The organism is Streptomyces spinoverrucosus, from assembly GCF_015712165.1.
Classification (GTDB): domain Bacteria; phylum Actinomycetota; class Actinomycetes; order Streptomycetales; family Streptomycetaceae; genus Streptomyces; species Streptomyces spinoverrucosus_A.
This window is the reverse complement of the sequence record NZ_JADPZX010000001.1, coordinates 6,076,621-6,133,404: the sequence shown is the minus strand read 5'-3', so window position 1 is coordinate 6,133,404 and position 56,784 is coordinate 6,076,621. Positions and strand designations below refer to the sequence as shown.

General features: G+C 70.8%; 49 protein-coding genes and 1 pseudogene (2 of these 50 cut by a window edge). 28 read left to right on the top strand and 22 right to left on the bottom strand.

Annotated elements, in window-relative coordinates:
- The 4 genes in view from I2W78_RS27850 to wecB are tightly spaced (each overlapping or abutting the next) and all read right to left on the bottom strand, a layout consistent with a single transcriptional unit that may run on beyond the window.
- Nucleotides 1–1,917, bottom strand: partial view of a glycosyltransferase gene (locus tag I2W78_RS27850; protein WP_196462996.1) — the 5' portion only. The gene continues 267 nt to the left of window position 1, outside the view; 1,917 of the gene's 2,184 nt are visible here — the first part of the coding sequence; it begins with the start codon at nt 1,915–1,917; its stop codon lies beyond the left edge, outside the window.
- On the bottom strand, nt 1,914–3,887 hold the full coding sequence (locus I2W78_RS27845; protein ID WP_196462995.1) for a hypothetical protein: 1,974 nt from the start codon (nt 3,885–3,887) through the stop codon (nt 1,914–1,916). The genes I2W78_RS27850 and I2W78_RS27845 overlap by 4 nt, the downstream gene beginning before the upstream one ends.
- The gene (locus tag I2W78_RS27840) at nt 3,887–4,516 is read right to left on the bottom strand and encodes a class I SAM-dependent methyltransferase (RefSeq protein ID WP_196462994.1); all 630 of its coding nucleotides are present in this window, start codon (nt 4,514–4,516) and stop codon (nt 3,887–3,889) included. Before I2W78_RS27840 ends, I2W78_RS27845 begins: the two co-directional genes overlap by 1 nt.
- Nucleotides 4,509–5,597, bottom strand: coding sequence for a non-hydrolyzing UDP-N-acetylglucosamine 2-epimerase (gene wecB / locus I2W78_RS27835; protein WP_196462993.1), 1,089 nt, complete (start codon nt 5,595–5,597; stop codon nt 4,509–4,511). The genes I2W78_RS27840 and wecB overlap by 8 nt, the downstream gene beginning before the upstream one ends.
- A gap of 38 nt (nt 5,598–5,635) precedes the next feature.
- Between wecB and I2W78_RS27830 the strand changes: the two genes are divergently transcribed.
- From I2W78_RS27830 to I2W78_RS27820, 3 genes are read left to right on the top strand one after another with little or no spacing between them, the layout of a single operon-like run.
- A complete protein-coding gene (locus I2W78_RS27830) occupies nt 5,636–7,087 on the top strand; it encodes a glycosyltransferase family 4 protein (RefSeq protein WP_196462992.1) in 1,452 nt (483 codons plus the stop codon).
- A gap of 46 nt (nt 7,088–7,133) precedes the next feature.
- Nucleotides 7,134–8,441: a nucleotide sugar dehydrogenase gene (locus tag I2W78_RS27825; protein WP_196462991.1), complete on the top strand. Its 1,308-nt coding sequence runs from the start codon at nt 7,134–7,136 to the stop codon at nt 8,439–8,441.
- Nucleotides 8,442–8,481: 40 nt separating this feature from the next.
- Nucleotides 8,482–9,624, top strand: a complete 1,143-nt coding sequence (locus I2W78_RS27820) for a glycosyltransferase family protein (protein WP_196462990.1) — start codon at nt 8,482–8,484, stop codon at nt 9,622–9,624.
- 68 nt (nt 9,625–9,692) lie between these two features.
- Here I2W78_RS27820 and I2W78_RS27815 read toward each other — a convergent pair whose 3' ends face one another.
- Nucleotides 9,693–10,466 carry an SCO2400 family protein gene (locus tag I2W78_RS27815; protein WP_196462989.1) on the bottom strand — a complete coding sequence of 258 codons (774 nt, stop codon included), beginning with the start codon at nt 10,464–10,466 and terminating at the stop codon, nt 9,693–9,695.
- A gap of 257 nt (nt 10,467–10,723) precedes the next feature.
- Here I2W78_RS27815 and I2W78_RS27810 point away from each other — a divergent pair, with 257 nt between their 5' ends.
- From I2W78_RS27810 to I2W78_RS27780, 7 genes are all read left to right on the top strand, one after another.
- Nucleotides 10,724–11,884: a mandelate racemase/muconate lactonizing enzyme family protein gene (locus tag I2W78_RS27810; protein WP_196462988.1), complete on the top strand. Its 1,161-nt coding sequence runs from the start codon at nt 10,724–10,726 to the stop codon at nt 11,882–11,884.
- Nucleotides 11,881–12,885 (top strand): zinc-dependent alcohol dehydrogenase, encoded by a 1,005-nt coding sequence (locus tag I2W78_RS27805; protein WP_196462987.1) that lies wholly within the window; start codon nt 11,881–11,883, stop codon nt 12,883–12,885. Before I2W78_RS27810 ends, I2W78_RS27805 begins: the two co-directional genes overlap by 4 nt.
- A 126-nt stretch (nt 12,886–13,011) precedes the next feature.
- A complete protein-coding gene (locus tag I2W78_RS27800) occupies nt 13,012–13,980 on the top strand; it encodes a hypothetical protein (RefSeq protein ID WP_196462986.1) in 969 nt (322 codons plus the stop codon).
- A gap of 97 nt (nt 13,981–14,077) precedes the next feature.
- Nucleotides 14,078–15,190 carry a multiple monosaccharide ABC transporter substrate-binding protein gene (gene chvE / locus I2W78_RS27795; protein ID WP_374222705.1) on the top strand — a complete coding sequence of 371 codons (1,113 nt, stop codon included), beginning with the start codon at nt 14,078–14,080 and terminating at the stop codon, nt 15,188–15,190.
- Nucleotides 15,191–15,222: 32 nt separating this feature from the next.
- Nucleotides 15,223–16,773 (top strand): multiple monosaccharide ABC transporter ATP-binding protein, encoded by a 1,551-nt coding sequence (gene mmsA, locus I2W78_RS27790; protein WP_196462984.1) that lies wholly within the window; start codon nt 15,223–15,225, stop codon nt 16,771–16,773.
- The gene (gene mmsB / locus I2W78_RS27785) at nt 16,770–18,014 is read left to right on the top strand and encodes a multiple monosaccharide ABC transporter permease (protein WP_196462983.1); all 1,245 of its coding nucleotides are present in this window, start codon (nt 16,770–16,772) and stop codon (nt 18,012–18,014) included. The genes mmsA and mmsB overlap by 4 nt, the downstream gene beginning before the upstream one ends.
- Before the next feature lie 147 nt (nt 18,015–18,161).
- Entirely contained in the window at nt 18,162–19,310 is a 1,149-nt protein-coding gene (locus I2W78_RS27780; RefSeq protein WP_196462982.1) for an aldose epimerase family protein, read from the top strand.
- Nucleotides 19,311–19,368: 58 nt separating this feature from the next.
- On the opposite strand, the gene I2W78_RS27775 is transcribed toward I2W78_RS27780, so the two are convergent.
- On the bottom strand, nt 19,369–20,994 hold the full coding sequence (locus tag I2W78_RS27775) for a fascin domain-containing protein (protein WP_374222732.1): 1,626 nt from the start codon (nt 20,992–20,994) through the stop codon (nt 19,369–19,371).
- A gap of 138 nt (nt 20,995–21,132) precedes the next feature.
- Nucleotides 21,133–22,356, bottom strand: a complete 1,224-nt coding sequence (locus I2W78_RS27770; RefSeq protein WP_196462980.1) for an RNA-guided endonuclease InsQ/TnpB family protein — start codon at nt 22,354–22,356, stop codon at nt 21,133–21,135.
- A gap of 25 nt (nt 22,357–22,381) precedes the next feature.
- Between I2W78_RS27770 and tnpA the strand changes: the two genes are divergently transcribed.
- Nucleotides 22,382–22,798: an IS200/IS605 family transposase gene (gene tnpA, locus I2W78_RS27765; protein WP_196458430.1), complete on the top strand. Its 417-nt coding sequence runs from the start codon at nt 22,382–22,384 to the stop codon at nt 22,796–22,798.
- Between the two features lie 123 nt (nt 22,799–22,921).
- On the opposite strand, the gene I2W78_RS27760 is transcribed toward tnpA, so the two are convergent.
- Entirely contained in the window at nt 22,922–24,019 is a 1,098-nt protein-coding gene (locus I2W78_RS27760; RefSeq protein WP_196462979.1) for a DUF5703 domain-containing protein, read from the bottom strand.
- A gap of 314 nt (nt 24,020–24,333) precedes the next feature.
- On the opposite strand from I2W78_RS27760, the gene I2W78_RS27755 reads away from it, so the two are divergent.
- Nucleotides 24,334–25,959: a pyridoxal phosphate-dependent aminotransferase gene (locus I2W78_RS27755; protein ID WP_196462978.1), complete on the top strand. Its 1,626-nt coding sequence runs from the start codon at nt 24,334–24,336 to the stop codon at nt 25,957–25,959.
- A gap of 117 nt (nt 25,960–26,076) precedes the next feature.
- Here the strand turns inward: I2W78_RS27755 and I2W78_RS27750 are convergent, their stop codons facing one another.
- From I2W78_RS27750 to I2W78_RS27715, 8 genes are all read right to left on the bottom strand, one after another.
- Nucleotides 26,077–27,510: a family 43 glycosylhydrolase gene (locus I2W78_RS27750; protein ID WP_196462977.1), complete on the bottom strand. Its 1,434-nt coding sequence runs from the start codon at nt 27,508–27,510 to the stop codon at nt 26,077–26,079.
- Nucleotides 27,492–28,460, bottom strand: a complete 969-nt coding sequence (locus tag I2W78_RS27745; RefSeq protein WP_196462976.1) for an arabinan endo-1,5-alpha-L-arabinosidase — start codon at nt 28,458–28,460, stop codon at nt 27,492–27,494. The genes I2W78_RS27750 and I2W78_RS27745 overlap by 19 nt, the downstream gene beginning before the upstream one ends.
- A gap of 172 nt (nt 28,461–28,632) precedes the next feature.
- Nucleotides 28,633–29,064 (bottom strand): SRPBCC family protein, encoded by a 432-nt coding sequence (locus tag I2W78_RS27740; RefSeq protein ID WP_196462975.1) that lies wholly within the window; start codon nt 29,062–29,064, stop codon nt 28,633–28,635.
- 93 nt (nt 29,065–29,157) lie between these two features.
- Entirely contained in the window at nt 29,158–30,033 is an 876-nt protein-coding gene (locus tag I2W78_RS27735) for a geranyl diphosphate 2-C-methyltransferase (RefSeq protein WP_230885610.1), read from the bottom strand.
- Nucleotides 30,034–30,078: 45 nt separating this feature from the next.
- The gene (locus I2W78_RS27730) at nt 30,079–31,446 is read right to left on the bottom strand and encodes a family 2 encapsulin nanocompartment cargo protein terpene cyclase (protein WP_196462974.1); all 1,368 of its coding nucleotides are present in this window, start codon (nt 31,444–31,446) and stop codon (nt 30,079–30,081) included.
- A 5-nt stretch (nt 31,447–31,451) separates the two neighbouring features.
- Complete coding sequence (locus tag I2W78_RS27725; RefSeq protein WP_196462973.1) at nt 31,452–32,891, bottom strand: family 2B encapsulin nanocompartment shell protein; 1,440 nt, start codon at nt 32,889–32,891, stop codon at nt 31,452–31,454.
- A 326-nt stretch (nt 32,892–33,217) separates the two neighbouring features.
- Nucleotides 33,218–33,466, bottom strand: coding sequence for a hypothetical protein (locus tag I2W78_RS27720; RefSeq protein ID WP_196462972.1), 249 nt, complete (start codon nt 33,464–33,466; stop codon nt 33,218–33,220).
- Between the two features lie 98 nt (nt 33,467–33,564).
- Nucleotides 33,565–34,017: an ATP-binding protein gene (locus I2W78_RS27715; RefSeq protein ID WP_196462971.1), complete on the bottom strand. Its 453-nt coding sequence runs from the start codon at nt 34,015–34,017 to the stop codon at nt 33,565–33,567.
- A 129-nt stretch (nt 34,018–34,146) separates the two neighbouring features.
- Between I2W78_RS27715 and I2W78_RS27710 the strand changes: the two genes are divergently transcribed.
- Together I2W78_RS27710 and I2W78_RS27705 are read left to right on the top strand one after the other, a co-directional pair.
- Complete coding sequence (locus I2W78_RS27710) at nt 34,147–34,989, top strand: helix-turn-helix domain-containing protein (RefSeq protein ID WP_196462970.1); 843 nt, start codon at nt 34,147–34,149, stop codon at nt 34,987–34,989.
- On the top strand, nt 34,986–35,174 hold the full coding sequence (locus tag I2W78_RS27705) for a DUF397 domain-containing protein (RefSeq protein ID WP_196462969.1): 189 nt from the start codon (nt 34,986–34,988) through the stop codon (nt 35,172–35,174). Before I2W78_RS27710 ends, I2W78_RS27705 begins: the two co-directional genes overlap by 4 nt.
- Before the next feature lie 20 nt (nt 35,175–35,194).
- On the opposite strand, the gene I2W78_RS27700 is transcribed toward I2W78_RS27705, so the two are convergent.
- Entirely contained in the window at nt 35,195–36,088 is an 894-nt protein-coding gene (locus I2W78_RS27700) for a sulfite exporter TauE/SafE family protein (protein WP_196462968.1), read from the bottom strand.
- Between the two features lie 131 nt (nt 36,089–36,219).
- Here I2W78_RS27700 and I2W78_RS40765 point away from each other — a divergent pair.
- From I2W78_RS40765 to I2W78_RS27655, 10 genes and pseudogenes are all read left to right on the top strand, one after another.
- Nucleotides 36,220–36,339: pseudogene (locus I2W78_RS40765) on the top strand (RNA polymerase subunit sigma-24); the annotation flags it as partial.
- Nucleotides 36,340–36,443: 104 nt separating this feature from the next.
- On the top strand, nt 36,444–37,634 hold the full coding sequence (locus I2W78_RS27695; protein ID WP_196462967.1) for a lycopene cyclase family protein: 1,191 nt from the start codon (nt 36,444–36,446) through the stop codon (nt 37,632–37,634).
- Between the two features lie 38 nt (nt 37,635–37,672).
- Complete coding sequence (locus I2W78_RS27690) at nt 37,673–38,401, top strand: class I SAM-dependent methyltransferase (RefSeq protein ID WP_196462966.1); 729 nt, start codon at nt 37,673–37,675, stop codon at nt 38,399–38,401.
- Nucleotides 38,402–38,448: 47 nt separating this feature from the next.
- Entirely contained in the window at nt 38,449–39,960 is a 1,512-nt protein-coding gene (locus I2W78_RS27685; protein WP_230885609.1) for an NAD(P)/FAD-dependent oxidoreductase, read from the top strand.
- A gap of 115 nt (nt 39,961–40,075) precedes the next feature.
- The gene (locus I2W78_RS27680) at nt 40,076–41,653 is read left to right on the top strand and encodes an SDR family oxidoreductase (RefSeq protein WP_196462964.1); all 1,578 of its coding nucleotides are present in this window, start codon (nt 40,076–40,078) and stop codon (nt 41,651–41,653) included.
- 75 nt (nt 41,654–41,728) lie between these two features.
- A complete protein-coding gene (locus I2W78_RS27675) occupies nt 41,729–43,117 on the top strand; it encodes a cryptochrome/photolyase family protein (RefSeq protein WP_196462963.1) in 1,389 nt (462 codons plus the stop codon).
- Nucleotides 43,118–43,215: 98 nt separating this feature from the next.
- Nucleotides 43,216–44,424, top strand: coding sequence for a polyprenyl synthetase family protein (locus tag I2W78_RS27670; RefSeq protein WP_196462962.1), 1,209 nt, complete (start codon nt 43,216–43,218; stop codon nt 44,422–44,424).
- Nucleotides 44,421–45,938: a phytoene desaturase gene (locus I2W78_RS27665; protein ID WP_196462961.1), complete on the top strand. Its 1,518-nt coding sequence runs from the start codon at nt 44,421–44,423 to the stop codon at nt 45,936–45,938. Before I2W78_RS27670 ends, I2W78_RS27665 begins: the two co-directional genes overlap by 4 nt.
- On the top strand, nt 45,935–46,939 hold the full coding sequence (locus I2W78_RS27660) for a phytoene/squalene synthase family protein (protein WP_196462960.1): 1,005 nt from the start codon (nt 45,935–45,937) through the stop codon (nt 46,937–46,939). The genes I2W78_RS27665 and I2W78_RS27660 overlap by 4 nt, the downstream gene beginning before the upstream one ends.
- Nucleotides 46,936–47,943 (top strand): DUF5914 domain-containing protein, encoded by a 1,008-nt coding sequence (locus tag I2W78_RS27655; RefSeq protein ID WP_196462959.1) that lies wholly within the window; start codon nt 46,936–46,938, stop codon nt 47,941–47,943. Before I2W78_RS27660 ends, I2W78_RS27655 begins: the two co-directional genes overlap by 4 nt.
- Before the next feature lie 119 nt (nt 47,944–48,062).
- Here the strand turns inward: I2W78_RS27655 and I2W78_RS27650 are convergent, their stop codons facing one another.
- The gene (locus tag I2W78_RS27650) at nt 48,063–48,527 is read right to left on the bottom strand and encodes an RrF2 family transcriptional regulator (protein ID WP_196462958.1); all 465 of its coding nucleotides are present in this window, start codon (nt 48,525–48,527) and stop codon (nt 48,063–48,065) included.
- A 172-nt stretch (nt 48,528–48,699) separates the two neighbouring features.
- Here I2W78_RS27650 and I2W78_RS27645 point away from each other — a divergent pair, with 172 nt between their 5' ends.
- Nucleotides 48,700–49,743, top strand: coding sequence for a hypothetical protein (locus tag I2W78_RS27645; protein WP_196462957.1), 1,044 nt, complete (start codon nt 48,700–48,702; stop codon nt 49,741–49,743).
- A gap of 6 nt (nt 49,744–49,749) precedes the next feature.
- Here the strand turns inward: I2W78_RS27645 and arfA are convergent, their stop codons facing one another.
- The 4 genes from arfA to I2W78_RS27625 are packed head-to-tail and all read right to left on the bottom strand — an operon-like array spanning nt 49,750 to nt 54,428.
- Nucleotides 49,750–51,261, bottom strand: coding sequence for an arabinosylfuranosidase ArfA (gene arfA, locus I2W78_RS27640; protein ID WP_196462956.1), 1,512 nt, complete (start codon nt 51,259–51,261; stop codon nt 49,750–49,752).
- Between the two features lie 55 nt (nt 51,262–51,316).
- Nucleotides 51,317–52,165: a carbohydrate ABC transporter permease gene (locus tag I2W78_RS27635; protein ID WP_196462955.1), complete on the bottom strand. Its 849-nt coding sequence runs from the start codon at nt 52,163–52,165 to the stop codon at nt 51,317–51,319.
- Nucleotides 52,162–53,103, bottom strand: coding sequence for a carbohydrate ABC transporter permease (locus I2W78_RS27630; protein ID WP_196462954.1), 942 nt, complete (start codon nt 53,101–53,103; stop codon nt 52,162–52,164). The genes I2W78_RS27635 and I2W78_RS27630 overlap by 4 nt, the downstream gene beginning before the upstream one ends.
- A complete protein-coding gene (locus I2W78_RS27625; RefSeq protein ID WP_196462953.1) occupies nt 53,100–54,428 on the bottom strand; it encodes an extracellular solute-binding protein in 1,329 nt (442 codons plus the stop codon). Before I2W78_RS27625 ends, I2W78_RS27630 begins: the two co-directional genes overlap by 4 nt.
- A 222-nt stretch (nt 54,429–54,650) precedes the next feature.
- On the opposite strand from I2W78_RS27625, the gene I2W78_RS27620 reads away from it, so the two are divergent.
- The 3 genes in view from I2W78_RS27620 to I2W78_RS27610 are tightly spaced (at most 17 nt apart) and all read left to right on the top strand, a layout consistent with a single transcriptional unit that may run on beyond the window.
- Entirely contained in the window at nt 54,651–55,226 is a 576-nt protein-coding gene (locus I2W78_RS27620) for a toxin-antitoxin system, toxin component family protein (RefSeq protein ID WP_196462952.1), read from the top strand.
- A gap of 17 nt (nt 55,227–55,243) precedes the next feature.
- Nucleotides 55,244–56,455: an MAB_1171c family putative transporter gene (locus I2W78_RS27615; RefSeq protein ID WP_196464748.1), complete on the top strand. Its 1,212-nt coding sequence runs from the start codon at nt 55,244–55,246 to the stop codon at nt 56,453–56,455.
- Nucleotides 56,448–56,784 carry the 5' end (the start) of an NAD(P)/FAD-dependent oxidoreductase gene (locus I2W78_RS27610; protein WP_196462951.1) on the top strand. It continues 1,058 nt past the right edge of the window, so only the first 337 of its 1,395 coding nucleotides appear in the window; the start codon lies at nt 56,448–56,450; its stop codon lies beyond the right edge, outside the window. Before I2W78_RS27615 ends, I2W78_RS27610 begins: the two co-directional genes overlap by 8 nt.

The window sequence follows — 56,784 nt, the reverse complement described above, 5'->3', positions numbered from 1 at the left end:
GGACAGGACGTGTCCGACGCGCCGGAGCCAGCTCGCCACGTCCGCGCCGAACTCGTCGAAGACGACGGCACCTTCGAGCAGCGGCGAGGTCTGCATCCGCCGCAGTACGGCGTCGTAGTGCGCGCGCTCCTCGGGCTTGTTCCAGATCCACCAGTACTCCCAGGGCGGCTTGGACTTGACCGAGAGGTGCCAGCGGCGGTCCCGGGCGCGCAGGGCCTGAAGGACGTCGAGGCCCAGGTCGAGACGTTTGCGGCTGGGCGCGATGCCGATCATGCCGAGGCGGAAGCGGGCGCCGGGCGCCTTGGGGCGGTCGAGCTGGTCGGTGTCCACCCAGTTCGGGACGACCGTGACCTTGGACTCCGGCCAGCCGGTGCACGCCAGGGTGCGGCGGGCGTAGTACGAGCTGACGCAGATCACCTGGTCGACGGCGTCGATGTCGACCTGCCCCGGCCAGTCGGCGTCCAGCTCGAAGCGGTGCAGCCGGACGATCAGCCGGCTGCCCTGCCGTTTGTGGCGGCTGTACCAGACGGCGGCCGGACCGCACCATTCGACGACCACGACATCGGCCCAGTCGGCGAGTTCCCGGCTCGCGGCCGGATCGTGGCGGGCGAGCGCGGGCCAGGCGTCGACGCGTACGTCGAGACCGGGCAGCGTACGGAAGTGGTCCAGGAGCCGGGAGAGGAACTTCAGGTCGTGGCCCGCGACACCGACCCGCAGCGGCAGCGGCCGGGCGGCCACGGTGGCCGGCGCCTCGGGGAAGGCCTGGTCGAGCTGGGAGCGCCAGCGTTCGGCGGCCGCCCGGAGGGTGTACCGGGCGGCGGCCTCCCGGCAGCGGTCGGCGGCGAGCCGCCGGGCCCGGGGCTCGCGCACGGCACGGGCGACCGCCTCGGCGGCGTCGTCGAGTGCGGCGCGTCCGGGCACGTAGAGCGGATAGTCGGCGCCGAGCAGCACCTCGTGGGCGGGGGTGCGGTTGAGCACGACGGGCAGTCCGAGGGCGCCGAACTCCAGGACCTTGGTGGACAGTTCGAGGCTGGCGTCGAGGGCGGGCTCGCGCCAGCCGAGGCCGAGGTCGCAGTCGGCGGCGATGCGCATGGCCTCCTCTCGGGGCTGCCCGCCGTGATGCTCGACGCCCGGGGTGACGGCCAGCGCGCGGGCCATGGCGGCCTGGAACTCCGGGCGGGCGGGGTCGTCGTGGATCTTGTCGCCGACGGTGTGCAGCTCCGCCCGGACGCCCCGTTCGGCGAGCAGGGCCGGCAGGCGGGTCATGGGCAGGGTGTTCCACAGGGGGGCGAACTTGCCGGTGTAGACGAGCCGGAACGGGTCGTGCGGGCGGTCGTGCTCCGGCACCGGGAAGCCCGGCTCGGGCACGGCGGGCGGGCTGAGCACGCACTTGCCGCAGGCCTCGGGCACCCACGTCTCCAGCAGGCAGCGCAACTCCTCGGTCTGGCACAGCAGGCGCTGGGAGGTGCGGGCGATGCGGGTGAGTTCCGCGCGGGCCCCCTCGGTCATCTCGGCGGCCGACTGCGGGATGTCGGTGAGGTAGGCCCAGATCCGCCCCTCGAAGTGGCCGTCGGCGACCACGCGGCCGACCAGTCGCCGTCCGCGCAGCACCAGCAGGTCGCAGGGCTCGTCCTCGTCGAGCCGGGCGAGCGCGTGGGAGGCCTGCACGGGCGACAGCGGCCGGTCGGACAGTCCGGGCAGCAGCCGCTCCTCGTGGGGGCGGACCACCGTGACCCCGGGCAGCCCGGCCAGCGGGTCGATCAGCCGCCCGGTGAGCACGGGGGCCTTCAGGACGAGCCGGGTCCGGCAGCCGGCCCGTGACAGTGCCTGCACCGTCGACTGGGCCCAGACGGCGGAGCCGTCGATGAGGTTGAGGTCAACGTCGCCGTAGACGAGCGCGTTCAGTGTCCGGCTCATGTCGGCTCCTTCCCGCACCAGGCGAACAGGCGGTGCCCCTGACGGGCCCAGGTCTCGGGCGGTGCGCCGGACGCCAGCAGGGACCGGCGCACCAGGAGGGGGCGCAGTTCGGGGACGAAGGTGTAGTCGTCGGCGGCGGGCGTGCTGCCCACCGCGTCGGCGCCGGAGTACTCCTGAGCGCACATCAGGTCGAGCAGCAGGGTGTCCGGGCGGTCCTCGGTGAGGTCGGTCCAGTCGGCGACCCAGGGCGCGCCGGGTTCGCCGGTGCGTACGGTCACGCCGGCGGCGGTGAGTTCGTCGAGTCCGGTGGGATCGGGTACGACGACCTCGGCGGGCCGGTGTCTCTGGTTCAGTACCTGGGCGGCGAGCCGGGCGATGTCGGCCCGGTCCCGTGGCTCGGCCAGTACGCAGACGCGGCGTTGGTCCAGCGGGTCGGGGGCGCCGATCCGGCGGGCCAGCTGCGACAGGCGTACCCGGGTGCTGTCCGCCCGGAACACCTCGCGCAGCCGCTGCCGGCCGGCCGCCGCCGGGTCCAGGCTCGCCAGCCGCACACCGGCGTCCGCGTCGAGGACGGCGTCCCAGGCGAGCCGGGTGAGGCCGGGGGCCGCCGAGGCCGGGCCGTCCCGCCACAGCACGCAGCGGCGGCCCGCCGCCCGTGTCTCGGTGAGCAGTTCGGCGAGCCTGCGGTCGAGGTCGGGGGCGAGTCCGGTGCCGGTGAGCGCCCAGGGGCCGTCGCCGGTGCAGGCGCTGAGCTGGACGACCAGGGCGTCGGGGTCGGTGCGCTGCACGACCAGTCGGCCGTCGTGCGGCAGCGCCCGGTTGACCACGGCGTCCGTCGCGAGGTCGGCGGCGGTGGTGTCGGCGAGCACTCCGGCGATCACCAGCCGGTCACGGGGCATCGAGGCGAACGCCCGGTGGGCGAGGTGCATCCGCCCGTCCGGCACGGCCTCCCGCACGATGGCCTCCGGTGCCGTACTCGAAGACGCGGGGCGCGGCTTCGTCCGCCCCTCGGGCGTCGTACCCGCGGACGCGACACGCGAGTTCCCCCGCCCCCGCCACAACCCGTACGACACCCCCGCCTCCGGCGACGCGGTACGCGACCTGCCCCGCCCGCGCCACAGCGTGTACAACTCCCGGGCCCCCGCGCTCGACGACGCGGAACCCGCCTTCGCTCGCGCGCGCCACAACCCGTACAGCTCCTGCGGCAGCCGTGGCGCCTCACGCCGGGGTGAGCGCGCCGCCGACACCAGGGCCCGCCCGACCCGCAGTGAGGTGGAGCCCTCCAGCATGGCCACCCGCGCCTGCAGCAGGCCGACCCGGTCCCGGGCGCGGTGCAGGGCGGCCGCCAGCTGATCCTTCTCCCGTACGGCGGCCGCGAGGCGCTCGGCGAGGCCGTCCTCGTGGACGGGACCCTGGCCGCGTTCGGCTTCCTCGGCCTCGCGTTCCAGGTCCAGCACCCGGGCTCGCAGCGACCGCGAGACCAGGTCGGCGAGGACGTACTCGTCGGCGAGCCGCAGCGCGGTGGCGAAGCCCTCCGCCGGCACGGGCCGCCCGAACCAGTCGTGGGGCGGCTGGAGTTCGTCGGTGCGGACGAACACCGCGCCCGCGTGCAGATGCACATAGTCGAGGGGGGCGGCGCGCAGCACCTGGCAGTGGTGGGTGACCAGGGCGTCGAGCAGCCGGTGGTAGGGCAGTTCGGGCCCGTGGTGGCCGAAGAGGATCAGGCCGCGGCCGCCGGGGCGCATGCGGCGCAGTACGGCGAGGCAGTCGGTCTCGGTGCCGTGCAGCGCCGGATCGGGGCCGTACGACACGATCACCAGTTCGCTCTCGCCGATGTCGTGTTCGCCGTGGTGCAGGGCGACATGGCCGGGCAGGTGCAGGTAGGGCTCCAGGTCGAGCCCGCCGTCGGTGGCGTCCACGACGGTGGTGACGCCGTCCAGGTGGGGGTGGAGCAGATCGGTCAGGCGCATCAGCGGGTCCTCGTGAAGACGTGGAAGCCGACCTCGTTCTCGCGGAAGCCGTAGGGGGTGAACAGGGTGTGGCGCAGGCCGAGGGGTTCGAGCAGCGCGGTGTAGTCGGCGGTCGGGCGGTGCACGATGTAGTCGCCGCGCGGCCGGCGGGTGCCGATGTCCTCGTCGGTGAGGATCAGCCGTCCGGTGATCCTCACCAGCGAGGCGATATTGCGCAGGCCAGCCGCCCATTCCTCGTCGTCGAGGACGTGGAAGAGGACGTCGACGCAGAGCACGACGTCGTACGGCCAGGGGCTGCGCCACTCGTCGAGGGCGGCGACGGTGTAGCGGGGGCCGCCGCCCTGGGCGCGGGCGTGCGCGACGGCCTCCTCGCTCGCGTCGAAGGCGTCGACGCGGTGGCCGCAGCGGGCCAGGGCGCGGGCGAAGTGGCCCTTGCCGCAGCCCGCGTCGAGCACGAACAGCGGGGCCGACTCGTCGGCCAGGTCGCCGATCAGGGGGAGCAGGGTGCCCAGCCGCAGCGCGTAGAAGATCTCGTTGCTCGCGCGGCCCAGGCCGATGTGGCCGCCGGAGGCGAGGTCGTCGTGCTCGCGGTGGCGGGTGTCCCAGTAGAGGCGGGTGGACTCAGACATGGTGGTCCAGCCAGCGGGTGACCTCGGCGGCGATCCGGGCCCCGGCCCGCCCGTCCCACAGCGGCGGGCCCTCGTCGGGCGCCGGCTGTTCGCCGTCCAGCACCTTGCTCAGCGCGGGGACGAGTTCGGCGTGGCCGACGAGGCGGTTGGTGCCGTGGGTGACGGTGACCGGGCGCTCGGTCGTGGTGCGCAGGGTCAGGCAGGGCACGCCCAGGACGGTGGTCTCCTCCTGTACGCCGCCCGAGTCGGTGATGACGGCGGCGGCGCCGCGCACCAGGCTCATGAACTCGACGTAGCCCAGCGGGTCGAGGACGTGGACGCCCGGTGCGCCGTCCAGGCCCGCGGCGCCGAGTGCCGCCCTGCCGCGCGGGTGCAGGGGCACGGCGAGGTCGAGGAGCCGCGCCGCCTCGGTCAGGGCGTGGGCGGCCGCCTTCGCCGCCTCGGGGTCGTCGACGTTGGCGGGGCGGTGCAGGGTGACCACGCCGTAGCGCTCGGGCAGTTGGTACGCGGCGCGGGCGGCGGCCGGGTCGAAGTGGTTCAGATGGGTGAGCAGGGTGTCGATCATGGGGTTGCCGACGAGATGGACTCGGGCGGGGTCCACGCCCTCCCGGGCGAGATGGCCCACCGCCTCGGGGCTGGTGGCGAACAGCAGCTCGGCCAGCTGGTCGACCAGCCGCCGGTTGACCTCCTCCGGCATCGCCATGTCGAAGCTGCGCAGTCCCGCCTCCACATGGGCGAGGGGGATGCCCAGCTTGGCGGCGACGAGGGCGGCCGCCAGCGTCGAGTTGACGTCCCCGTACACCATCACGAGGGCGGGGTCGCGCGCGGTCAGCTCACCCTCCAGGGCGATCAGCAGGTCGGCCGTCTGCCAGGCGTGGCTGCCGGAGCCGACGCCGAGATCGGTGTCCGGCTCGGGCAGGCCGAGTTGCCGGAAGAAGATGTCCGACATCCGTTCGTCGTAATGCTGACCGGTATGCACCAGGACCTGGTCGCAGCCCGCCGTGCGCAGTGCGGCGACGACCGGGGCGGCCTTGACGAAGTTCGGTCGGGTGCCGACGACGTGGAGTACACGGCCGTTCATGTCGTACTTTCTCCGCTCTCGCCGCCTAACGTGACGGCATGTCGCGTCATATCCCCCGTGCGCTCAGTCTGGCCGCATCCGTCGCGTGGGGCGAACTGCGCCATGACCCCGTCCGGGCGGCCCTGCTGGGGGTACGACTGCTGCCGTCGTCCGTGCGGCGCCGGGTCAGGCCGCTGGAACGGCGGCTCGCGGACCGGGCCCGGACGGCCGGGCCGAGCGCTGCTCCATCCGGGGTACGGGTGCCCGCGCCGCCCGCCCGCCGGGTCCGGCCGGTGCCGGGCCGGGTGCTGCATCTGGTCACCAACGGGCTGCCGTTCAAGCACGCCGGCTACACCGTGCGCACCCAGCAGATCGCCGAGGCGCAGCGGGCCGCCGGGCTGGATCCGCACGTGGTGACGCGGATCGGGTTCCCGGTGGCGCAGGGGGTGCTGGACGCCCGCCCGCTGCAGACGGTGGGCGGCGTGCCGCAGCACCGGCTGCTGCCGCCGTGGCTGCCGTACGGGCAGGCGGCGGTGCTGGCCCGCAACGCCGAGCTGGCCGGCCGGCTGGTTCAGCGGCTGCGGCCCGCCGTGCTGCACCCGGCCACCGACCACGGCAACGGGCGGGTGGCGCTGGCCCTGCGCGCGGCCTACGGGCTGCCGGTGGTCTACGAGGTGCGCGGCTTCCTGGAGGACACCTGGCTGACCCAGGCCCCGGGGCGGACGCCCGCCGACGCGTCGTACCGGGCCCGGCGTGAGCTGGAGACGCACTGCATGCGCGAGGCGGACCTGGTGCTGACGCTGGGCGCGGCGATGAAGGCGGAGATCGTGGCGCGCGGGGTGCCCGAGGAGCGGGTGCTGATCGTGCCGAACGCGGTGGACGAGGAGTTCCTGGCGCCGCTTGCGGACGGGGGGCGGCTGCGGGCGCGGCTCGGCATCGCGCCGGACGATTTCGTGGTCGGCACGGTCAGCAGCCTTACTCCACACGAGGGAATCGGCACATTGCTCCATGCGGGTGCCGAGCTGAGGCGTCGCGGGGTGCCGTTGCGGCTGCTGATCGTGGGGGACGGACCGGAGCGCGCCGGCCTGCTGCGGCTGGCCGGCCGGCTGGGTCTGGCCGACGGGACGGCGGTGTTCACCGGCCGGGTGCCGTACGCCCAAGTGCGGGCGTACCACGCGGTGTTGGACATGTTCGCGGTGCCGCGTACCGACGAGCGCGTGTGCCGGCTGGTGACACCACTGAAGCCGGTGGAGGCGATGGCGAGCGGGCTGCCGGTGGTGGCCAGTGACGTACCCGCGTTGCGGGAGCTTGTCCAGCCAGGAGTGACCGGACACCTCGCCCCACCCGGATCCCCACAAGCCTGGGCAGATGCGATCGAAGCGCTGCTTTACAGTCGAAACCGTCGGGCCGAATGGGGAGCGGCCGCCCGCGAGTTCGTGGCGCGTGACCGCACCTGGAAGCGCGTCGCCGCGACCACCCGCGAGGCGTACCGCGCCCTCGGCTGCGCTTGAGATGCGGGCCCGGCCGGGTCCCGCCACGAGGCAGGGGTGAAGCCCTATGCAGGTCCACCAGACTGAACCGCTCGGGGAATCGGAACTGGCCGGCACCGCCGAAGTCGCGGTGATCGGGCTCGGCTACGTCGGGCTGCCGCTCGCGCGGGAGGCGGCGACGGTGGGCCTGAAGGTCGTGGGCGTCGACCGGGACCCCCGGGTCGTCGCCGGGCTCAACTCCGGACGCTCCCATGTCGACGACGTGTCCGACGACGACGTCCGCGCGATGCTGGCGGCCGGCTTCAGGGCGTACACCGACGACGGTTGTCTCGCCCGCGCGCAGAACGTGGTGATCTGCGTGCCGACCCCGCTCAACGAGGACGGCGGGCCCGATCTGAGCGCGGTCACCGCCGCCGTCCGCGCGGTGGCGGGCCGGCTGCGGCGCGGGCAGCTCGTCGTGCTGGAGTCCACCACGTATCCGGGCACCACCGAAGAGGTCGTACGACCGCTGCTGGAGGCGGAGTCCGGGCTGCGGGCCGGGGAGGACTTCGCCCTCGCCTTCTCACCGGAGCGCATCGACCCCGGCAACACCGGGCACGGGCTGCGCGACACCCCCAAGGTCGTCGGCGGCTGCACCCCCTCGTGCACCGTCCGGGCGGTCGCCTTCTACGGCAAGCTCGTCGACACGGTCGTCCAGGCGAAGGGCACCCGCGAGGCCGAGATGGCCAAGCTGCTGGAGAACACCTACCGGCACGTCAACATCGCCCTCGTCAACGAACTCGCCGTCATCAGCCACGAGCTGGGCGTCGACCTGTGGGACGCGATCCGCTGCGCGAGCACGAAACCGTTCGGCTTCCAGGCGTTCCGGCCGGGCGCGGGCGTCGGCGGGCACTGCATACCCATCGACCCGAACTACCTGTCGTACAAGGTGCGTTCCTCGCTGGGCTACGAGTTCCGGTTCGTCGAGCTGGCCCAGGAGATCAACCGGCGGATGCCGGAGTACGTCGTGCGCCGCGCCCAGGACCTCCTCAACACCGCCGGCCGGCCGCTGCACGGCTCGCGGGTACTGCTGCTCGGGGTCACCTACAAGCCCGACGTCGCCGACCAGCGGGAGTCCCCGGCCGTGCCGGTGGCCCGGCTGCTGCGGCAGCGGGAGGCCGAGGTCTTCTTCCACGACCCGCACGTCTGCGAGTGGCGCGTCGACGACGTGCCGGTCCCCCGCGTCGACGACCCGATGGCCGCCGTGGCCGAGCACGATCTGGCGATCCTGCTCCAGGACCACTCCTGCTACGACCTGCCCGCCCTCGCCGACGCGGCCCGCCTGCTGTTCGACACCCGGGGGCGGATCTTCCGGCCTGGGGTCGAGGTGCTGTGACCGGGCCCCTTCGAGGCCGGAGCCGAAAGGTGCTGCTCTGATGCGGATACTCGTGGTCACCGTCGTCCACCATCCCGAGGACGCGCGCATACTGCACCGGGAGATCGCCGCCCTGACCGAACGCGGCCACCGGATCGTGTACGCCGCTCCGTTCAGCGCGTGTGGAGTGGTGCCGCGCCCGGGTGTCGAGGGCGTCGACCTCCCCCGGGCCGCCGGCCGGGACCGCCGGGCGGCGCTGCGGGCGGCGCGCGCCCTGCTCGCCGAGCGCGGACCGGAGACGGACGTGGTCCTGCTGCACGACCCGGAGCTGCTGCTCGCCCTGCCCGGCACCCTGCGCCAGTGGCGGCGCGGCGGCCGGGGTCCGGTGACCGTGTGGGACGTGCACGAGGACACGGCGGCGGCGCTGACGATGAAACGCTGGCTGCCGGCGGCGCTGCGGCCGGCGCTGAGGGTGGCGGTACGGGCGGCGGAGCGCCTGGCCGAGCGGCATGTGCGGCTGCTGCTCGCCGAGGACGCCTACCGGGAGCGTTTCGACCGGCCCCATCCCGTCGTGCCGAACCTGCCGACCGTACCGCCCGGGTCCCCGGAGCCGCCCGGCCCGGACCGGGTCGTCTATCTGGGGCACCTGTCCCGGGCGCGCGGCGCGCTCGACCTGATCGAGACGGCGAGGCTGCTCGGGCCCGGCATACGGGTCGAGGCGATCGGCGCGGCCGACCCTGACGTACGCGGCGCGCTCATCGAGGCCGACCGGCACGGCGTCCTGCGCTGGCACGGCTATCTCCCCAACGACCGTGCGCTCGCCCGGCTCTCCGGCGCCCTGGCCGGGCTCTCCCTGCTGCACGACGAGCCCAACTACCGCCACTCACGGCCCACCAAGGTCGCCGAGTACATGGCCCACGGCGTCCCCGTCGTCACCACCCCGAACCCCCTGGCGGCCGACCTGGTGACGAGGCACGACTGCGGCCTCGTCGTCCCGTACGGGAACCCGGCGGCGGCCGCGGAGGCGGTACGGCGGCTGCACACGGACCCGCGCCTGCGCCTGACCGCCGCCGAACACGGCCGGGCGGCGGCACTGGCGGAGCTGGACTGGGCGGACCGGGCGGCCGAGTTCACGGATCTGCTGGAGATGTGGGCGAAGGAGGCGGCAGGCGAGCGGCCCGGGCGCGCCGCGTCTGCGGCATGATCCGCCGGACTGGCCTTAGGTGCACCTCCACCTGACTGGCCTTGAGGTGCAGCACCACCGGACGGGCCTCAGGTGCACCACCACAGGAACCGGTCGCACGTCTGCGAGGGTGACGGCTGTGGAGTCGGCTCCGAGGTCGGCGGGTCCGCCGTCGGGGTCGGCGTCGGCGCCGGTGCGGGCGGGGCAGCCGGGGTGGAGGCCGCCGGGTCGGGGGCCGTGTCCGACGGGGTCGACTCGTCCTCCTCCGTCGGGCTCGCCGACTCCTTGTCGTCCTTCTCGTCCTTGTCCTTCTCCGACTTCGAAGGTGAGGGGGACTTCGAGGCGTCCGGGGAGGCCGTGCCCCCGCCCGGCCCGCCCGCGGAGGCGTCGGTGCGCGGATAGGCCGTCTCGTCCGACCCGACCGCGGCGCCGCCGTCCGGCGAGGCGCCCCCGGCAGCCGCCGGGTTCGGGGCCGACCCCGGGGCGTCCAGGCCGAGTTCGGCGAGGCTCAGGGCACCGGCCGCCAGCACGAAACCCGCCGCGATCAGCAGGGTGCGGCGGCGCCGCCGACGGTGGGCCGCGGCCTTGCGGTCGCGACGGCTCACGCCCGGCTGACGGCGCCGGGAGGAGGCGCGGCCCTCGTCGTACTCGTCCTCGTCGTCGTACGTCTCGTCGGCCTCGCGGCCCCCGGCGTTCGACTCCGATCGCACGACCGTGACCACGTCGGTCCGCACATCCGTCCGCACGACGGTGTGCACGACGGTTTCCTCCGCGTACGCGCGAAGCTGTTCGGCCGGCGTCCCGCACCCCGGGCAAGCCAGGGCGCCATTCAGGTGCCGCCGGCACGGGTGGCAGTAGTCCATGACGCGGGAAGGTTAAGTTTTTGATCGGTAACGTTCATAGTCGCCACTGTGAAGGTTCTGTGCGGAACCACTTCTTCCGGCGCGGCGACTTGAGGGCAAGCCACTCGCATCATCCCGAAACCGGGCGTCGAAAGTGTCGAAACCGTTATCCGTCCACCCCATTGACACCCCCACCGCCGCCTCCTTACTGTCACGCCAGCATTTCGAACGAGTGACGAAATTTCGAACAGAGCCGACGTTCACGAGGGGCAACTGCCGTGCGCATCACCGGAATCAGCACGCACGTGGTCGGGACGCCGTGGCGCAACCTGACCTACGTTCAGGTGCACACCGACGAGGGGATCACTGGAGTCGGGGAGACCCGGATGCTGGGCCACACCGACGCCCTCCTCGGCTACCTGAGGGAGGCCGAGGCCAACCACATTCTCGGCTCAGACCCGTTCGCCGTGGAAGACCTGGTACGCCGCATGAAGTACGGCGACTACGGGCGGGCCGGCGAGATCGTGATGTCCGGGATCGCCGTGATCGAGATGGCCTGCTGGGACATCAAGGGCAAGGCACTCGGCGTGCCGGTGTGGCAGCTGCTGGGCGGCAAGGTCACCGACAAGGTCAAGGCGTACGCCAACGGCTGGTACACCACGGAGCGCACGCCCGAGGCGTACCACAAGGCCGCCCAGGAGGTCATGGCGCGCGGCTACCGGGCGCTGAAGATCGACCCCTTCGGCACCGGGCACTTCGAGCTGGACCACCAGCAGACCCTCTACGCCGTCTCCCTCATCGAGGCGGTCCGCGACGCCATCGGCCCCGAGGCCGAGCTGATGCTGGAGATGCACGGCCGCTTCTCCCCCGCCACCGCCGTCCGGCTCGCCCACGAGCTGGCGCCGTTCAAGCCGGCCTGGCTGGAGGAGCCCGTCCCGCCGGAGAACCTCAAGGCGCTGGAGAAGGTCGCCGCCAAGGTGGACATGCCGGTCGCCACCGGTGAGCGGATCCACGACCGGATCGAGTTCCGCGAGCTGTTCGAGAGCCAGGCCGTCGACATCATCCAGCCGGACGTCGGTCACATCGGCGGCATCTGGGAGACCCGCAAGCTCGCCGCCACCGCCGAGACCCACTACATGCTGGTCGCGCCGCACAACGTCGGCGGGTCGGTGCTGACCGCCGCGTCCCTCCAGGTCGGCTTCACCTCCCCCAACTTCAAGATCCTTGAGCACTTCAACGACTTCGCCGACGCGGAGATCAAGAAGGTCGTCAAGGGCGCGCCGCAGGTGATCGACGGGTACTTCCACCTCTCCGACGCCCCCGGCCTCGGCGTGGAGCTGGACACCGACGCGGCCGCCGAGTTCCCGCAGCAGCAGGCCCGCTTCGACCTGTGGGCCGAGGGCTGGGAGCAGCGCAAGCCGAAGGGCACGCAGAAGTGAGCACCGCCGTCGTCATCGAGGCGCCCGGCGCGCACCGGCTCGTGGAGCACACCCCCCGCCCGCCCGGTCCCGGCGAGGCGCAGGTCCGGGTGCACGCCGTCGGCATCTGCGGCAGCGACCGCGAGGTGTACCAGGGCAACCGGCCCGAGGGATACGTCCGTTACCCGCTCACCCCCGGCCACGAGTGGTCCGGCACGGTCGCCGAGGTCGGCCCCGGGGTCCCCGGGTCCCTGGTCGGCCGCAAGGTGGTCGGCGAGGGCTTCCGCAACTGCCAGGTGTGCGACCGCTGCCACGCGGGCGACACGACGCTGTGCACGGACGGCTACGAGGAGACGGGCTTCACCCAGCCCGGTGCGATGGCCCCGACCCTCACGCTCCCCGCCCGCCTCCTCCACCCGCTCCCCGACGACGCAGACCTCACCGCCGCCGCCCTGCTGGAGCCGGCCGCCTGTATCGCCGCCGCGGCCCTGAAGGCGGCCGCGAAACCGGGCGAGCGGGTCGCCGTCGTCGGCACCGGCACCCTCGGCATGTTCGCCGTGCAGTTCCTGCGGGCCGCCTCCCCGGCCGAGCTGCTGGTCGTCGGCACCCGCCCCGACCGGGCGGCCATGGCGCGGGGCTTCGGCGCCACCGACTTCCGCACCAAGGACCAGGAGCTGCCCGGCGACTTCGACGTGGTGATCGAGACGGCCGGGTCCGCCGACGCCGCCCGCAACGCCGCCGCGCTGCTGCGGCGCGGTGGCCGGCTGGTGCTGACGGGGATCCCGGCGCCGGGCGCCGACGGTCTGGACCCGACGGATCTGGTGGTACGGCAGCTGGAGGTGCACACCGTCTTCGGTGCGCCGCCGGACGCCTGGGCGCACACCGTGCGGGTGTTCGGCGCCGGGCTGCTGGATCCGGTGCCGCTGGTCACCCACGAGCTGCCGCTGACCGAGTTCTCGCAGGCCATCGAGCTGGTCGGAGCCGGCGACCCGAAGGTCGGCAAGGTGCTCCTGCGCCCCTAGCCGCTCCGCCCCCAGTCGTACGCCGGTACGGGGGCAACCTGACGGCCGCCGTACCGGCGTACTCCCAGCCTCCGCACACCCAGTGCCGCGAACCTCGTCCGAAATACCGAACACGAAGGACAGCTTGTGACCGACGCTTCCGCCACGGCAGCCCGCAGGCCCGGTGAGCAGGCACTCACCGCGCTCGGCCTGGGCGCGCCCGCCCTCGATCCCGCCGACGCCTCACCGCACAGCTTCCCGGGCGGTGGCCGCTGGCGCACCGAGATCCCCTCGTGCGAGGGTCCCGAGGCGCTGGCGGTCGTCCTCAAGGAGTCCTCGCGCCTCGATGTGCCGATTCACCGGATCAGCCAGGGCAGCGGGGTGTGGATGCTGACCGACGCCGAGATCACCGAGATGGTCGAGGCGTGCGGCGAACGTGACATCGAGCTCTGCCTGTTCACCGGCCCGCGCGGCACCTGGGACATCGGCGGGTCGACCCGTACCGACTCCCGGGGCGCGGGGCTGCGGGCGCGCGGCCACGACGCCGTCGCCGGATGCGTCGAAGACGCCGTACGGGCCACGGAGTTGGGCGTCAGGTGCCTGCTCGTCGCGGACGAGGGCGTGCTGTGGACGCTGCACAAGGCGCGCACGCAGGGCATCCTCCCCGCCGACACCACGCTGAAGGTCTCCGCGCTCATCGGGCCGGTGAACCCGGCGAGTTACGCGGTCTACGAGCACCTCGGCGCCGACTCCGTCAACGTGCCCAGCGACCTGACGCTGGATCACCTCACCGAGATCCGCCGGACCTCCGGCGCCCCCATGGACATGTACATCGAGGCCCCCGACGATCTCGGCGGCTATGTGCGGATGTACGAGGTGGCCGAGCTCATCCGGCGCGGCGCACCGCTCTACCTGAAGTTCGGCCTGTCCAAGGCTCCCGGAATCTACCCCTACGGGCACCACGTGCGGGAGCTGACGCTGGCCACCGCCAAGGAACGGGTGCGGCGCGGCCGGCTCGCTCTCGATCTGCTGGCCCGCCACGGAGCGGACGGCGACATGGCACCGCTCGGCTCCCGACTGCCGGGCGCACTGCGCCGGTTCGACATCCCGTCATAACTTTCCGGAAAACCGGCTTCACAAAACAAGACACAGCCGCGCACAATCCCACACACCTCGTCTCGGTTCCTCCTCGCACACATCAAGGATGATGATCATGCGTAACCGCAGAGCCGCACTCGCCGCGATAGCCTCGGCCGCTTCCCTCGCCCTCACCCTGACCGCCTGCGGCCAGAGCGGCGAGGGCGGCAGCAAGGAGGACTCGGGCAGCTCCGAGGGCGCCACCATCGGCATCGCGATGCCGACCAAGTCCTCCGAGCGCTGGATCGCCGACGGCAACAACGTCGTCAAGGACCTGGAGTCCAAGGGCTACAAGACCAAGCTCGTCTACGGCGAGGACGACCCCGACCAGCAGGTCTCGCAGGTCGAGAACCTGATCACGCAGGGCGTGAAGGCCCTGATCATCGCGGCCATCGACAACAAGTCGATGAACAACGTCCTGCAGCAGGCCAAGGACGCGAACATCCCGGTGATCTCCTACGACCGCCTGATCCTCGGCACCGAGAACGTCGACTACTACGCCTCCTTCGACAACGAGAAGGTCGGCGAGCTCCAGGGCAACTACATCCTGGAGAAGCTCGGCCTGAAGGACGGCAGCGAGAAGGGCCCGTTCAACATCGAGCTGTTCGCCGGCTCCAACGACGACAACAACACCCGCTACTTCTTCCAGGGCGCGATGAACGTCCTGCAGCCCTACATCGACAAGAAGCAGCTCGTCGTCCGCTCCGGCCAGACCGCGCTGAACCAGGTCACCACCCTGCGCTGGGACGGCGGCAAGGCCCAGAACCGCATGGACGAAATCCTTACCTCGGCCTACAAGAGCGAGCGCGTCGACGCGGTCCTCTCGCCGTACGACGGCATCTCCATCGGCATCCTCTCGGCGCTGCGGTCGGACGACTACGGCTCCAAGAGCAAGCCGTGGCCGATCGTCACCGGTCAGGACGCCGAGGTCGCCTCGGTGAAGTCGATCATCGCCGGCGAGCAGTCGATGACCGTGTACAAGGACACCCGCGAACTCGCCAAGGTGGCCTCGAACATGGTCGACGCGGTGCTGAACGACAAGAAGCCCGAGGTCAACGACGAGAAGACCTACGACAACGGCTCCAAGGTCGTCCCGGCCTACCTGCTGGAGCCGGTCAGCGTCGACGAGGCCAACTACAAGGAGACGGTGGTCGACTCCGGCTACATCAAGGAAAGCGACCTCAAGTAACCGCCGGCTCACTCTGATTGGAAGGCACGACCATGGCGGGACCCGTCCTGGAAATGCGCTCGATCGTCAAGACCTTTCCCGGCGTCAAGGCGCTGTCGGACGTCACACTGACCGTCCAGCAGGGCGAGGTCCACGCCATCTGCGGGGAGAACGGCGCCGGCAAGTCGACCTTGATGAAGGTCCTCTCCGGCGTCCACCCGCACGGCACCTACGAGGGGGACATCCTCTTCGAAGGGGAGGTCTGCGAGTTCAAGGACATCCGGGCGAGCGAGCAGCGTGGCATCGTCATCATCCACCAGGAGCTGGCGCTGTCGCCGTTCCTCTCCCTCGCGGAGAACATCTTCCTCGGCAACGAGCACGCCAAGGGCGGGTTCATCGACTGGCGGGAGACCCTGCGACACGCCACCGAGTTGCTGCGGCGGGTCGGTCTCAGCGACCACCCCGACACCCGCGTCGCCGACATCGGCGTGGGCAAGCAGCAGCTGGTGGAGATCGCGAAGGCGCTGTCGAAGAAGGTGAAGCTGCTCATCCTGGATGAGCCGACCGCGGCCCTGAACGACGAGGACAGCGGCAAACTCCTGGATCTGATCCTGGAGTTGAAGAAGCAGGGCATCACCTCGATCATCATCTCCCACAAGCTCAACGAGATCCGCAAGGTCGCCGACTCGGTGACGATCCTGCGCGACGGGCGCACCATCGAGACGCTCGATGTGAAGGCGCCGGAGACCACCGAGGACCGGATCATCAGCGGCATGGTCGGCCGCGACCTGGAGCACCGCTTTCCGGAGCGCACCCCGCACGAGCCGGAGGAGGGCTCCGCGCCCGCCCTGGAGATCCGCAACTGGACCGTGCACCACCCGATCGACCAGCAGCGCAAGGTGGTCGACGATGTGTCGCTGTCGGTGCGGCGCGGGGAGATCGTCGGGATCGCGGGCCTCATGGGCGCCGGCCGCACCGAGCTGGCGATGAGCGTCTTCGGCCGGACGTACGGCCGGTACGCGGGCGGCACGGTCCTCAAGGACGGCAGGGAGATCCGCACGAAATCCGTCCCCGAGGCGGTCAGGAACGGCATCGCGTACGTCACCGAGGACCGCAAGCACTACGGCCTGAACCTCATCGACACCATCAACCGCAACATCTCGCTCAGCGCGCTGGGCAAGGTCGCCAAGCGGGGCGTGGTCGACGAGCACGGGGAGCGGCAGGTCGCCGAGGGCTTCCGCAAGTCCATGAACATCAAGGCGCCGACCGTCTTCGAGCCGGTGGGCAAGCTGTCCGGCGGCAACCAGCAGAAGGTCGTCCTCAGCAAGTGGATCTTCGCGGGTCCGGATGTGCTGATCCTGGACGAGCCGACGCGCGGCATCGACATCGGCGCCAAGTACGAGATCTACACGGTCATCGACCAACTGGCCGCCCAGGGCAAGGCGGTCGTCTTCATCTCCTCCGAGCTGCCGGAGCTGCTCGGCATGTGCGACCGCATCTACACGATGGCCGCGGGCCGGCTGACCGGTGAGTTCTCGCGGGCCGAGGCCTCACAGGAAACGCTGATGCGTCAGATGACGAAGGACAAAGAGGTAACGCGATGAGCACGGATGTGACCGCCAAGACCCCGGCCCCCGCGCCGCCGGGCAAGGGCGGAGCAGGCGCGGGTGACGGTCTGCTCCAGCTGGTGCTGGACGGGATGCGCCGCAACATGCGGCAGTACGGCATGCTGGTCGCCCTCGGCCTGATCGTGGTGCTGTTCGCCGTGTGGACCGACGGCGACCTGCTGCTGCCGCGCAACGTCTCCAACCTGGTGCTGCAGAACAGCTACATCCTCATCCTTGCGATGGGCATGATGCTGGTGATCATCGCGGGCCACATCGACCTGTCGGTCGGCTCGCTGACGGCGTTCATCGGCTCGATGGCAGCCGTGTTCATGGTCAAGAACGATCTGCCATGGCCGGTCGCCGTGATCCTGTGCCTGGCGGTGGGCGCGATCGCGGGCGCGGTCCAAGGCTTCTTCATCGCCTACGGCGGCATACCATCCTTCATCGTGACCCTCGCGGGCATGCTGATCTTCCGTGGTCTGACCGAGATCTTCCTGGAGGGCCAGACGCTCGGCCCGTTCCCGGAGGGTCTGCAGAAGGTCGCCAACGGCTTCCTGCCGGAGGTCGGCCCGAACACCAACTACCACAACCTCACGCTGCTGCTGGGCTTCGCGATGATCGCGTTCGTGGTCCTCCAGGAGTTCCGCGACCGCCGCCGCCAGCAGGAGTTCTCGCTGGATGTGCCGCCGTTCAACCTGTTCCTGCTGAAGCTGGTCGCGCTCGGCGCCGCCATCCTCACGCTGACGCTGCTGCTGGCCAGCTACAAGGGCGCCCCGATCGTGCTGCTCATCCTGGGTGTGCTGCTCGTCGGCTTCGGCTACGTCATGCGCAACGCGATCATCGGCCGCCACATCTACGCGATCGGCGGCAACCTGCCCGCGGCCAAGCTGTCGGGTGTGAAGGACAAGAAGGTCACCTTCCTGGTCTTCCTGAACATGGGCATGCTCGCTGCCCTGGCGGGTCTGGTCTTCGCCGCCCGCTTCAACGCGGCCTCGCCCAAGGCCGGCCTCAACTTCGAGCTGGAGGCGATCGCGGCCTCGTTCATCGGCGGCGCGTCGATGAGCGGCGGTGTCGGCACGGTCCTCGGCGCGATCATCGGTGGTCTGGTTCTGGGCGTGCTGAACAACGGTATGAACCTCGTCGGCATCGGCACGGACTGGCAGCAGGTCATCAAGGGGCTTGTGCTGTTGGCGGCGGTCGGGTTCGACGTGTGGAACAAGCGCAAGGTCGGTTCGTAGAGCACGGGTCGCTCAGGTCGTGGGTAACTGCGGGCCCGTTGTCGCTGGTCGCGCCCGCGCGGCGGAGCCGCATATGGATACAGCCCCGCGCCCCTTTGGGGCGCTGCCCTGAGCGGCGTCTTCAACTCCTCCCATTGGAGCCGCTAGATGGAACTGAACAGACGCACAGTCATCGCCGGAGCCGCGGCGGCGGGGCTTGCCGCCGCGTCGACCATCGGCACCGCACATGCCACAGGAGACAGGAAGCCGGTGAAGGAACTCTTCGGGAAGCTCGCCGACGGTACGAAGGTGTACAGCTGGGCGCTTCAGAACGGCGGCACCCGGCTGAAGGTCCTCTCCTACGGCGGGATCGTGCAGTCCCTCGAAGTCCCGGACCGGCGCGGGCGCTACGCCAACGTCTCCCTCGGCTTCGACACCATCGAGGACTACGTCGCCTCCAGCCCGTACTTCGGCGCCCTGATCGGCCGGTACGGCAACCGCATCGGCAAGGGCCGCTTCACCCTGGACGGCAAGGCCTACCAGCTCTCCGTCAACGACGGCGAGAACAGCCTGCACGGCGGCGCCAAGGGCTTCGACAAGGTCGTGTGGGACGTCGAGCCGTTCACCAAGGGCTCGGACGTCGGCCTGTACCTGTACTACACCGGCGTCGACGGCGAGATGGGCTACCCCGGCACGCTGAAGACCAAGGTCACCTACACCCTCACCCGGCGCGGCGACTGGCGCATCGACTACGAGGCCACCACCGACAAGGCCACCGTCGTCAACCTCACCAGCCACGTCTACTGGAACCTGGCCGGCGAGTCGAGCGGCACGATCTACGACCACGAGCTGTCCATCGCCGCCTCCCGCTACACGCCAGTCGACTCGGGGCTGATCCCCACGGGCGAACTGGCGCGGGTCTCGGGCACGCCCTTCGACTTCCGGCGCACCAAGACCGTCGGCGAGGACATCCGCGTACCGCACCAGCAGTTGCTGTACGGCAAGGGCATCGACCACAACTGGGTCCTCGACAAGGGCCTCACCACCCGTCCCGAGCACATCGCCACGCTCCGGGACCCGTCCTCCGGGCGCACCCTGAAGATCGCGACCACCGAGCCGGGCCTGCAGTTCTACTCCGGCAACTTCCTCGACGGCACCCTCGTCGGCTCCGGCGGCACCGTCTACCGGCAGGGCGACGGGCTGTGCCTGGAGACGCAGCACTTCCCGGACTCGCCGAACAAGCCGTCGTTCCCGTCGACGGTGCTGCGGCCGGGGCAGACGTACCGCACGACGACGGTGCACTCGTTCTCCGCCTGACCCGGACGACCCGGTGGCGGAACCGGCGGGCGGCGCAATGCGCCCGCCGGTCCGCGTGTCACCCGGTGCTCACCTGAAACTTCTCCCACGGCCCGATCGCGTCCCGGTTGGCGATGAGCGGCTCGGCACCCGCGGCCTCGGCGCAGACGTACTTGCCGTTCGCCTGCGCCCTGAGACTGAGGGTGCCGTCGGGGTTCTGGACCGTCTGGAAGGTCTCCCACGCCCCGATCGCGTCCCGGTTGGCGATCAGCGGCTCGGCACCCGCGGCCTCGGCGGTGACGTACTTGCCGTTCGCCCATGACTTCAGGGCGATGTTGCCGCCGCCGAGGTCGATCCGGTCGAACCGCTCCCAGGTGCCCACGGCCGTGCGGTTGGCGATCAGCGGGTCGGCGCCGGCGTTGGCGGCCGTGACGTACTGGTTGTTGGCCACCGCGCGCAGGCTGATGGCGCCCTCCGGGGTCTGCCCCTTGTTGCTGCCGAGCGTGGAGGCGGTGCCGCTGAGGGACTTCTGGCCCTGGTTGGCGGTGCCGGTCAGCCGGGTGGAGGCGTAGGAGCTCAGCGGCTTGGCGGTGCGCTCGACCACGTAGACGGTGTTCGCGGTCGTGCTGAAGGTGAGTTCCGTGCCGGTGCCGCCGGTGACGATCGCGCCGTCCGAGACCCGGCGGACCTGCACCTGCTGGCCGTTCCACGGATTGACCACGGTGGCCTGCTTGCCGTAGAGGCTCTTGACTCCGACGTACTTGACCTCGCCGGCCTCGCGCTCCGAGCTGATCTGGAAGCCGTCCTTCGCCAGCAGCGTGAACCTGCCGACGAACGAGGAGTCGCCCGGCACGCCGGGGAAGACCCGGATCCTGTCGTTGTAGCTCTGCAGCAGTGACTCGTTGAGCGCGGTGAGGTGCACGCCCAGGTACTCGAAGACCCCGTTGGTGTTGTTCGTCATGCCGTTGGGGTAGTTCTGGTACTTCTGCAGCATGGTCTTCATGCCCTGGTAGGCCTCGTTGCCGAGGCCCAGCCGGGCGGCCTGCACCGCGTCGTTGGCCCAGACGTTGCCGTAGGGGAAGGGCCGCTGGTTCCAGGTGTTGACGGCCGTCTGGTGGTCCGGGGCGCCGATGCCGGTCAGGTCGTAGGGCCAGATCAGTTCGCTGGAGACGTTCTCGTTGTTGCGGGTCTGCGCGATCGGCGGCTGGTGCGGCTGGTAGGCGCCGTTCTCCACCACGAAGGGCGTGAGGTTGTCGAGCACCGTCTGCCAGGTTCCGCGCAACCCCTCGTCGACGCCGAGTTGCCGGCTCACCTGGATGGTGAGCGGGAAGATGCTGCGCACCGCGGCCAGGTCGGTGATCGCGTCCCGCACATTCCAGTACGTCTCGTGCGAGTTGGAGTTGGCCATGTGGTACTTGCCGGTCGCCGGGTCGCGCGTGAGCATCGCCGAGTAGAACTTCGCGGTCTCCCGCATGAACGGATAGGCGACGTTGCGCAGGTACTCCGTGTCATCGGTGTACCGGTAGCGCAGGTACATGCTGTACGCGGCCTCGTAGCCGGTGGACAGCACGTTCTTGGTGTAGTCGCTGTTGATCGTGCCCCGCGCGTTGCCGTCCCAGCCCATGGTCTCCGGGACCCAGAGTCCGTCCACGCCGTATCTGGTCTGGGTGTACGACTTCAGGGCCGCGTAGTTGCGGTGGTACAGGTTGTTGTGACGGTCGATCAGCTCCCGCTGGTTGGCGGCCAGGAACGACAGATAGACGTCTCTCTGGTTCCAGTACCATTGACTTGCACCTCGGGCTGAAGCCCGAGGATTCTGGCCTTCCGTTCCGTTGCTGTGCTGCTACGCGGCACGGGGTTCGGTCGGGAATCCGTGGCTTCCTGTTTCTTCGCGCTGTGCCGGGATTGCTCCCGGTCTTACCGGCGCTCCGCAGGCCGATACCGCCAGTCCGGCGGCCGTCTTCACGTTGATCGCGGCGTTGGTGTCCCGGTCGTGGACGGTGCCGCAGGCGGTACAGGTCCATTCCCGGATGTTCAGGGGTTTGGGTCCGTCCACGGCGCCGCAGGTGGAGCAGGTCTGGGAGGTCGGTTCGAACCGGCCGATCTTGACCAGGGTGCGGCCGTACCGTTCTGCCTTGTACTCCAGCATGCTGATGAACGACGCCCATCCGGCGTCATGCACGGACTTGGCCAGCTTCGTGCGGGCCAGTCCCGCTACCGACAGGTCCTCCACGGCGATCCCTTGGTTCTCGGAGATCAGCTTCGTGGAGAGCTGGTGATGGAACTCTCGGCGGGCGTCGGCGACCTTGGTGTGGGCGCGGGCGACCTTCAGGCGGGCCTTGGCGCGGTTCTTGCTTCCTTTCTGCTTGCGGGACAGCTCCTGCTGGGTCTTCTTCAGCTTCTTCTCCGCGCGGCGCAGGAAGCGCGGAGAGTCGATTTTCGTGCCGTCGGACAGGACCGCGAAGTGGGTCAGGCCGAGATCGATGCCGATGGTGCGGTCGGTTTCGGGCATCCGTGTCGCGTCGGGGGCGGGGTCGGTGTCGATGACGAAGGAGGCGAAGAACCTGCCGGCCGCATCCTTGAAGACGGTGACGGAGGTGGGGGTGGAGGGCAGCGTGCGGGACCACTTCACCTTCACCGCGCCGATCTTCGGCAGGTTCAGACGGCCGCTGTCGGTGATGTTCCAGCGGGCGTTGGCGGTGAACCGGATCGACTGCCTCGCGTCCTTGCGGGACTTGAAACGGGGCGGACCGGTCTTGGGGCCCTTGCGGGTGCCCTTGAGGGAGGCGAAGAAGTTGCGGTACGCAGTCTCGGCGTCGCGCAAAGACTGCTGGAGGACGACCGCGGAGACCTCGCCCAGCCAGGAGCGCTCCACCGTCCCCTTGGCCTGGGTGATCAGGCGGGTGGACAGCTCGCCGATCTTCGGGAACGGCTGCTGGGCCTTGCGGGCGTCTTCACGGGCGCGGACCGCGTCGTTGAAGACGACGCGGGCGCACCCGAACGCCTTCGCCAACGCCCTCTGCTGGCCGGTGTCCGGGTACAACCTGAAGGCGTACCTGAGCTGCATGACGGCCACGATACATACTTGGATTATGGGCGAGATGCAGAAGATCAGAACTGGTAGGCACTGTGTTTTCGTGATGCACGTCCACTTGGTCTTCGTGACCAAGTTCCGGCACAAGGTGTTCACCGATGCCCACTTGAGGCGCATGGAGGAGATCATGCGGTCGGTGTGTACGGACTTCGAGTGCGAGCTGGTGGAGTTCAACGGCGAGAACAACCACGTCCATCTGCTGGTGAACTTCCCGCCCAAGGTCGCCGTGACCAAGCTGGTCAACTCCCTCAAGGGTGTCTCCTCCCGCCGCCTGCGCCAGGAGTTCCCCGACCTGGTACGGCACTACTGGCGGGCCAACAAACTCTGGTCCGGGTCCTACTTCGCCGGCACCGTCGGCGGCGCACCGCTGACCGTGGTCAAGCAGTACATCGAACAGCAGAACCGGCCGGTATGAGCACTGCCCGGCTCCGCCGGGACGCCGCCTCGTGATGCTCCGCACCGCAGGCGAAGAACTGCGGTGTCCCGCTCCGCCGGACCTGATTCCGCGACGCTCCGCGTCGCCACCATCAGATTCGCTTCACCACCGGCCTGAAGGCCGATGCACTGCGAATGAATTCCGGTAGCTCCACTTCGACTGGTCCTCCGTGGCCCGGAAGACGCCGTTGATGAAGTGGGAGGGGTAGTTGCCGAAGCCGCCTGCCGCGATCATGTAGGTCGACAGGTAGTAGACGTTCTCCAGGTAGTCGGCGTCCCCGGACAGGCCGGAGTACTGCACGAACGACTTCGCCCAGAACGCGTGCCACCAGTCCTTGTAGTTGTTCAGCGTGGTGGCGTAGCCCGTCGACTTGACCGCGCTGAGCTGACTGCGGGCCTGCGCCACCGAGTCCTTGTTCGGCGCGTTGATCCGGCTCGCCGCGGTGAACCAGATGGTGTAGCTGGAGGTCGGGGTGATGGTCACCCGCACCGTGCGCGCATCGACGACCTGGGGGGTGTAACTCGCCCCCTCGACGGTGGCGGCGAGGGTGTAGCCGAACCCGTGCGGATCCGCCTGCCCCCGGCTCAGACCGGCCACGCCCGCATCGGCGAAGGTGGAGATGGTCTTCCAGGTGTTCAGATCGGGCACGTCCGCGATGTTGGTCACCGTGGCCGGGTCCCACATGCTGAGCGTGAACGACACATCGGACACGCCGCTGCGGGTGTCGTCCACATGGATGCCCATGACCTCGGAGTCCGGCGAACCCAGCACGGTCACCGTGCGGTTGCTGTCGTACCTGGTCACCAGCGTGCCGTCATACAGCGACAGCCGCTGCTGGTAGTCGGTGTAACCGGTGTCCATCGCCGGCGTGGTCGCCAGGTTCACCCGCCCCGCGGCGTACGCCGACTGCTCGGACAGATCGACACCGGACGTCTGCATGGTCAGGCCGTTCTGCTGCCAGACCATCGCACCGGTACGGCCGTTGCCCACGGTCAGGCCGTGGGCGGGGTTGGTGTTGGGCTGGTTGTAGACGATGTCGTGCTTGGAGAGGTAGGCCGCGCGATCGACGTTCAGCGCACCGGCGGCCTGGTCGAAGGCGGCGTCCGTGGGCGCGGCGGATGCGGGCGAGGCGGTCCCTCCGGCCAGCAGCCCCGCGAGGAGGGCCAGCAGCGGTAAGGACCGCAGGACTCTCTGCACCATGATCACCCTCTTCGGGTCGACTTGTCATGTGCAGTGAACATTGGAGGTTTCAGGGCGTCAAGGTTCCAAGTCCATGTGATCGATGCGCTAGTTCGGCGAGATGTCAAAGGAAAGGTACAGACCGGCCGAGTTCAAAGCTCCGATGTATAGGGAGCCAAACCACAGGGGCTTCACAACTTCCCAACAAATTCACAAGGATTGAACAGCGCCTCACAGGCATCCGTATCTATGGACGGCCCGTGCTCCCCCGCGCGGGCCACCCAAAGACGACGGACCCGATCGTCCCCACCGGGTCCGCCCCACACGGAGGTTCCATGGCTGAGAACGTCACCTCGCTGTTCCGCAGCACGGCGGCGCACAGCCCGTCGATGGCGGCTCTGACCCGCGAGGGCGGCGACGGGGCCGGTCCGATCGACTTCTGCATTCCCTGCAACCCGTACTTCCCGACCCCGGCGATGTTCGACGACATGGCGGGCAAGCTGCGGGACATCGTCACGTACTACCCCAGCAGCGCCGACACGATCACGGCCGAGCTGTGCAACCTCCTCCAACTCCCGCCGCAGGCCGTCGCGATGGGCAACGGCTCGACCGAGCTGATCACCTGGATCGACCACCTGCTCGTCCGGGAGTCCCTCGCCATCCCCGTCCCCACCTTCGGCCGCTGGACCGACCAGCCCATGGAGACCGGCAAGCGGGTCGACATGTTCCCGCTCCAGGAGTCCAGCGGCTTCGCCCTGGACCTCGCCCAGTACGCCGAGTTCATCCGCGCCCGCGGCACCCGGGTCGCCGTGATCTGCAACCCCAACAACCCCGACGGCGGCTTTCTGCACAAGCACGCGATCGTGCAGTTCATGGACGCGATGGCGGACCGGGACCTGGTCGTCATCGACGAGTCGTTCCTGGAGTTCGCGGACGCCGAGGCCGAACCCAGCGTCGTACAGGAGGCGATGATCCGCCCCAACGTCGTCGTCCTGCGCAGCCTGGGCAAGAACTTCGGCCTGCACGGCATCCGCTTCGGCTATCTGGTGGCCAACCCGGCGCTCGCGGGCCGGGTGCGCTCCATGCTGCCCAAGTGGAACCTCAACTCCTTCGCCGAGCACGTGGTGTTCATGCTGAAGGAGCACGGCCAGGAATACGCGCAGAGCCTCCAGCAGGTCCGCCGCGACCGCCTGGAGATGGCCAGCCAGCTCTCGGCCCTGCCGGGTCTGACGGTCTACCCCTCGCAGGGAAACTTCCTCTTCGTGCGTCTCCCCGTGGGCGCCGAGGGCACCGTGGTCCGGGACCGGTTGCTCACCGAGCACCGGATCCTGGTCCGTGAGTGCGGCAACAAGATCGGATCCTCCAGCCGCTTCCTGCGGCTCGTGGTGCGCCCCCAGGTGGACGTGCGTCGCCTGGTGTCCGGCCTGGAACAGGTGCTCTACGGGACCAGGAGGGGAGCCGCCGTGCCCGAGCTGGGCACCGGGACCAGCTACAGCTCGGGTACGGCGGCGGTGGACCGGTTGGTCAGTGCCACCAACGGGGCCGGCGTGCAGGGCCTTGCCGCTCAGGCCGTCGCGGCCGCCGGTCCCGTTGGTGCGGTCGGCGCCGGCGTGCCGATGCCGGCGGCGGCGCCGGTACCGGCACCGGCGCCCCAGACGTTCCCGCAGCCGCAGGTGCCGCAGCAGATACCGCAGCCGGCGATGCCCCAGCAGGTCCCGCAGCCGGCGATGCCCCAGCCCGCGATGCCCCAGCCCGCGGTGGCCCAGGCGTTCCCCCAGCCGGCCCCCGCTCCCACCCCGCCGGGCGTCCCGGCACGCGGCGGGCTCACCGCGGCCCAGGTCCGGGGCGCCACGGGCCCGGGCGCCCCGGTGCCCCCGGGCGGCCTGTCCCCGGCCTCGGCGACCGGCTGGCCGGGGGCGACCAACTGGCCGAACGCGGCGGGGATGGGGCAGGCGGGGTAGCGCGTTCTCGCCGTGGGGAGTGCTGTGTGTGCGACTGCGGGAACTCATGTGGCTGGTCGCGCCCGCGCGGCGGAGCCGCATATTGATACAGCCCCGCGCCCCTTTGGGGCGCTGCAGCTAAGCCGGGTTCAAGCGCCACTGTTGGCAGTCGTTGTTCAGCCACGTCCACTGGCGTACGTCCGCCCCGTCCGCCGTGGAGCAGTTGGCGACGTCGGCGACCTTGCCGGTGGACTGGTTGACGATGCGGACGTAGCCACCGTCGGTCGCGATGAAGCGGAAGCGCTGGCAGGTGTTGTTCAGCCAGGACCACTGGCGCAGGTCGGCGCCGTCGGCGGAGGAGCAGTTCTCGGTGTCGAGTACCTTGCCGGTGGCCACGTTGACCAGGCGGTGGGTGTCGTCCCCGAGGTCCTCCAGACGCCATTTCTGGTTGTTGCCGCCGCTGCACGTCCACTGCTGGACGTTCGCTCCGTCGGCCGTAGAACTCCCCGCCACGTCAAGGCACTTGCCACTGTTGCGGTTCACGGCCGTGTACGTCGTCGAGGTGCTGGACGGTTCCCCGGAGGGCCCGGCGAGGGAGGCTCCGAGCCTTACCGGCGTGCCGAAGTCCGGCGTGCCGTCGGCGTTCCAGGTGAACCTCTGTGCCCGGGTGGTACGGCCGTTGTCGCAGCCCTCGCTCGCGTTGTCGTTGGCGTGGTAGACGATCCAGCTCTCGCTGCCGTCCGGCGAGGTGAAGAAACCGTTGTGGCCGGGTCCGTACACGCCGTTTCCGTCGCTGCGTTGGAAGACGGGTGTGGACTTCTTCGTCCAGGAGGAGGCGGAGAGCGGGTTGGAGCCGGTGAGTTCGAGCTGCCCCAGCTTGTAGTCGGGGGTCCAGCAGCCGCTCGCGGAGTAGATCAGGAACGTCCGCCCGCCCCGTTGGAGGATCTCCGGTCCCTCGTTGACCGTGCCGCCCTGTCGTTCCCAGTCGTGGGTGGGCGTGGAGATGGTCGAGAAGGGCCCGCTGACGGTGTACGGGTTCGACATCCGGGCGGCGACGAGGTTCTGTGTGCCGCCGCTCGCGCTGCCGAAGAGGTAGAGCTGACCGTTGATGGTGCCCACGGTCGGATCCAGCATCCAGGCGGAGTTGAGCCGGCCGCGGTAGGTGTACGGCCCCATCGGGTCGGACCCGGCGCTTTCCAGCACATGGCTGCGCTGGGTCGGGATGTAGTCGGAGACGTTCTGGCCGGCGACGTAGTACAGGTACCAGCGCCCGTTGAGGAAGTGCAGCTCTGGAGCCCAGACGTTGCAGCACCGGGAGGCCGCGTCGCCCTTCCACACCTGCACGCTGGGCGCGGTGGCGAGCCCGGCGAGGGTGGCGGACTTGCGGATGGTGATGGCGTCGGTCCAACTGGTGCTGATGAGGTAGTAGTTGCCGTTGTGGTACGAGATCCAGGGGTCGGCGCCCTTGACGGACTTGACCGGGTTCGAGAACGAGGCCGCGCTCGCCGGGGACTGTCCCAGCCCGAGCAGGAAGACCAGCGCGGCGAGCATCATCAGTACGCGACGGGCCATCCGCTGCTCCAGTTGAGAAGGTTGATGCCGAGCTTGGGCGTGCCGTTGTCGTTGCCGTCGTAGTAGTGGTAGACGATCAGGTCCCCGTCGACGTCGTTCATGATCGACTGCCCGCCCGGTCCGATGACGCTGCCGTGCGATTCGAGGACGGGCGTGCCTCCGTTGTTCGTCATCGGGACGCCGTTCCTGTCGTAGTACGGCCCGGTGACGCTGGTGGCACGGCCGACCTTGACCTTGTACGTGGAGCTGGTGCCGGCGCAGCAGGTGTCGTACGAGGCGAAGAGGTAGTAGGAGCCGTTGCGTTTGACGATGAACGGCGCCTCGACGGCCTTGGTGCCGGTGGGGCGGGAGGCCAGGGAGTACCGGGTGGTGTTGGAGGAGAGCTGCTTCCCGGTGGCGGGACTGAGCTGGATCATCTTGATGCCGGTCCACCAACTGCCGAAGGACAGCCACCACTTGCCGTCGGAGTCGACGAAGAGGTTGGGGTCGATGGCGTTGTAGTCGCTGGACGAGCCGGAGGAGTACACGATCCCCTGGTCGGTCCAGCTGCCCGGGCGGCCGGTCGTGGAGGTGGCGAGGCCGATGGCCGAGGTGTTGGAGCCGAAGGACGAGACCGAGTAGTACAGCAGGTACCGGCCGCCCTGGTAGGAGAGGTCCGGCGCCCAGGCCTCCGGCACGGAGGAGTAGCGGGACCACCAGCCGGGGCGGGCGGAGAAGGCGTCGGCGCCCGCACTGAAGGCGATGCGGTCGGTGGAGGTCTTGTTGGCGATGCCGCCGCCGGTGGCGTACAGCAGGTACTGCCCGGACGAGGTGCGGATCATGGAGGGGTCGTGGGTGATGACGGAGCCCGTGACCCGGCCGGGGTTGGGGTAGGCGTTCGCCGTGCTCGGGACGAGGGCGAGCAGGGCGGCGGCGGGCAGGGCGAGGAGTGCGGTTCTTCTGCGGCTCACGTGAACGCTCCTGTTCTAGATATCGAACAACGATCGTCACTGCGAACGGGACCGTAGAATCGAACCGCTTGCGCGTCAATGGCCCGCGCAGCCGCACCACGCAGCCCTGCTGATCACACACGTGTGCGCGGTCCATCATCGTGATGGACCGCGCACACCTGCGCAGGGGGAATTACCGCCCTTGTTCCACGTACTCCTTGAACTGCTCCAGATCGCTGCGGACGAGCCGCTCGATCGCGTTGACCTGGGCGAATCCCTTCGGTCCGCCGAAGGTCTCACGGACGGCGGCGGCGTCGTACTCGATCCTCGCCTGGACCCGGGTGTGATTCCGGTCGATCGGCTGCAGCGAGAAGGACCCCGTCAGCTCGGGGGCGCTCGTGGTGTGCCACTCCATCACGCGTTCCCCACCGCGGTCGGACAGCTCGGCGTCGAGTTCCCGGGTCCGGCCGCCGGCCTCGACGTCCAGATGGGCTCGGCCGCCCGCCTCCGCGCGGGCGTCACGCAGTCCTGCCACGAAGCGCGGGTAGTCCTCCACCCGGTGCAGGCTGTCCCAGGCCTTGTCGATCGGGACTCCGACGTCGACATGCTCTTCAAGCCTGCTCATGGTCACCTCCACGATCGACTCGTGACACCTGGCCTTCTGCTTCCAGTGTGCGCCCGCGCTCCGTCCGCTGCTTCCCGTGAGGGCGGGTGGGGGTCAGATGCGGTCGGCCGCGATGAGGAGGTAGTGGAAGCTGCCTTCCTTGTACGCCGCGAGGAAAGGGTCCTCGATACCGGTGGCGACGGACGACTTGGCGCGCAGTTCCCAGTACGGGATGGTGTCCGGGGTCAGGTCGACGACCTGGATGGGTACCAGGTTGTTGGCGGCGAGCGCCTTGAAGTACTCGCTGCGTGGGTGGATGTTGCAGGTGTAGTGCTCGTCGATCCTGCTGACGGCCTTGGACCGCATGCCGGTCACGTCGTTGGAGCAGCCGGTGATGCAGACGTACCGGCCGCCGTACTCCAGCAGGCGGGCGAACTCCGCGAAGAGTTCGAACAGGTCGACGTACATCGTCGTCTCGTTGGTCCAGATGGCCCGGCGCGATCCGGAGTCCATGCTGGTGTCCAGCATGTTGCGGAAGTGGAAGCGGACCTTGTCGGTCACTTTGCGCTGCGCCGCCTGGGCGTTGGCGAAGTCGACCTGCTGCTCGGAGATGCTGACGCCGTCCACGTGACAGCCGAAGCGGGCGTGGGCCATGAAGCTGGTGCCGCCGCGGCCGGAGCCGGCGTCCAGCAGCCGGTCGTCCGGGCGGATGTCGCCGAGGTGGTCGAGGAGCACCTCGGCCTGGGCGGTCTCCAGGCGGTGCAGCTCCTCGATGATGCGCTGCTCACGCGTGTCGTTCGGGCCGGTCAGGACGGACGGGTCCCAGTCGCCGAGTCCGTAGTGGTGGTGGTAGAGCCCGTCGACCTCTCCGAGGCGGATGTTGACGGGGTCCTTCTCCTTGTTCCAGTAGTCCGCGACCGACTTCTGGTAGTCGGTGCGCAGTACGTCGTGCATGGCGATGCTTTCCATCTGGGTGGAGATCTTGGACATGGGAGGAGAGGTCCTTACTCGAGAGGTGGGGGTGACGGGACGTGCTCAGACGGCGTCCGCGGCGCTGTGGTAGCGGGCGCTGCCCGCGTGCCACTCGCGGCTGCCGCCGAGCCAGGCCCAGGTTCCGGCCAGGAAGCGGCGCAGTTCCGGGGAGCCGGCGGCGGCCAGGACGGCGGCTTCGGCCTCGAAGGTGTGCATCAGCTCGTTGTGGATCTCGACCGTGCGGTCCACGGCCTCTTCCAGGGAGCACTCGTCCTCGACGGCGATCAGCCGGGGGAGGCTGAAGTCCGTCGGGTCCTCCTTGCCCATGGAGTAGAGGTCGTTGACGATCACGCTCGCCGAGCCGGCCATAGTGAACGCCCGGCGCACCCGCGGGTCGGAGAACTCGGCCATCGGGACCTCGTAGCCGGCGACGGCGTCGACAAGCACCATGCACGGCACGAAGCTGTTCTCGTGCCGGTGCATCAGGAACTCCCAGACCGGCGGTCGCTGCCCCGCCGTGTGCCACACGCCTTCCTGGTTGTAGGCCACGAACATGATCGCCAGCTCGTGGCGGAGCCGGCGCACCTGTGTGGTGGTCGCGTATCCGGCCAGGTTGTCGAGGGAGTCGCGCAGGGCCCGCATGACCGGGTCCGCCCGGACGACCTCCTCCAGCCGGGGTGCGTACGAGAGCGGCAAGTGGGCCTGGTCGATCACGGAGTGGGCGATCGCGAGGCGCTGCCCGAGCAGGTCGTGCCGGGCCCGTTCCACTTCACCGTCCACGTAGTGGTCGTCCACCGCCCACTCCGACAGCGCGCACTTGGCTGCCGCCAGCAGCCGGTCGGGGTCGTCCGACTCGGGATGGGCGAGCATGATCAGCCGTCCGAAGTCCGCCTTGCGGATCTTGTCGAGCTGGCCGGGGTAGATACCGATCTCCTCGGCCCACTCGACCAGCCGCTCGGTGACCGTCTCGCCCAGGGCGGGGTCGTCGCGCACGGCGGGCGGGCAGTGGAGCTCGCGGTGAGGGTCCGCCGGGGCCGACTCCGTGCGGGGGCGCACGGCGGTGCTCAGGCGGGCGGCGGACGTGCCCTGCCCGGTGGGGCCGGGCGGCAGCACGGGCGCCGACGGGTGAGCGGTCGCCCGGGACGGCGACGGCGGGGACGGGGACGGCAGCGGGAGGGAGGGTGCGTTCACAGGAACCGCGGCGGAGCCCGTCCGGGCGGAGAGATCCCGCGATGCGCCGGGACCGAGGCCGATCCGGGCGGCGGACGTGCCGAGCCCCGTGGGGGCGGACGGCAGCCGTGGTCCGCGCGACGCCTTCGCGGCGGACGGCGGGTGTGGCGACGCGGCCGCACCCGCCGACAGCAGGCCGCGCACCAGCTCCGCCACGTCGTGGCCAGCCGCGGGCGCGGTGGCCCGGGAGATCAACGACACTGTCGTCAGCTCCCGTTCGTGCGGGCGACCTCGACGTTCTCCAGGATGCCGAGCGCGTCCGGCACCAACACCGCCGCCGAGTAGTAGGTGCTGACCAGGTACGAAATGATCGCCTTCTCGTCGATGCCCATGAAACGCACGTTCAGTCCGGGCTCCACCTCGTCCGGGATGCCCGTCTGGTAGAGGCCGATCACGCCCTGGTCGTCCTCTCCCGTGCGCATGGCGATGATCGACGACGTGCCCTGCTTGCTGATCGGGATCTTGCTGCACGGCAGCAGCGGCACCCCACGCCAGGCGGGCAGGTGGTTTCCGTGCAGTTCGACGCCGCCGAAGTAGATACCCCGCCGGTTGCACTCCCGGCCGAACGCGGCGATGGCCTTGGGGTGGGCAAGCAGGCAGCGGGTCTTGCGCCGCATGGTCAGCAGCTCGTCCAGGTCGTCGGGGGTGGGCGGGCCGGAGTACGTGGAGATGCGCTGGTCGAAGTCGGCGTTGTGGAGCATGCCGAAGTCCTCGTTGTTGACCAGCTCGTACTCCTGCCGCTCACGCAGCGCCTCGATGGTCAGCCGCAGCTGCTGCTGCGTCTGGTTCATCGGCTCGTTGTAGAGGTCGGCGACCCGGCTGTGCACCCGCAGCACCGTCTGAGCCACACTCAACTCGTATTCGCGCGGGGTGAGTTCGTAGTCGGCGAAGGTCTGCGTCAGCGTCGCCTCGCCCCGGTGCCCCGAGGTCAGCTCGATGTCCACCTCGCCGGACTTGTTCACCTTCTGGTATCCGTTCAAGCTGATCCGCCGCACGTGGTCGCGCAGCGCCTGGTGCCGCTCGGCGACCGCCTTGTACGCCGACATCGGCAGCGCGAGAACCGTCGTCTGCGTCGCGGCACGAGCCGTGAACTCCCATTTCTTGTCCGCCCCGGCGAGCACATGGCCGCCGAAGGCGTCCCCGTCGGCCATCAGCCCGAGGACCGCCTCGTCGCCGTACGGCCCCTCGGTGATCTTCTCCACCTTGCCGTGCGCGATCAGGTACACGTGGTCCGCCTTGCGGCCCGCCTGCACGATGACCTGGCCCGGCTCGAACTCCCTCTGCGTGAACTTCTCGGCCAGCGCGCCGAGCGCGCCGCCGTCCTGGAAACCGCGCAGCAATGGCAGTTCGCCGAGTTCCTCCGGCACGACCTGGACTTTCGCGCCGGTCTTCACGAAGGACACCCGGCCGTCGCCCAGGGTGTAGGAGAGCCGGCGGTTGACGCGGTAGACCGCGCCCGGCACGTTCACCCACGGCAGCATCCGGGTCAGCCAGCGCGAGCTGATCCCCTGCATCTGGGGTTCGGACTTGGTGGTGGTGGCCAGATTGCGCGCTGCGGCGGTGCTGAGGCTCTGCAGCTGTTCCTGCTGCTCACCCTGTTGCGGCGCATCGGTCTCCGACGGGGCTTTCGCCGCCTTGATCGGCATGATCTTCCTCTTTCCTGCTTTTCCTGGGACGCGAAGGACGACTCACGAAATGACGGGCACGACAGAACTGCCGTCATCACGCAGCGTCACGGCTTGTGCACAGGAGTATCAGGACATCGATCACGTTGAGTAATGAACACGGGAGGCGCGCACAGTGGATAACTCGGGATCGCGCGCTCCCGCACGCCCCCCCAATTGACGTAAACGGGCAGATCAACGCGCCTCTGAGTCAAGCCGCAGTGACAACGAGGCGCGGAGGAATCCCCCGGACGGACGCGGCCGGCGACACGATAGGCGACTACTTCAAGTCATGTTCCGGTGCACGTTCACCGGGAGCTTGTGACTGACCGTGACATGCGCGGGCAAGGTGTGTGCCATGCGGCGAACAACGATCGCCGGGTCAGATCCTCCAGCCCACCAGCGGACACGGGGACCGACAGGCCGAACAGCAGAGCCAGGGCCGCGATGTCCTCGTCGCCCGTCACCTGGACCGGCGCGCTCTCGTCGAGGTCGTAGCCCTCCGCGTACATCGCGAAAGCGAGCACTTTCCAGCAGAGGGCGGCGAAGAGCGTCACGCCGGATTCCAGAAGTGCGAAACGCGGCCCCTGCCGCGTCGGGAGGAGTGAGAGAAGCATGATCGCTTTCGGGTGTTCGTGAGCGGACGGGCGATGTTCTACGGCCGCGACAGGTCGATCTCGGCGCGGACGATCTTTCCGGGTGGCGGTTCCCGGTCCAGCACCTCCCAGCGGGCGGCCAGCGCGTCGACGAGGAGCATGCCACGGCCCGTTTCGGCCAGCGGCTGGGGTGGGGGTACGGCGACGGGAGCCTGGGGGCGGGGTTCCGTGCGGATGTCGGTGACCTCGACGCGGACGCTGCCCGGCACCAGGGAGAGACGCAGCTCGAAGTCCCTGCCGGGGACGCGGCCGTGCGTGACAGCGTTGGCGGCGAGTTCGGCGACGATCACTGCGGTGGCCTGGGCGGTGTCGGAGTCGTACGGGACGCCCCAAGCGCGGAGTTGATCCAGGGCGAGGTACCGGGCGAGGCGTGCGCCTCGGGGCGTTGCACTCAGGCGCTGGGTGAACACACGTACGGTAACCGGGTTTTGTGGGGCGGAAGGCGCTGTCATGCGCCCAATCTGGCGGCTGCGCACGCCAATTCTCCAGGTCGGCGGCGCGTACGCTGCGCGAGCGTACGCGGTCACGGGCTGGACGGTACTTGTGACCGCCCGTGACCATATGCGCGGGAGGTGTCTGCCATGGGCTATGGCGTGAGCGGTACGGGGCAGGGTGGCGAGCCGGAATCATCGGACAGTCTGCGGACGTTCGGGGCGGTCGTTCAGGCGTTGCGGGAGCACGCGGGGCTGAGCCGGGAGGAGTTCGGAGACCTGGTGGGGCTCTCCAAGCACATGGTGGCTTCGGTGGAGTTGGGGCGACGGATGCCCGATCCGACGTTCCCGGAACGGTCGGAGCCGGTGCTTGGGAATACCGGGGCGCTCCAAAAGGCGGCGAAACATCTGGCTCGGCAGCCTGGTCTGGCGGCGTGGTTTCGGCGGTGGGCGCGGCTGGAGAAGACGGCGATCACGCTGTGCACGTACGAGTGCCGACTGATTCCGGGGTTGCTGCAGACGGAGGCCTACGCCCGTCAGCTGTTCGTCGACGAATGGCCGCCGCTGACCGACGAGCAGATCGAGGCCCAGTGGCAAGCGCGCGCCGAACGGCAGCGGCTACTGCGGGAACTGCCCAACACCGCGTTCGGCTTCGTCCTTGAGGAGCACCTGTTCCGGCGGTGCACGGGCGGTGTGGACGTCACGCGGGAACTCATCGAGCACGTACTGGAGATGTCCGCACTGCGCAACGTCGAGATCCAGATCATGCCGTTGGTGCGGGAGTCGCATGCCGGGCTCCACGGCCCCATGCAGTTGCTGGAGACCCCCGAGAACAAGTGGTTCGCCTACATCGAGGGCCCCGAATGCGGTCAGCTCATCTCTGACTCGAAGGTGGTGAGCGTGCTCCAGAGGCGATATGCCAGGATGCGTGTGCAGGCTCTCTCCCTCGAAGACTCCGTGAGCCTGTTGCAGCGGATGCGAGGATCCTTATGAGCACCAGCGAGCTGACCTGGTTCAAGTCGAGCTACAGCAGCAGCGGTTCCGGCGACTGCGTCGAGGTAGCCACCTGCCCCACCACCATCCACGTACGCGACTCCAAGCACACCCCCGGCCCCCAGCTGACCCTCTCCCCCGAGGCCTGGGTCGGCTTCATCTCCCGTATCGCGCAGGGCTCCTGAGCCATAGGCGACCGTGTCGGTCACGGCACCGGCACGGTCTCCTCGCGGGGTGAGGGTGCCGTTTCCGTCGCCCTCTCCTTCAGGTGGGCGCGGATCGAGTACGCCACCGCCGCCGCCCACAGCGCGTACAGGACGACGTACGCCGTCGTGCTCACCCCGCCGGGCAGGAGGGTGCGGACGTTGGTCACGACGATGAGGCCGCCGACCGCCGAGCCGAGGACCCGGGGCGGGAGCAGGCGGACCAGCCAGGCCGCGATCGGGGCGGCGACCAGCCCGCCCAGGAGGAACGCGGCCACCCAGGTGAGGTCGATGCCCTGGGACCCCAGCGAGAACAGGAAGCCCAGGCTCGCCGCGACCGCGACCAGGAACTCGCTGGTGTCGATGGAGCCGATCACCTTGCGCGGCTCCATCCGCCCGCCGGCCAGCAGGGCCGGCGTTCCGACCGGACCCCACCCGCCTCCCCCGGTCGCGTCCAGGAAACCGGCGACCAGGCCGAGCGGGGACAGGAAACGGCGCCGCAACGGCTTGCCCAGGTTTCCCTTCGGCAGGCCCCGGAAGGTGAAGCGGGACATCACGTACAGGCCGAGCCCCAGCAGGATCAGCGCCATCACCGGCTCGGCGACCTCCGTGGACAGGCGCGAGAGGACCGTCGCGCCGAGGAACGCGCCGACCGCTCCCGGCACGCCGATCCTCACGACGACCTTCCAGTCCACGTTCCCGAAGCGCCAGTGCGCGGCGCCCGACATCAGCGTCGTACCGATCTCGGCGAGGTGGACCGTGGCCGACGCGGCGGCCGGGTTGGTGCCGAGGGCCAGAAGCAGGGTCGTGGAGGTGACTCCGTATGCCATACCGAGGCTGCCGTCCACGAGTTGGGCTCCGAGGCCCGCGAGGGCGAGCAGTACCAGCGTGCGCATGTGTGTCGTCCGTCCCGTCGGCAATCCCTGGTTTTCCCACCGGGAAGGTAGGAATCGATGAAACGCGACGCTAGACGTTCAACCTGAGAACAAGCTGTCGACGACGTCAAAAAGATGTGAACGGCCCCCGGAAGGCACAGATCGCCGACCTCACCGGCCGGCCCCTGGGCACGGTGAAGAGTCACACGCGCCGCGGGCTGCACCGTCTCGTCCGCTGCCGGCCGAGGAGGCGGGGCAGTGCGAACGCATGAACTCCGTGCCCCGGCAGGGCGGAGTCCGGGCGGAAGGCGCCAGCGCGTCTGTCCGGCGCGGAAATCTCCATTGTCATGACCGGCACGGCGGCAAGGGAGCCAGGGTGCGGGACGCAGACGTAGTCGTCATCGGTGGCGGCGCCGCGGGACTGTCGCTGGCGCGGCGGCTCACCGGGCCCCGGGTGCAGACCCGTCGGCGCCTGACGGTCGCCCTCGTCGACGCCCCTCAGGGCGCGTTGCGTCCGGGGCCCCGGACGTGGTGCTACTGGGAGGCGGCGGGCGGTGAGTACGACGGTGTCGTCCGCGCCGACTGGGACCGCCTGCGGGTCACGGGACGGGACGGCCGGGCCGTGGTGGCGCGTCCCGGCTCGCTGCGTTACAAGATGATCAGGTCGCGGGACTTCGAGACGTGGGCCGGCGCGGAGCTGGCCCGGTCCGGATGTCGTCGGCTCGAAGCCGTGGTCGAGAGCGTGCGGGACGTTCCCGGTGGCGCCGAGGTGTGCGGGCACGACGCCCATGGTGCGCCCGTGCGGCTCCCCGCCCGCTGGGTGTTCGACTCCCGGCCACCAGGGCAGTCGGGACCGGCCCGGACCACACTTCTGCAGCACTTCCGCGGCTGGTTCGTCCGCACCTCCCGCCCGGCCTTCGACCCGGACATCGCCGATCTGATGGACTTCCGTACCCCGCAGCCACCGCACGGGCTCGCCTTCGGCTACGTCCTGCCGCTGGGCCCGCGGGAGGCGCTGGTCGAGTACACGGAGTTCTCCCGCACGGTCCTCGACGACGACGCCTACGACCGGGTGCTGGGGCACTACGCCACCGAGGTGCTCGGTCTGGGGGACTTCGAGGTCACGGCGGTCGAGCAGGGGGTCATCGCGATGACCGACGCCCGGTTTCCGCGGCGTACGGGCAGGTCCGTCTTTCCCATCGGCGTGGCGGGCGGGGCGACGCGTCCCGCGACCGGCTACTCGTTCGCCGCCGCCCAGCGCCACACACGGGCGATCGCGGCGGCGCTGGCGCATGGGCGTACGCCGCTCGTGCCCGCCCCGCACGGGGCGCGGGCGCTCGCCATGGACGCCGTTCTGCTGCGCGCCCTGGACAGCCAACGGGTCGATGGCGCGGCCCTGTTCACCAGGCTGTTCGAGACGGTGCCGGCGGAGCGCCTGCTGCGCTTCCTCGACGGCCGGACCAACGCGTTGGAGGACTTCGCCGTCGGGCTGCGCACCCCGGTGCGGCCGATGCTGCGCACGGCCCTGGAACTGCCCTTTCTTTCCCGGCGCCCGGCCGGACCATGACGCGGCCTCACCGCGCCGACCTACCGAGGAGCACCTCCATGTCACTCCTGCGCGATGGCGAACTGTCGGCCGCGTTCGACCACGCGGCACCGTCCTACGACTGGATGGTCGCCGCCAACCCCGGCTACCACGGCCAGTTGCGCCGCTCCGCCCGCCGACTGGCCCTGCCCGACGGCGGCAGCGGCGTGCGACTGCTCGACCTGGGCTGCGGCACCGGCGCCTCCACGGCCGCCCTGCTCGCCGTCGCGCCGCGTGCCCGGATCACCGCGGTGGACGCGTCGGCGGGCATGCTCGCGAAGGCTCGCACCAAGGACTGGTCGGCCCGTGTCCGCTTCGTGCACGCCCCGGCGGAGGGGCTGGCCGCGGCGGGGGTCCCAGGTCCGTTCGACGCCGTGTTCGCCGCGTACCTGTTCCGCAATGTCGCCGACCCGGACCAGGTCCTCGCGGGTGTGCGGGACCTGCTCGTCCCGGGTGGGCGTCTCGCGGTGCACGAGTACACCCTCACCGGCCGGGCGGTGCACCGTGCGGTGTGGACGGCGGTGTGCAAGTGCCTGGTTCTCCCGGTCGCCAGACGCACCGGGGACGACGCACTGTACGAGCACCTCTGGCGCAGCGTCGTCGAGTTCGACACGGCGGGCGCCTTCGCGGCGCGCCTGCGGCGGGCGGGATTCACGGACGTACGAACGCTTCCGCTGACGGGCTGGCAGACGGGGATCACCCACACGTTCGTGGCGCGGGTGCCCGGCACGCGAGGGGTACGGGCATGACGGGCCGGAGGGCGGGCTTCGTGGACGGAGGCCACGGACGGGACCGCATGACACGCCTGCTGACGGATCGTACGGGTGTGCCGGCCTTCGCGGGCGTCGGGCCGGAGGTCGCCGTCGCCGGCGGTGGGATCGCGGGGCTCGCGGCGGCCACCGTACTGGCGGAGCGCGGGGCGCGGGTGACGCTGCTGGAGCGCGAGAGCGGTCTGGGCGGGCGGCTGGCGGGGTGGCAGGTGCGGCTGGCCGACGGGTCGTCGGCGACCATGACCCGCGGATTCCACGCGTTCTTCCGCCAGTACTACAACCTGCGCGCTCTGCTGCGGCGAACCGACCCGGGCCTGCACGGCCTGACCGCCCTGCGCGACTACCCGCTGCGCCACAGCGCCGGGACGCTCGACAGCTTCGCCCGCGTACCGCGCACTCCCCCGCTGAACGCCCTGGGCTTCGTCGCGCTGAGCCCGACGTTCGGATGGCGGGACCTGATGGCCATGAATGCGCGGTCCGCGCTGCCGTTGCTGGACGTCCGCGTGCCTGGGACCTACCGGCGGCTCGACGGGATCAGCGCGCACGACTTCCTGTCCCGCATCAGATTTCCGGCAGCCGCCCGGCATCTCGCCTTCGAGGTGTTCTCGCGCAGCTTCTTCGCGGACCCGAGGGAACTGTCCGCGGCGGAACTGGCGCTGATGTTCCACATCTACTTCCTGGGCTCCAGCGAGGGGCTGCTGTTCGACGTGCCGCGGGAACCGTTTCCCCAGGCGCTGTGGGAGCCTCTCGGGGACTATCTGCTGGAGCGCGGGGCGACGATCCTGACGGGCAGCCCCGTGGATGCGGTGGCCCCGGGCCCGGACGGCACGGTGCGTGTGACCGTCGCGGGCCGGACGCGGTCCTACGACGCCGTGGTGCTGGCGATGGACGTGCCGGGCCTGCGGCAGGTCGCGGCCGCGTCACCGGACCTGGTCGACCGGTCCTGGCGCGAAGGCGTCGCCGGGCTGCGCACCGCGCCGCCCTTCCTGGTGTCCCGGCTCTGGCTGGACCGGCCGGTGCGCCCCGACCGCCCGGCGTTCCTGGGCACCAGCGGATACGCGGAGCTGGACAACGTCAGTCTCCTCGACCTCTGGGAGGGCGAGGCCCATCGCTGGTCGCTGCGCACCGGTGGATCCGTGGTCGAACTGCACGCCTACGCCGTCCCGCCCGGAGCCGACCGCAAGGACGTGCAGGAGCGGCTGGTGAGCCAGTTGCACCGGGTGTATCCGGAGACCCACGACGCGCAGGTGATCGACTCCCGCCACGAGTGGCGGAAGGACTGCCCGCTGTTCGAGGTGGGCGGCTACGACCGCCGGCCGCGCGTGCGGACGGCGGACCCGGCGGTCGTGGTGGCGGGTGACATGGTCGCCACCGGGCTTCCGGTCGCGCTCATGGAGCGGGCGGCGACGAGCGGGTTCCTGGCCGCCAACGTCCTGCTGCGCCGGTGGGGCGTGCGGGCCGAGCCCTTGCGGACGGTGCCGGACCGCGGCCGGTCGGCGGTGCTGCGCGGCCTGACGGCACTGCTCGCGCAGCGCTGACCGCTTCGCCGCGGGACGGCCACCGCCCACGGTCCGCTGCACCACCCCGTCACCACATCCGGTCGGGCCGCCCGCGGGGAAGGTATCCCGGATACGCCGACAGAAAGGAACGACCATGAGCCGGCACGCCACCGCACCGGGTCCGCACAGCCTCGTCACCGGCGCCACGGGCTACATCGGCGGCCGGCTCGTCCCGGAACTACTGGACGCGGGACACCGGGTGCGCTGCCTGACGCGGTCACCGGACAAGCTGCGCGACCACCCCTGGGCGGACGAGGTCGAGGTGGCGCGCGGCGACGTCACCGACGCCGCGTCGCTCGCCGAAGCGCTGCACGGCATCGACGTCGCCTACTACCTGGTGCACGCCCTGGGCACGGGCCGCGGCTTCGAGGCCGCCGACCGGCGGGCGGCGCGCGTCTTCGCCGAACAGGCCCGCGCCGCGGGAGTGCGCCGCATCGTCTATCTCGGCGGCCTGACACCCGCGGGCGTACCCGACCGTGACCTGTCACCCCACCTGCGCTCCCGTGACGAGGTCGGGCGCATCCTCCTCGACTCGGGTGTGCCGACGACCGTGCTGCGGGCCGCCGTCATCATCGGCTCGGGCTCCGCCTCCTTCGAGATGCTGCGCTATCTCACCGAACGGCTCCCGGTGATGGTCACGCCCAGTTGGGTGCACACCCGGATCCAGCCCATCGCCGTGCGCGACGTGCTGCGGCTGCTGGTCGGCAGCGCCGGCATGCCCGCCTCGGTGAGCCGCGCTTTCGACATCGGCGGCCCGGAGATCCTGACATACCGCGACATGATGCTCCGGTTCGCGGCGGTCGCGGACCTGCCCCGCCGGCTGATCCTTCCCGTGCCGGTGCTGACGCCCCGGCTGTCCAGCTACTGGGTGGGACTGGTGACGCCCGTCCCGCCCTCCATCGCCCGCCCGCTGACCGAGTCCCTGCGGCACGAGGTGATCTGCCGCGAGCACGACATCGTCCGCCACGTGCCCGATCCGCCGGGCGGGCCGGTCGGGTTCGACGACGCGGTACGGCTGGCCCTGCAACGCGTCCGGGACGCCCAGGTCACGACACGCTGGTCGTCCTCGGCGCTGCCCGGCGCGCCCAGTGATCCACTGCCCACGGACCCCGGCTGGGCGGGCGGAAGCCTCTACGAGGACAAGCGGGAGGTACCCGTGGACGCCTCGTGCGAGGCGCTGTGGCGGATCATCGAGGGCATCGGCGGCGACAACGGCTGGTACTCCCTGCCGGTGGCCTGGTCGGTGCGCGGCTGGCTGGACCGGCTGATCGGCGGAGCGGGACTGCGCCGCGGGCGCCGCGACGCGAATCGGCTGCGGGTGGGCGACGCCGTCGACTTCTGGCGCGTGGAGGACATCGAGCCGGGGCACATGCTGCGGTTGCGGGCGGAGATGAGGCTGCCCGGCCTGGCCTGGCTGGAGATGTACGCCGAGCCGCTCGGCCCCGGCCGCGCCCGCTACCGCCAGCGCGCCCTCTTCCACCCGCACGGCCTCCTCGGGCACGTGTACTGGTGGAGCGTCTCCCCCTTTCACGCGGCCGTCTTCGGCGGTATGGCCCGCAACATCGCCCGCGCGTCGGCGAGGTCCGGAGCCGCGAGCGACCGGTCCGTACCGCGTCCGACCGCCGCCGGCGGCCCCGGCACGGGCTCGGCGCGGGACGGTGAGGCCCCGTGACCGACCCCGCCATCGACCCGTCGCGGCACGCCGGCCGCGCTCCGCGCACCATCGCTGCCTGGCTGGAGCACGTCCATGAAGGTATCCGTCGTCCTGTTCACCGCCGACCTGCGGCTGCACGACCACCCACCGCTCCGCGCCGCCCTCGACGGCTCCCGTCAGGTGGTCCCCCTGTTCGTCCGCGACCGCGGCGTAGCGGACGCCGGGTTCGCCGTACCGAACCGGACGGCCTTCCTGGCCGACTGTCTCGGCGACCTGGACGCGGGACTGCGGGCCCGGGACGGCCGGCTGGTGATCCGCTCCGGCGACGTCGTGCACGAGGTCTGCGAGGTGGCCGCCGAGGCCGATGCCGACGAGGTGCACATGGCGTCCGACGTCAGCGCCTACGCCCACCGCCGTGAGGACCGCCTGCGCGCCGCGCTGGCGGCCGACGGCCGACAGCTGCACGTGCACGACACGGTCACGACAGCCGTGGCGCCCGGCGCGGTCACTCCGTCCGGCTCGGACCACTTCGCCGTCTTCACGCCGTACTTCCGCCGGTGGTCGCAGGAGCGGCTGCGCCGGCCACTGGACGCACCGCGCTCGGTGGACGTCCCCGACCACGTCGGATCCGAGCCGCTGCCCTCCCGTCGCACGCTCACGGGAGTCTCCCCGGGAGTGGCGCACGGCGGCGAGACGGACGGCCGGGCACTGCTGAAGGCGTGGCTGAAGGGGGCCGTCGCCGACTACGACGACCGCCATGACGACCTGGCCCACGAGGCCACCTCCCGGCTCTCGCCCCACCTGCACTTCGGCACCCTCTCCCCCGTCGAGGTGGTCCACCGGGCCCGCCAGGTGGGTGGCGGCGGGGCCGACGCCTTCGTACGGCAGCTCGCCTGGCGGGACTTCCACCGCCAGGTCCTGGCCGCCCGGCCCGACGCCGCCACCGCCGACTACCGCGGCCGGGCCGACCGCTGGCGCCGCGAACCCGAGGCGCACGCCGACATCGAGGCATGGCGCGCGGGCCGGACCGGCTACCCGGTGGTCGACGCCGCGATGCGGCAACTGCGCCACGAGGGCTGGATGCACAATCGCGGCCGACTGCTGACGGCGTCGTTTCTGACCAAGTCGCTCTACGTCGACTGGCGGATCGGCGCCGACCACTTCCTGTCCCTGCTCGTCGACGGAGACATCGCCAACAACCAGCTCAACTGGCAGTGGGTGGCCGGAACCGGCACCGACACCCGGCCCAACCGGGTCCTCAACCCGATCGCCCAGGCCAGGCGGTACGACCCGGACGGGGCGTACGTGCGGCGCTGGGTGCCCGAGCTGGCAGGGGTCGAGGGCCCCGCCGTACACGAACCGTGGAAGCTGCGGGGGCCGGAACGTGCCGCGCTCGACTACCCGGAGCCGCTGATCGACCTCGCCGAGGGGCTCGCCCGGTTCAAACAGGCCCGCGAACGCGGCCGAGGAGCATGCCCCTGACGGCCCGCACGGATGACGCACCCCATTGGCGCATCCGTACCGGTCGCTCGCGCGGAAGGCATGGACACAGTGCCGTGCCGTCGAGGAGAGGACCCGGCATGCGTACCAGCCATCCCACGGACCGTGCCACCCACCGAGCGCCGGCGCCCGACCTTCGGGTGGACGCCGTCGACCGGGACGTCACCGCCGCCGTCGAGCGGGTGCTCGGGCATGCCCTGGCCGAGCACCTCACCCGCGCCACCGCTCTGAACCCGCTCTTCGCCCGCGACGTGGCCCAACGGGTCGCCCACTTCACCCTGGACGGCGGCAAGCGGTTCCGCTCCCGGGTCATGTGGTGGACGATGCGCGCCTGCGGCTGCCGGGACGGTACCGCCGCACGGGCGGCGCTGCGGATCGGAGCCGCCCTCGAACTCATCCAGACCTGCGCGCTGGCCCATGACGACGTGATGGACGGCGCGCGCGTGCGCCGCGGACGGCCCGCCCTGCACGCGTCGGTCGCCGCCCAGTACCGGTGGGCGGCGCCGCACGGCCGGGCCGAACGGCTCGGGGAGGCCGCCGCGATACTCGCCGGGGACCTGGCGTTGGCCTGGGCGGACGATCTGATCGCCGACACCGAGGTGCCGCAGCACAGCTCGCGCCGGGTGCGGGAGCTGTGGCGGGACATGCGCACCGAGATGGTGGCCGGACAGTATCTGGACGTCCAGGGACAGGCCACCCGCTCGCACGCCGCGCCGCAGGCGATCAGGGCGGCCACTCTCAAGAGCGCGCTGTACTCGGTCGAGCGGCCGATGGCGCTGGGTGCCGCACTGGCCGGCGCCGACGCGGCCACGACGAGGGCGTTGTCCGCCGCCGGGCGCTGTGCCGGCCTCGCGTTCCAGCTGCGCGACGACATGGAGGACCTGTTCGCCGATCCGGGCAGCACGGGGAAGCCGTCGGGCGGCGACCTGCGCAACGGCAAGCCCACCTATGTCTTCACCGTCGCCCGGGCACGGGCCGAAGCGGTCGGCGACACAAGCGCCCTCGCCGTGCTGGACGAGACGCACGGCCGCGCCGATCTGCCGGACTCCGCACTCGCCTCGGTCCGACAGGTCCTGGTCTCCACGGGTGCGCGTGACGTCGTCGAGGAGAAGATCGGCAGGCTGGTCCGGTGCGGCGTCCGCCATCTGCGCGATGCCCGCCTGGACCCCGCGGGCGCCACCGAGCTGGAACAGCTGCTGCTTCTCGTGGCGGGCGCGCCCCCCACGTATCCGGTCCCCGCGCCGCCTGCTCCCCCGCCCGCCGCCCGGGCCGAGGGGACCGGCCGATGACGCGGACGCTGCCCGGCCCTACCGACCACGTCGTGGTCGTCGGCGCCGGTCTCTCGGGCCTCGCGTCCGCCCTGCATCTGCTCGGCGCCGGACGCCGTGTCACCGTCGTCGAGCGGGACGCGCTGCCGGGCGGACGCGCCGGGCGCCTGACGCGCGCGGGGTACCGCATGGACATGGGTCCCACGGTCCTGACGATGCCGCATCTCGCGGACGAGGCCTTCGCGGCGGTCGGGGAGAGCCTCGCCGACCGGGTCGAGCTGATCGCGCTGCGTCCCGCCTACCGCGCGTGCTTCGCCGACGGCAGCGCACTGGACGTGCACACGGACGGCCCGGCCATGGAGGCGGAGGTCGAGCGGTTCGCGGGCGCGGCGGAGGCCGCCGGATACCGTCGCCTGCGTCGCTGGCTGGAGCAGCTCCACCAGGCGCAGATGCGCCGTTTCATCGACCGCAACTTCGACTCGCCGTTCGACCTGCTGACCTGGGACCTGGCGCGCCTCGCCGCCCTGGGCGGCTTCGGCCGGCTGGATGCGGCCATCGGCCGTCATCTGCGGGACGAGCGGCTGCGCCGGGTGTTCTCCTTCCAGGCGCTGTACGCCGGCGTCCCGCCTCGGCGGGCGCTCGCCGCGTACGCGGTGATCGCCTACATGGACACCGTCGCCGGCGTGTACTTCCCGCGCGGCGGCATGCACGCGCTGCCGCAGGCCATGGCGGACGCGGCGGCGACCGCGGGCGCCGAGTTCCGCTACGGCCAGAAGGTCGTCCGGCTGGAACGGCGTGGCAGTCGCGTGACAGCGGTGGTGACCGCCCAGGACCGCATCACCTGCGACGCGGTCGTCCTCACCCCGGACCTGCCCGTGGCCTACCGGCTGCTGGGGCGAACGCCCCGCCGCCCGGCGCGGCTGACGTACGCGCCGTCGGCCGTCGTCCTGCACGTGGGCACCGCCCGTACCTGGCCCCAACTCGCCCACCACACCCTGTCCTTCGGCGCCCGCTGGCACCGCACGTTCGACGAACTCACCCGCACCGGCAGCCTCATGTCCGATCCGTCCCTGCTGATCACCCGCCCCACCACCACCGACCCGAGCCTGGCCCCGCCCGGCCGCCATCTGCACTACGTCCTCGCCCCGTGCCCCAACACCGGCATCGGGCCGGGCGCGGCCGACTGGCGTGACCTGGCCCCGCGTTATCGCGACCGGATCGTCACCGAACTCGAACGCCGGGGGCTGACCGGCCTGGGCGCGGCCATCGAGCAGGAGTGCCTGGTCACCCCCGCCGACTGGCAGGCGCAGGGCCATGCGGCGGGCACCCCGTTCTCGGCCGCCCACACCTTCCGCCAGACCGGCCCCTTCCGGCCGCGCAACCTGGTCCGCGGCACGGACAACGCCGTCCTCGCCGGCTGCGGCACCACACCCGGCGTCGGCGTCCCGACCGTGCTGCTGTCCGGCAAGCTCGCCGCCGCCCGCGTCACCGGCCACACGACGCCCTCCACGCACCTCGCAGGGATCCCCGCATGACCGGCCGAGAGCTCGACGCGGCAGGCATCACCGACCCGGCCCTCCGCGCCGCCTACGCCCGGTGCCGGGCCCTCAACGCGCGGCACGGAAAGACCTACTTCCTCGCCACCCGGCTGCTGCCCCTGGAACGCCGTCCGGCCGTCCACGCCCTGTACGGGTTCGCCCGCTGGGCGGACGACATCGTCGACTCCCTCGGCACCGGCCACACACGCGGCGACCGTTCGGACCGGCTGGCGGTGCTGCGGGACCGGCTGGAGCACGGGCTCAGCGACGGGCACAGCACCGAACCCGTCGTCCACGCCCTCGCGGACACCGCCCGCCGCTACGTCATCGACCACCGCCACTTCACGGACTTCATGGCCGCCATGCGCAGCGACCTGGCGGTCACGGACTACGCCACCTACGCCGACCTGCGCGCCTACATGCACGGCTCCGCCGCGGTGATCGGCCTTCAGATGCTGCCCGTCCTCGGCACCGTGGTGCCGCGCGCCGAGGCCGCCCCGCACGCCGCCGCGCTCGGCGTGGCCTTCCAGCTCACCAACTTCCTGCGGGACGTCGGCGAGGATCTCGACCGCGGACGCGTCTACCTACCCGCCGATCTGCTCGCCGCGCACGGCGCCGACCGCGAGCTGCTGTCGTGGAGCCGGCGCACCGGCCGCGGCGACCGGCGGATCACCGCGGCCCTGCGGGCCGCCGAGGACCTCACCCGCGGCGTCTACCGCGAGGCCGTGCCCGGCCTCGCCATGCTCGACCCACTGGCCCGTCCCTGCATCCGCACCGCGTTCGTGCTGTACGGGGGGATCCTCGACGCCATCGCGGAGGGCGGGTACGCGGTGGTCCACCGACGTGCCGTGGTACCACTCCCGCGGAGGCTGACGGTGGCCGGCGACGGTCTCGTACGCGTGCTGCGCGCCCGACGGGCGGCACGCGCCGCTTCCCCTCGTCCTCGGCCGGCACCGCCGGCTGCCACGACCGCCGCTCTTCCCGAGGGGGCCGGGTGACCGTCGAACGCCGGGGCAGATTCCCGCTGAGGCTGCGCGGAAAACCGGTGGCCTGGAATCACCAGCGCCCCACCTGGCCCGAAGCCCGGCCCGCCCTGATCGCCACCGCGCTGAAACGGGCTCAGGCGCGCCCGTCCGGCAACTGGTACGTCGTCGGCGCCACCCGCGACGTACCCGATGACCGCCCACTCGCGCGAACCGTGGCAGGCCGGGAGGTGGTCGTGTGGCGCGACCGTGCCGGCGGGCTGGTGGCCGGGCCCGGCAGCTGCCCGCACCTCGGGGCGCCGCTGGGCGACAGCCCGGTGCGCTGCGGCACACTGATCTGCCACTGGCACGGCCTGGCCCTGGACGGTGGACCGGTGGCGGGCTGGGACCCCCTGCCCGCGCACGACGACGGCGTCCTCGTGTGGGTCCGCCTCGACGACGTCGGCGGCGAGACCCCGAGCGAGGCACCCGTGGTGCCCGCCCGGCCCGCTCTCACCGGCGCCCTGCACGCCGTGTACACGGGGAGCGGCGTCTGTGAGCCGGAGGACGTGGTCGCCAACCGCCTCGACCCCTGGCACGGCGCCTGGTTCCACCCGTACTCCTTCGTGGACCTCACCGTCGTCGGCACACCGGGCATCGCCGACCCGGGCGACGGCGGCGGTTTCGCCGTCGAGGTGTCGTTCAAGGTCGCCGGGCGGCTGGTGGTTCCGGTACGGGCCGTCTTCACCGCACCGGAGCCGCGCACCGTCGTGATGCGCATCGCCGAGGGCGAGGGCCGGGGCTCCGTCGTCGAGACCCACGCCACGCCGCTCGGCCCGGACGGCCGCGGCAGGCCGCGCACCGCCGTGATCGAAGCGGTCGTCGCCGCCTCAGACCGCCGTGGCTTCACCGTGGCCCGCGCCATGGCGCCCGCGCTGCGTCCGCTGGTACGCGCCGCCGCCGGGCGCCTTTGGCGCGACGACCTGGCGTATGCCGAGCGTCGGTGGCTGCTGCGGTCCACCGGGCGTTTCCCCGGCTGACCCGGCGTCACGGCCGCTGCGCTCCTGGGACCGCGGGTACGGCATCGGCACGGCGGTACGGAGGGGCGGCATCGGCCCTCACCGCCGCGCTGTACGGACGGCAGGTGCCGGCGGCCGGGTCAGGACGGGTTCTCCCACGACGCCGGCTCCGCCGCCAGTTCGCGTACCTGCTCAGGCAGCGCGTCCGCCGCGATGTCCGCGACCGTGACCCCTTCGAGGATCTTCCGTACGTTCGCCCGCAGCGCGATCCACAGCGGAAGCAGCGGCTGAGCCGAACCCTGGTACGTCAGCCCGGTCGGACGCTCGCCGCGCACCGACACGATCGGGCCGTCGACGGTCCGGATGATGTCGGCGACCGTGATCGCCGACGCCTCGCGTGCCAGCCGGTACCCCCCGCTCCCGCCGCGCCGGCTGTCGACGATCCCACCGCGCCGCAGATCGCCGAGGATCCCTTCCAGGAACTTGTGCGGGATGTCCTGCGCGGCGGCGATGGTCTCCGCCTTCACCGGTTCGCCGCCGCCCTGCCGTACGGCGAGTTCCAGTACCGCCCGTACCGCGTAGTCCGCCCGTGCCGAGATCCTCATACGCCCATTGTGGGATACGCCCGTGAGCTGTCCGAAAACCGGCTGTCCCCCGCATTGCCTTCTTCCGCGCGCTGGTTCACGGTAATGGCCGCGGGACGTTCGGCAGGTTCGGCCGAGGAGGGGGAAAGCGCTCGTGCGAAGACGGAGATTCCTTGGTGGGTTGGGTGCGTTGGTGGGAGCGGGGGTCGTCGGCGGCGCCGGCACCGCCGTCGCGCGGGATGCCGCCGCACCCCGTGACTGGCAGGCCGTCACCGCACCCGAGTGCGTCCCCGCCGCGCAGCTGATCGACGTGGCCGCCGCCGGGCCCGGCCTCGCCTGGGCGGTGGGTGAGGAGGGACGCGACGGCAGCACCCGGGGCACGCCGCTCGCCCTGGTCCGGTCCGGCGGTGCGTGGGCACGGGTCGACCTCGCCCACCTCGGCCTCACCGGCGCCCTGCACTCCGTCGCCGGTACCTGCGCCGGCTCCGCCTGGGCCCTCGGTTCCGGCGCCCACCTGCTCGCCTGGGACGGCCGCACCTGGCAGGAGGCCGACTTCCCCGGCCGGGGCCAGTCCGGCACCACCCTCACCGGCGTCGCGGTCGCCCCCGACGGCGAGGTGTGGTGCTCCGGCCGCACCGCCGACGGCTCGGTACTGATGCGGGACGCCAGGCACTGGCTGCCCCCGCTGCCCAGCGGGAACACCGCCACCCCCTCGGGCGTCCACATGGCACCCGACGGGCAGGTCTGGGTCTACGGCCCCGGCATCGTCGCCCGCTGGAACGGCACCGAGTGGACCGAACTGCCCGCCTACACCGGCATCCGCCTCACCCTCACCGGCCTGCTCCCGGTCGCCCACGACGACATCTGGCTCACCGGCTACGACTACGGCGTCGGCGGTCCGCCCGGCAAACCCCCCGGCACCGTCCTCCTGCACGGCGACGGCACGACCTGGGACACCGTCACCAAGCCGTTCACCGCCGGCATGCTCACCGGGATCGTCGCCGACGAACACGGACGGCCCGACCGTATCTCCGGCTGGGACTTCTGGGACCAGAACCGGGCGCACCACCTGCGCTGGGACGGCGCCGCGTGGGTGAGCGAGCGGGGCGCCGCGTCCAGTACGCCGGTGGTCATCAGCTCCCTTGTGCGCGTGCCGGATTCGGCCGATGGGTACTGGGCGGTGGGTACGACGTCCACCTCGCCGTATCCGCCCGCCCAGGTCCGTATCGAACAGTGACGGCCGCTACGCCAGCCGGATCACGTTCCAGGACAGCGGCTCCAGTACGGCCGTCAGACGGCCGTCCGCCAGGGTCGTGCCGTCGACGGGGTGCGGGGTGACGCGGTCGGGGTCGGTGAGCGTGTTGCGGGCGTCGGGGTCGGCGTCCGCGAGCGCGCTGTGCTCGACGACCCGGGTCACGTCCAGGGCGCTGAGCGCGACTTCGAGGGGGAGCGGGTTCTCGCGGTCGCGGTTCACCGCGAAGACGGTGACCGAGCCGTCCTCGGCGCGTACGGCGGTGGCGTGCAGCAGGGGTGTCTCGCCGTACTTGTGGGTCATGTACGTCGGTGAGTCCACGCGGACGTCGAGGACCTCGCCCCGGCCGTACTTCGACGCCTGCGCGAAGGGGTGGAACGTCGTCTGCCGCCAGGCCGGGCCGCCCGGCTCGGTCATGATCGGGGCGATGACGTTGACGAGCTGGGCGAGGCAGGCGACGGTGACGCGGTCGGCGTGGCGGAGCAGTGCGATGAGCAGGGAGCCGAAGACGACGGCGTCGGTGACGCTGTAGTTGTCCTCCAGGAGGCGGGGGGCCTCCGGCCAGTCGAGGGGGGCGGTCTCGTTCTGCTCCTGGTGCTTCGACATGTACCAGACGTTCCACTCGTCGAAGGAGAGGTTGATCTTCTTCTTCGACTTGAGTTTCGCGCCCACGTGGTCGCAGGTGGCGACGACGTTCTCGATGAAGGACTCCATGTCGACGGCGGAGGCGAGGAAGGAGTCGATGTCGCCGTCGTGGGGTTCGTAGTAGGCGTGGAGTGAGATGTGGTCGACCAGGTCGTAGGTCTCCTTGAGGACCGTGGCCTCCCATTCGGCGAAGGTGGGCATGCCCTGGCCCGAGGAGCCGCAGGCGACGAGTTCGACGGTGGGGTCGATCTGGCGCATGGCGCGGGCGGTCTCGGCGGCGACTCGGCCGTATTCCTCGGCGGTTTTGTGGCCGGTCTGCCAGGGGCCGTCCATTTCGTTGCCCAGGCACCACAGGCGGATGTCGAAGGGGTCCTTGTCGCCGTGGGTGACGCGGAGGTCCGAAAGGGCGGTGCCCGAGGGGTGGTTGGCGTATTCCTGGAGTTCGAGGGCTTCTTGTACGCCGCGGGTGCCGAGGTTGAGGGCCATCATGGGTTCGGCTTCGGGGCCCAGTTTCTTGAGGAAGCCGATGTATTCGGAGAGGCCGAAGCGGTTTGTCTCGGTGGAGCGCCAGGCCAGGTCGAGGCGGCGGGGGCGGGAGTCGGCGGGGCCTACCGTGTCCTCCCACTTGTAGCCCGATACGAAGTTGCCGCCGGGGTAGCGGATGGTGGTGACGCCGAGTTCGCGGACGAGGTTCAGGACGTCGGTGCGCAGGCCCTCCGGGTCGGCTGTGGGGTGGGTGGGTTCGTGGATGCCGGTGTAGACGCAGCGGCCCAGGTGTTCCACGAAGGAGCCGAAGAGGCGGGGGTTCACTTTGGCGATGGTGAAGGTGGGGTCGAGGGTGAAGCGGGCGGTGGGCATGGGGTCCTTTCGCCGTGGTGGTTGTTGTGTGGGTGCGTGCGGGTTGTCGTGAGGTCTATTGGCCTGCCAAACCCGTGTGGGCCACTCCCGCCACTATCTGGCGTTGGAAGAAGATGAAGGCGATCACCAGGGGGAGGCCTGCCATCAGGCCGCCTGCCATGAGTTGGGCCCATTGGATGCCGTAGGAGTTCATGACCGTCGCAATGCCGTTCGGCATCGTCATCAGGTCGGGGTTGTTGGTCACCATGTAGGGCCAGAGGAAGTTGTTCCATGAGGCGATGAAGGTGAAGATGCCCACCGCCGACAACGACGGGCGGGACAGCGGGAGCACGATCGTGAAGAAGACCCGCCAGCGGCCCGCGCCGTCGATGAACGCGGCCTCCTCCAGTTCCTTCGGGATGCCCTGGAAGAACTTGTAGAGGATGTAGACCATCGCGGCCGGCGCGCACTGCGGCAGGATCATGCCCCAGTAGGTGTCGACCATGCCCATCGACTGGACGGTCGTGAAGAGCGGGACGCCCAGCACCGCCGGGGAGATCATCAGGCCCGCCATCACCAGGCCCAGCAGCGCTTTCCTGCCGCGGAACTCCGTGCGGGCGAAGCCGTATCCGGCCAGGGCGCTCACCAGGACCACGATGAAGGTGACGCAGACCGACACCACGACCGAGTTGACGAACCAGTTGGTGATGTTGCCGGTGGCGAAGATGTTCCGCCAGGCCTGGAGGGTCCAGTCCTCGGGGACCCAGTGGGTGGGGACGGCGACCGCCTCGGTCTCGGTCTTGAGGGAGGTGAAGAGGGTCCAGACGATCGGGGCCGTCATCACCGCGGACACGACGACACCGACGGCGGTCAGGACCATCTGGCTCGGGGTCCAGCGGCGGCGTACTCCTGCGGCGGCACTCATCGCGCGCCCTCCTCACGCTTGCGCAGCAGCCACATACGGCCTACGGCCACGGCGGCGATGATCAGGAAGAAGAGGATGGAGATCGCGGAGGCGTAGCCCACGCGGTAGCTGGTGAAGCCCTGTTCGAGCGTGTACTGGACCAGCGTGCGGGTCGATTCCTCGGGGCCGGGCCCGAACTCGTACATCACCACGACCTGGTCGAAGACCTGGAGCGAGGCCAGGATCTGGAGGGCCACGACCAGGCCGGTGACGTTGCGCAGCATGGGGAGCGTGATGTGCAGGGCGCGGTGCCAGGCGTTCGCGCCGTCCAGGGCGGCGGCCTCGTAGAGGTGCGGCGGGATGTTCTGCAGGGCGGCCAGGTAGAGCAGGAAGCTGAAGCCGACCGTCCACCAGAGGGTGGCGATGACGACCGCGGTCATGGCGGTCGACTTCTGGGTGAGCCAGGCCGTCTCCAGGTGGAAGACGTGGTCGATCAGGCCGGTGTCGGGGTTGAACATCCAGCGCCACATGTTGCCGACGACGGTGGACGGCAGCAGGAAGGGCGCGAAGAAGCACAGGCGCCACAGCCACTTGGCGTGCTGGATGTGGTGGGCCAGCATCGCCAGCAGGAAGGCGAACACCGTGATGCAGGGGACCACCAGCAGCGTGAAGTAGGCGCTGTGGCCGAGTGAGCTCCAGACCAGGGGGTCCTTGAGGGCTTCGGTGTAGTTGTCGAGGCCGACGAAGCTCGTGCCCTCGCCGGTGATGTTGGCGTCGGTCAGGCTCAGCCAGAGGCCGCGGGCGATCGGGGTGAGCACGAACAGGGCGTACAGCAGCAGGAAGGGGGCGACGAACCAGCCGCCGCGCTGGAGGGAGCGGCCGAGGCGGGCGCGGGCGCCGGTGGCGGTGACGGTGGCGGCGGGGCGTACGACGGTGGCCGTGGTGTCGAGGGCGGTCATGCCGTACCGCCTCCCATCGGGTTCCGCATGTCCAGGAGTTGATCGAGGACCCGGCGCATACGGCGGGCCGCGGCGTCCGGTGTGGTGGAGCCGAGGTTGGCGGCGACGACGACCGGGCCGATGCGCTGGGCGAGGGTGCCTGAGGAGCCGGCGAACCAGGCCGGGGGTTCGAGGGCCATGTGGTCCATGGCGGAGGCGTACTCGGACTGGGGGGTGAGCTTCCGGTAGGCGGGGTCGGTGAGGGTGGGGGTGTACGCCGGGATGTGGCCGCCCTTCGCCCAGTCCGCGGCGTGCCGCACGATGTACGCGGCCAGTTGGTGGGCGGCCTCGTTGGCGGCGCCGCCGCGGTCGGACTGGTGGGGCAGGACGAAGGCGTGCGACTCGGCCTGGGTGGCGGGTGCGCCGAAGAGCGGCGGCAGCGGGGTGGCGCCGTACGGGATCTTCGGGGCGTCGTAGACCGGCACCGACCAGCCGCCCTCCCAGACGAAGGCGCCGCCGTTCATGAAGTGCTCGGCGTCGGGGCTGCCCGCGATGTGGTAGCCGTCGGTGATGTGGCGGCGGAGGAATTCCAGGACCTCGGTGGCCTTGTCGGTGTCGAAGGTGACGTCGGTGAGGTGCTCGTCGTAGTAGGTGCCGCCGGCCTGGGTGTAGAAGGACATGAAGAACCACCAGGCGAAGTTCTGGTCGAAGGCGTGCAGGCCGATGGTCTGCAGGCCCTTCTTCACCGCCTTCCGGGCCTCCTTGAGGGCGTCGAACCAGTCCTCGGGGGAGGTGAGGGTGATCAGGTTGCCGTCGTCGCCGATGAGGCCCGCCCGGGCGCAGACGTCCTTGCGGTAGAAGTTCAGCTGGGGGTGGATGTCGAGGGGCAGGGCGTACAACTGGCCGTCGACGAGGGAGCGCTGCCACAGGGTCGGGTTGAAGTCCTCCTCCCGCACGCCGTGTTCGGCCAGGAGGTCGACGTCGAAGGGGTCCAGCTGGCGTTCGGGGGCGAAGCCCGCGAGGCGGCCCAGGTGGAGGACGGCCAGTTCGGGGGCGCGGTTGCCGGAGGCCGCCATGGCGAGCTTGGTGTAGTACGGGTTGCCCCAGCGCAGGGTGGAGTCCTTGACGTCGATGCCGGGGCTGCCGGCGCGGAAGGCGTCCAGCAGGTCGATCATGTTGACGCCGTCGCCGCCGCTGAAGAGGTTCCAGTAGCGCACCCGGGTGCGGGCGTCGGAGGCGAGGGCGTCGGCGCCCGTGCCGAGGGCGGCGAAGCCGAGGCTGCCGGCCACGGTCAGGCCGCCCAGTGCGGCGAGCAGTTGCCTGCGGTTCAGGCCAGGTTGTCCCATGCCCTGCCCTTACTCTTCGAGGACCGTTCGGTATTTCGGATGTCGCTCGTAACTTCGAACGGGACCGTAAAATCGAAGGACTTGCGCGTCAATGGGTTGCGCACGACTTTCGGCACCCAGTGATCGTTCTCGGTTGAACAACGGTCGTCGGATCGCATGACGCGGACAGTTCCGGCCGCGTAGTCTCGAACCGCCCGCCGACCGGCGGGGAGAGGGGGTGCGATGGACTTCGCGGCGCTACGGCGCCGGCGGCGCGGCTCGGCCATGCGCACGCTGGTCGCCGAACTCGGCACCGCCCTGCGGAACCGCCCCCGTCCCCCCGCCGACGTTCGCGAACTGTGCCGGGCGCTGTGCGAGGCGATGACCGCGCGGCGCGACGGACGGCCCGTGGAGCTGCGCTTCGAACGGTTCCCCGACGAGATCGAAGTGACCGGGCTGTGGGTGGAGTTCCAGGACTTCGACCTCGTCATCGTCGAGGAACGCGCCGAAGCCCTGCAGCAACTGGTCATCCTCGGCCACGAGTTGTGGCACATGCACGCCGGGCACGGTCATCGGCACGTCGCCGGGACGGCCGCGGCGCACGCCCTCGCGGAGGCGCCGGGCTGGAAGGGCGGTGCCGTGGCCATGGCCGCCCGCAACGGCTCGCGGCGGCGCGAGGAGGCCGAGGCCGACGACTTCGGGCACCGGCTCGCCGCGCTGTTCCGGCCCGTGCTCGCCGGTGACCACCGGGCCGACGCCGCGCTGGACCCCGTACAACGGTCGCTGGGCTATCGCGGCCGCGGGGGAGCCGTGCGGTGACCGGTGCCGTGCTCGCGATGGATCCCTCCGGGCTGCTCAGCCGGATGTACATCTCCTTCTGGGTCCCGACCGCGGTCCTGACCGCGGCCCTGCTGATCAAGCTGCCCACCATCATCCGGCTGTGGCGCGACCCGCTGCTGCGCGCGGTCGGCGGACTGCTGCTGCTCGCCTGCGCGGTGTTCGTGTTCGTGGCGCCGTCCACCATCGCCTGGACCAACCGCGTCACCGGCGTCCCGAACATCTCGGCACCCTGGTGCTACTCGCTGCTCACCGCGTTCTGCGCGTCCTGTCTGCTGCTGATCATCGCCTGGCGCAACGGGCTGGCCCGGCGCTCGGCCGAGACCCGCCGAGCCGTGCGCTGGGTCATCAGTGCGTACTCGGCGGTGATCGTCGCCCTGTGGGTGCTGTTCTTCCTCGCCGACGCGCCCGAGGAGCGGCTGCGCGACCTCGACACGTACTACGCCACCACCCCGTTCATGCGCGAGGAGATCCTGCTGTACCTGCTCGCGCACTGCGTGGCCGTGCTGATCACGTCCAAGCTGATCTGGGAGTGGGTGCGCACCGACGGGCTGGACGCCTGGCTGCGCTGGGGACTGAAACTGCTGGGCGTCGGCTACGTGCTCAACCTGATCTTCGACGCGTCCAAGCTCACGGCCGTCGTGGCCCGCTGGACCGGGCACGACCTGGACTGGCTGAGCACCCACCTGGCACCGCCGGTCGCCGCGCTCTCCGCGATCCTGATCGCGGTCGGCTTCATCCTCCCGCACGCCGGCCAGTACCTGCACGAGCGCTGGCGGGTGCGGCTCGCCCATCGCGAACTGCGGCCCCTGTACGTGCTGATGCGCGGCGTCAACGGCTCCGGCGTGCCGGTCGTGCTGCGCGCCACCCCCGAACTGCGGCTGATCCGCCGCGAGACCTTCATCCGCGACGTGCTGCTGCCACTGTCCCGGTATCTCGACGAGGAGCTGGGCAGGCGGTCGCACGAGGCGGCGCTCGCCCTCGGTCATCCGCCGGAGCGGGCGAAGGCACTGGCCGCCGCCGTGGCCATCCAGGACGCCGTCGAACGCAGGCGGCACTCACCGGACAGCGACGGCACCGGCGATCCCGACACCACGGACCTGCTCCAGGAGATCGGGGCCGTCTCCCGAGCCCTCCGCCGTCCCGATGTCCTCGACGCGGTCCGCGCCCGGGCCGCCGCATCCTCAGAGAGCGTGTCCGTACATGAGTGAGCGCAGCACCACCTCCGTCGTCCTCGGCGGTTCCCTCGCCGGCCTGCTCGCGGCCAGAGCGCTGGCGGAGGTCGCCGACCGGGTCACCGTGATCGAGCGGGACGTACTGCCCACCGGGCCCGCCCCGCGCAAGGGGCTGCCGCAGGCACGGCACGTGCACCAGCTGTGGTCGGGCGGGGTGCGGGCGCTGGAGCAGTTGCTGCCCGGGGTCACCGAAAGCCTGTTGGACGCGGGCGCGCACCGGCAGCGGGTCACGACCGACATGGTCGTGCTGTCCGCGCAGGGCTGGTTCCGGCGCTGGGCCGAGTCCCACTTCATGCTGCTGTGCA

Bases quoted from the DNA above. Each gene is read 5' to 3' on its own strand.
- chvE (WP_374222705.1), top strand. From the start codon at position 14,078: ATGCGTAACCGCAGAGCCGCACTCGCCGCGATAGCCTCGGCCGCTTCC.
- I2W78_RS27685 (WP_230885609.1), top strand. From the start codon at position 38,449: ATGACACGCCTGCTGACGGATCGTACGGGTGTGCCGGCCTTCGCGGGC.
- I2W78_RS27635 (WP_196462955.1), bottom strand. From the start codon at position 52,165: ATGAGTGCCGCCGCAGGAGTACGCCGCCGCTGGACCCCGAGCCAGATG.
- I2W78_RS27750 (WP_196462977.1), bottom strand. From the start codon at position 27,510: ATGGCCCGTCGCGTACTGATGATGCTCGCCGCGCTGGTCTTCCTGCTC.
- I2W78_RS27710 (WP_196462970.1), top strand. From the start codon at position 34,147: ATGGGCTATGGCGTGAGCGGTACGGGGCAGGGTGGCGAGCCGGAATCA.
- I2W78_RS27725 (WP_196462973.1), bottom strand. From the start codon at position 32,891: ATGCCGATCAAGGCGGCGAAAGCCCCGTCGGAGACCGATGCGCCGCAA.
- I2W78_RS27690 (WP_196462966.1), top strand. From the start codon at position 37,673: ATGTCACTCCTGCGCGATGGCGAACTGTCGGCCGCGTTCGACCACGCG.
- I2W78_RS27715 (WP_196462971.1), bottom strand. From the start codon at position 34,017: ATGACAGCGCCTTCCGCCCCACAAAACCCGGTTACCGTACGTGTGTTC.
- mmsA (WP_196462984.1), top strand. From the start codon at position 15,223: ATGGCGGGACCCGTCCTGGAAATGCGCTCGATCGTCAAGACCTTTCCC.
- wecB (WP_196462993.1), bottom strand. From the start codon at position 5,597: ATGAACGGCCGTGTACTCCACGTCGTCGGCACCCGACCGAACTTCGTC.
- I2W78_RS27625 (WP_196462953.1), bottom strand. From the start codon at position 54,428: ATGGGACAACCTGGCCTGAACCGCAGGCAACTGCTCGCCGCACTGGGC.
- arfA (WP_196462956.1), bottom strand. From the start codon at position 51,261: ATGCCCACCGCCCGCTTCACCCTCGACCCCACCTTCACCATCGCCAAA.
- I2W78_RS27815 (WP_196462989.1), bottom strand. From the start codon at position 10,466: ATGGACTACTGCCACCCGTGCCGGCGGCACCTGAATGGCGCCCTGGCT.
- I2W78_RS27705 (WP_196462969.1), top strand. From the start codon at position 34,986: ATGAGCACCAGCGAGCTGACCTGGTTCAAGTCGAGCTACAGCAGCAGC.
- I2W78_RS27770 (WP_196462980.1), bottom strand. From the start codon at position 22,356: ATGCAGCTCAGGTACGCCTTCAGGTTGTACCCGGACACCGGCCAGCAG.
- mmsB (WP_196462983.1), top strand. From the start codon at position 16,770: ATGAGCACGGATGTGACCGCCAAGACCCCGGCCCCCGCGCCGCCGGGC.
- I2W78_RS27700 (WP_196462968.1), bottom strand. From the start codon at position 36,088: ATGCGCACGCTGGTACTGCTCGCCCTCGCGGGCCTCGGAGCCCAACTC.
- I2W78_RS27735 (WP_230885610.1), bottom strand. From the start codon at position 30,033: ATGTCCAAGATCTCCACCCAGATGGAAAGCATCGCCATGCACGACGTA.
- I2W78_RS27830 (WP_196462992.1), top strand. From the start codon at position 5,636: ATGTCGCGTCATATCCCCCGTGCGCTCAGTCTGGCCGCATCCGTCGCG.
- I2W78_RS27670 (WP_196462962.1), top strand. From the start codon at position 43,216: ATGCGTACCAGCCATCCCACGGACCGTGCCACCCACCGAGCGCCGGCG.
- I2W78_RS27650 (WP_196462958.1), bottom strand. From the start codon at position 48,527: ATGAGGATCTCGGCACGGGCGGACTACGCGGTACGGGCGGTACTGGAA.
- I2W78_RS27845 (WP_196462995.1), bottom strand. From the start codon at position 3,887: ATGCGCCTGACCGATCTGCTCCACCCCCACCTGGACGGCGTCACCACC.
- I2W78_RS27760 (WP_196462979.1), bottom strand. From the start codon at position 24,019: ATGGTGCAGAGAGTCCTGCGGTCCTTACCGCTGCTGGCCCTCCTCGCG.
- I2W78_RS27840 (WP_196462994.1), bottom strand. From the start codon at position 4,516: ATGTCTGAGTCCACCCGCCTCTACTGGGACACCCGCCACCGCGAGCAC.
- I2W78_RS27680 (WP_196462964.1), top strand. From the start codon at position 40,076: ATGAGCCGGCACGCCACCGCACCGGGTCCGCACAGCCTCGTCACCGGC.
- I2W78_RS27755 (WP_196462978.1), top strand. From the start codon at position 24,334: ATGGCTGAGAACGTCACCTCGCTGTTCCGCAGCACGGCGGCGCACAGC.
- I2W78_RS27825 (WP_196462991.1), top strand. From the start codon at position 7,134: ATGCAGGTCCACCAGACTGAACCGCTCGGGGAATCGGAACTGGCCGGC.
- I2W78_RS27780 (WP_196462982.1), top strand. From the start codon at position 18,162: ATGGAACTGAACAGACGCACAGTCATCGCCGGAGCCGCGGCGGCGGGG.
- I2W78_RS27675 (WP_196462963.1), top strand. From the start codon at position 41,729: ATGAAGGTATCCGTCGTCCTGTTCACCGCCGACCTGCGGCTGCACGAC.
- I2W78_RS27660 (WP_196462960.1), top strand. From the start codon at position 45,935: ATGACCGGCCGAGAGCTCGACGCGGCAGGCATCACCGACCCGGCCCTC.
- I2W78_RS27820 (WP_196462990.1), top strand. From the start codon at position 8,482: ATGCGGATACTCGTGGTCACCGTCGTCCACCATCCCGAGGACGCGCGC.
- I2W78_RS27620 (WP_196462952.1), top strand. From the start codon at position 54,651: ATGGACTTCGCGGCGCTACGGCGCCGGCGGCGCGGCTCGGCCATGCGC.
- I2W78_RS27630 (WP_196462954.1), bottom strand. From the start codon at position 53,103: ATGACCGCCCTCGACACCACGGCCACCGTCGTACGCCCCGCCGCCACC.
- I2W78_RS27615 (WP_196464748.1), top strand. From the start codon at position 55,244: ATGGATCCCTCCGGGCTGCTCAGCCGGATGTACATCTCCTTCTGGGTC.
- tnpA (WP_196458430.1), top strand. From the start codon at position 22,382: ATGGGCGAGATGCAGAAGATCAGAACTGGTAGGCACTGTGTTTTCGTG.
- I2W78_RS27665 (WP_196462961.1), top strand. From the start codon at position 44,421: ATGACGCGGACGCTGCCCGGCCCTACCGACCACGTCGTGGTCGTCGGC.
- I2W78_RS27740 (WP_196462975.1), bottom strand. From the start codon at position 29,064: ATGAGCAGGCTTGAAGAGCATGTCGACGTCGGAGTCCCGATCGACAAG.